Annotated in this window: 51 protein-coding genes, 1 other RNA gene and 2 pseudogenes (1 of these 54 cut by a window edge); 34 read left to right on the forward strand and 20 right to left on the reverse strand. The window is 48.0% G+C overall.

Features of this window, described 5'->3' with window-relative positions:
- The 11 genes and pseudogenes from EXY25_RS18825 to EXY25_RS18970 all read left to right on the forward strand — a co-directional run.
- Positions 1–267, forward strand: a pseudogene (locus EXY25_RS18825) (hypothetical protein); the annotation flags it as partial.
- A 225-nt stretch (positions 268–492) separates the two neighbouring features.
- A complete protein-coding gene (locus tag EXY25_RS15145; RefSeq protein ID WP_130567463.1) occupies positions 493–1440 on the forward strand; it encodes a transposase in 948 nt (315 codons plus the stop codon).
- Between the two features lie 298 nt (positions 1441–1738).
- Positions 1739–2845 carry a hypothetical protein gene (locus tag EXY25_RS15150; protein ID WP_114338852.1) on the forward strand — a complete coding sequence of 369 codons (1107 nt, stop codon included), beginning with the start codon at positions 1739–1741 and terminating at the stop codon, positions 2843–2845.
- 571 nt (positions 2846–3416) lie between these two features.
- Positions 3417–5168, forward strand: coding sequence for an ABC transporter transmembrane domain-containing protein (locus tag EXY25_RS15155; protein WP_130567465.1), 1752 nt, complete (start codon positions 3417–3419; stop codon positions 5166–5168).
- Positions 5169–5324: 156 nt separating this feature from the next.
- The gene (locus EXY25_RS15160) at positions 5325–5789 is read left to right on the forward strand and encodes a hypothetical protein (protein WP_130567466.1); all 465 of its coding nucleotides are present in this window, start codon (positions 5325–5327) and stop codon (positions 5787–5789) included.
- 166 nt (positions 5790–5955) lie between these two features.
- Positions 5956–6438 (forward strand): hypothetical protein, encoded by a 483-nt coding sequence (locus tag EXY25_RS15165; RefSeq protein WP_114338855.1) that lies wholly within the window; start codon positions 5956–5958, stop codon positions 6436–6438.
- A complete protein-coding gene (locus tag EXY25_RS15170) occupies positions 6422–6964 on the forward strand; it encodes a GNAT family N-acetyltransferase (protein WP_233496498.1) in 543 nt (180 codons plus the stop codon). Before EXY25_RS15165 ends, EXY25_RS15170 begins: the two co-directional genes overlap by 17 nt.
- A gap of 276 nt (positions 6965–7240) precedes the next feature.
- Positions 7241–7525 (forward strand): DUF3861 domain-containing protein, encoded by a 285-nt coding sequence (locus tag EXY25_RS15175; RefSeq protein WP_114338856.1) that lies wholly within the window; start codon positions 7241–7243, stop codon positions 7523–7525.
- 334 nt (positions 7526–7859) lie between these two features.
- The gene (gene acs, locus EXY25_RS15180; RefSeq protein WP_114338857.1) at positions 7860–9755 is read left to right on the forward strand and encodes an acetate--CoA ligase; all 1896 of its coding nucleotides are present in this window, start codon (positions 7860–7862) and stop codon (positions 9753–9755) included.
- A gap of 112 nt (positions 9756–9867) precedes the next feature.
- Complete coding sequence (locus EXY25_RS15185; RefSeq protein ID WP_130567468.1) at positions 9868–11067, forward strand: DcaP family trimeric outer membrane transporter; 1200 nt, start codon at positions 9868–9870, stop codon at positions 11065–11067.
- 126 nt (positions 11068–11193) lie between these two features.
- Entirely contained in the window at positions 11194–11751 is a 558-nt protein-coding gene (locus EXY25_RS18970; RefSeq protein ID WP_130567470.1) for a type II secretion system protein, read from the forward strand.
- 68 nt (positions 11752–11819) lie between these two features.
- Here the strand turns inward: EXY25_RS18970 and ppx are convergent, their stop codons facing one another.
- Entirely contained in the window at positions 11820–13340 is a 1521-nt protein-coding gene (gene ppx / locus EXY25_RS15195; RefSeq protein ID WP_130567471.1) for an exopolyphosphatase, read from the reverse strand.
- 261 nt (positions 13341–13601) lie between these two features.
- Between ppx and EXY25_RS15200 the strand changes: the two genes are divergently transcribed.
- Genes EXY25_RS15200 through EXY25_RS15215 form a run of 4 tightly spaced genes read left to right on the forward strand, consistent with a single transcriptional unit; the run spans position 13602 to position 15172 of the window.
- Positions 13602–13886, forward strand: coding sequence for a DUF134 domain-containing protein (locus tag EXY25_RS15200; RefSeq protein ID WP_114338861.1), 285 nt, complete (start codon positions 13602–13604; stop codon positions 13884–13886).
- A gap of 8 nt (positions 13887–13894) precedes the next feature.
- A complete protein-coding gene (locus EXY25_RS15205) occupies positions 13895–14512 on the forward strand; it encodes a NifB/NifX family molybdenum-iron cluster-binding protein (protein WP_130567473.1) in 618 nt (205 codons plus the stop codon).
- Complete coding sequence (locus tag EXY25_RS15210) at positions 14497–14736, forward strand: hypothetical protein (RefSeq protein ID WP_130567475.1); 240 nt, start codon at positions 14497–14499, stop codon at positions 14734–14736. The genes EXY25_RS15205 and EXY25_RS15210 overlap by 16 nt, the downstream gene beginning before the upstream one ends.
- A complete protein-coding gene (locus EXY25_RS15215) occupies positions 14729–15172 on the forward strand; it encodes a PaaI family thioesterase (RefSeq protein ID WP_207232182.1) in 444 nt (147 codons plus the stop codon). The genes EXY25_RS15210 and EXY25_RS15215 overlap by 8 nt, the downstream gene beginning before the upstream one ends.
- A 45-nt stretch (positions 15173–15217) precedes the next feature.
- Here EXY25_RS15215 and EXY25_RS15220 read toward each other — a convergent pair whose 3' ends face one another.
- Together EXY25_RS15220 and EXY25_RS15225 are read right to left on the reverse strand one after the other, a co-directional pair.
- Positions 15218–16798 (reverse strand): tetratricopeptide repeat-containing sulfotransferase family protein, encoded by a 1581-nt coding sequence (locus EXY25_RS15220; RefSeq protein WP_114338864.1) that lies wholly within the window; start codon positions 16796–16798, stop codon positions 15218–15220.
- Between the two features lie 127 nt (positions 16799–16925).
- Complete coding sequence (locus EXY25_RS15225) at positions 16926–19271, reverse strand: TonB-dependent receptor (protein ID WP_130567477.1); 2346 nt, start codon at positions 19269–19271, stop codon at positions 16926–16928.
- A 396-nt stretch (positions 19272–19667) separates the two neighbouring features.
- On the opposite strand from EXY25_RS15225, the gene radD reads away from it, so the two are divergent.
- Entirely contained in the window at positions 19668–21392 is a 1725-nt protein-coding gene (gene radD, locus EXY25_RS15230; RefSeq protein ID WP_130567479.1) for a DNA repair helicase RadD, read from the forward strand.
- Between the two features lie 31 nt (positions 21393–21423).
- Here radD and EXY25_RS15235 read toward each other — a convergent pair whose 3' ends face one another.
- The gene (locus tag EXY25_RS15235) at positions 21424–22593 is read right to left on the reverse strand and encodes a cache domain-containing protein (RefSeq protein ID WP_158538059.1); all 1170 of its coding nucleotides are present in this window, start codon (positions 22591–22593) and stop codon (positions 21424–21426) included.
- Between the two features lie 4 nt (positions 22594–22597).
- The gene (locus EXY25_RS15240; protein ID WP_130567481.1) at positions 22598–23866 is read right to left on the reverse strand and encodes a TAXI family TRAP transporter solute-binding subunit; all 1269 of its coding nucleotides are present in this window, start codon (positions 23864–23866) and stop codon (positions 22598–22600) included.
- A 292-nt stretch (positions 23867–24158) separates the two neighbouring features.
- Between EXY25_RS15240 and EXY25_RS15245 the strand changes: the two genes are divergently transcribed.
- Together EXY25_RS15245 and EXY25_RS15250 are read left to right on the forward strand one after the other, a co-directional pair.
- Entirely contained in the window at positions 24159–25238 is a 1080-nt protein-coding gene (locus tag EXY25_RS15245; RefSeq protein ID WP_130567482.1) for a phosphotransferase, read from the forward strand.
- Positions 25231–26190: an inositol monophosphatase family protein gene (locus tag EXY25_RS15250; RefSeq protein ID WP_130567484.1), complete on the forward strand. Its 960-nt coding sequence runs from the start codon at positions 25231–25233 to the stop codon at positions 26188–26190. The genes EXY25_RS15245 and EXY25_RS15250 overlap by 8 nt, the downstream gene beginning before the upstream one ends.
- A gap of 121 nt (positions 26191–26311) precedes the next feature.
- Here EXY25_RS15250 and EXY25_RS15255 read toward each other — a convergent pair whose 3' ends face one another.
- The 4 genes from EXY25_RS15255 to EXY25_RS15270 form a co-directional block, all read right to left on the reverse strand.
- On the reverse strand, positions 26312–27928 hold the full coding sequence (locus EXY25_RS15255) for a leucine-rich repeat domain-containing protein (RefSeq protein ID WP_130567486.1): 1617 nt from the start codon (positions 27926–27928) through the stop codon (positions 26312–26314).
- A 74-nt stretch (positions 27929–28002) separates the two neighbouring features.
- Complete coding sequence (locus EXY25_RS15260) at positions 28003–28551, reverse strand: NUDIX domain-containing protein (protein WP_130567488.1); 549 nt, start codon at positions 28549–28551, stop codon at positions 28003–28005.
- A 12-nt stretch (positions 28552–28563) separates the two neighbouring features.
- The gene (locus EXY25_RS15265) at positions 28564–29295 is read right to left on the reverse strand and encodes an NUDIX hydrolase (protein WP_130567490.1); all 732 of its coding nucleotides are present in this window, start codon (positions 29293–29295) and stop codon (positions 28564–28566) included.
- A 4-nt stretch (positions 29296–29299) separates the two neighbouring features.
- The gene (locus EXY25_RS15270; protein ID WP_165419384.1) at positions 29300–29839 is read right to left on the reverse strand and encodes a nicotinate-nicotinamide nucleotide adenylyltransferase; all 540 of its coding nucleotides are present in this window, start codon (positions 29837–29839) and stop codon (positions 29300–29302) included.
- Positions 29840–30029: 190 nt separating this feature from the next.
- Here EXY25_RS15270 and EXY25_RS15275 point away from each other — a divergent pair, with 190 nt between their 5' ends.
- From EXY25_RS15275 to EXY25_RS15285, 3 genes are read left to right on the forward strand one after another with little or no spacing between them, the layout of a single operon-like run.
- Entirely contained in the window at positions 30030–30695 is a 666-nt protein-coding gene (locus EXY25_RS15275; RefSeq protein WP_130567494.1) for a nicotinamidase, read from the forward strand.
- Between the two features lie 13 nt (positions 30696–30708).
- Complete coding sequence (pncB, locus tag EXY25_RS15280; RefSeq protein WP_130567496.1) at positions 30709–31929, forward strand: nicotinate phosphoribosyltransferase; 1221 nt, start codon at positions 30709–30711, stop codon at positions 31927–31929.
- A 10-nt stretch (positions 31930–31939) separates the two neighbouring features.
- Positions 31940–33964, forward strand: a complete 2025-nt coding sequence (locus EXY25_RS15285) for a nitrilase-related carbon-nitrogen hydrolase (protein ID WP_130567498.1) — start codon at positions 31940–31942, stop codon at positions 33962–33964.
- A gap of 90 nt (positions 33965–34054) precedes the next feature.
- Here EXY25_RS15285 and EXY25_RS15290 read toward each other — a convergent pair whose 3' ends face one another.
- The 3 genes from EXY25_RS15290 to EXY25_RS15300 form a co-directional block, all read right to left on the reverse strand.
- The gene (locus EXY25_RS15290; protein ID WP_130567500.1) at positions 34055–34777 is read right to left on the reverse strand and encodes a hypothetical protein; all 723 of its coding nucleotides are present in this window, start codon (positions 34775–34777) and stop codon (positions 34055–34057) included.
- A gap of 150 nt (positions 34778–34927) precedes the next feature.
- On the reverse strand, positions 34928–35338 hold the full coding sequence (locus EXY25_RS15295; RefSeq protein ID WP_130567502.1) for a hypothetical protein: 411 nt from the start codon (positions 35336–35338) through the stop codon (positions 34928–34930).
- 772 nt (positions 35339–36110) lie between these two features.
- Positions 36111–36524 carry a hypothetical protein gene (locus EXY25_RS15300; RefSeq protein WP_130567504.1) on the reverse strand — a complete coding sequence of 138 codons (414 nt, stop codon included), beginning with the start codon at positions 36522–36524 and terminating at the stop codon, positions 36111–36113.
- A 318-nt stretch (positions 36525–36842) separates the two neighbouring features.
- Here EXY25_RS15300 and EXY25_RS15305 point away from each other — a divergent pair, with 318 nt between their 5' ends.
- Both EXY25_RS15305 and EXY25_RS15310 read left to right on the forward strand, forming a co-directional pair.
- Positions 36843–37379 (forward strand): hypothetical protein, encoded by a 537-nt coding sequence (locus tag EXY25_RS15305; RefSeq protein WP_130567506.1) that lies wholly within the window; start codon positions 36843–36845, stop codon positions 37377–37379.
- A gap of 395 nt (positions 37380–37774) precedes the next feature.
- Positions 37775–37990 (forward strand): annotated as a pseudogene (locus EXY25_RS15310) (DUF4172 domain-containing protein); the annotation flags it as partial.
- Positions 37991–38107: 117 nt separating this feature from the next.
- On the opposite strand, the gene EXY25_RS15315 reads toward EXY25_RS15310, so the two are convergent.
- The 4 genes from EXY25_RS15315 to ssrA all read right to left on the reverse strand — a co-directional run bounded on the left by EXY25_RS15315 (position 38108) and on the right by ssrA (position 40920).
- Positions 38108–39187: a hypothetical protein gene (locus EXY25_RS15315; protein WP_130567509.1), complete on the reverse strand. Its 1080-nt coding sequence runs from the start codon at positions 39185–39187 to the stop codon at positions 38108–38110.
- A 23-nt stretch (positions 39188–39210) separates the two neighbouring features.
- On the reverse strand, positions 39211–39741 hold the full coding sequence (locus tag EXY25_RS15320; protein ID WP_114338885.1) for a hypothetical protein: 531 nt from the start codon (positions 39739–39741) through the stop codon (positions 39211–39213).
- Between the two features lie 164 nt (positions 39742–39905).
- Positions 39906–40346, reverse strand: a complete 441-nt coding sequence (locus EXY25_RS15325; protein WP_130567511.1) for a hypothetical protein — start codon at positions 40344–40346, stop codon at positions 39906–39908.
- Positions 40347–40562: 216 nt separating this feature from the next.
- Positions 40563–40920, reverse strand: a transfer-messenger RNA (tmRNA) gene (gene ssrA / locus EXY25_RS15330).
- 211 nt (positions 40921–41131) lie between these two features.
- Here ssrA and EXY25_RS15335 point away from each other — a divergent pair.
- Positions 41132–43192 carry a putative bifunctional diguanylate cyclase/phosphodiesterase gene (locus EXY25_RS15335; protein ID WP_130567512.1) on the forward strand — a complete coding sequence of 687 codons (2061 nt, stop codon included), beginning with the start codon at positions 41132–41134 and terminating at the stop codon, positions 43190–43192.
- Here EXY25_RS15335 and smpB read toward each other — a convergent pair.
- Positions 43189–43665 carry an SsrA-binding protein SmpB gene (gene smpB, locus EXY25_RS15340; RefSeq protein ID WP_114339046.1) on the reverse strand — a complete coding sequence of 159 codons (477 nt, stop codon included), beginning with the start codon at positions 43663–43665 and terminating at the stop codon, positions 43189–43191. The two genes, EXY25_RS15335 and smpB, sit on opposite strands and share 4 nt — an antisense overlap.
- A 111-nt stretch (positions 43666–43776) precedes the next feature.
- On the opposite strand from smpB, the gene EXY25_RS15345 reads away from it, so the two are divergent.
- Both EXY25_RS15345 and EXY25_RS15350 read left to right on the forward strand, forming a co-directional pair.
- The gene (locus EXY25_RS15345) at positions 43777–44211 is read left to right on the forward strand and encodes an SRPBCC family protein (RefSeq protein WP_114338888.1); all 435 of its coding nucleotides are present in this window, start codon (positions 43777–43779) and stop codon (positions 44209–44211) included.
- Positions 44201–44560 carry an RnfH family protein gene (locus tag EXY25_RS15350; RefSeq protein ID WP_130567514.1) on the forward strand — a complete coding sequence of 120 codons (360 nt, stop codon included), beginning with the start codon at positions 44201–44203 and terminating at the stop codon, positions 44558–44560. Before EXY25_RS15345 ends, EXY25_RS15350 begins: the two co-directional genes overlap by 11 nt.
- A gap of 47 nt (positions 44561–44607) precedes the next feature.
- Here the strand turns inward: EXY25_RS15350 and bamE are convergent, their stop codons facing one another.
- The 3 genes from bamE to nadK all read right to left on the reverse strand — a co-directional run bounded on the left by bamE (position 44608) and on the right by nadK (position 47700).
- The gene (gene bamE, locus EXY25_RS15355) at positions 44608–44964 is read right to left on the reverse strand and encodes an outer membrane protein assembly factor BamE (RefSeq protein WP_130567516.1); all 357 of its coding nucleotides are present in this window, start codon (positions 44962–44964) and stop codon (positions 44608–44610) included.
- An 82-nt stretch (positions 44965–45046) separates the two neighbouring features.
- Complete coding sequence (recN, locus tag EXY25_RS15360) at positions 45047–46717, reverse strand: DNA repair protein RecN (protein ID WP_130567518.1); 1671 nt, start codon at positions 46715–46717, stop codon at positions 45047–45049.
- 101 nt (positions 46718–46818) lie between these two features.
- The gene (gene nadK, locus EXY25_RS15365; RefSeq protein WP_114338892.1) at positions 46819–47700 is read right to left on the reverse strand and encodes an NAD(+) kinase; all 882 of its coding nucleotides are present in this window, start codon (positions 47698–47700) and stop codon (positions 46819–46821) included.
- A gap of 142 nt (positions 47701–47842) precedes the next feature.
- Between nadK and grpE the strand changes: the two genes are divergently transcribed.
- The 8 genes from grpE to tgt all read left to right on the forward strand — a co-directional run.
- Positions 47843–48460: a nucleotide exchange factor GrpE gene (grpE, locus tag EXY25_RS15370; protein ID WP_130567520.1), complete on the forward strand. Its 618-nt coding sequence runs from the start codon at positions 47843–47845 to the stop codon at positions 48458–48460.
- A 221-nt stretch (positions 48461–48681) separates the two neighbouring features.
- A complete protein-coding gene (gene dnaK, locus EXY25_RS15375) occupies positions 48682–50601 on the forward strand; it encodes a molecular chaperone DnaK (RefSeq protein WP_114338894.1) in 1920 nt (639 codons plus the stop codon).
- 98 nt (positions 50602–50699) lie between these two features.
- Positions 50700–51824, forward strand: coding sequence for a molecular chaperone DnaJ (gene dnaJ, locus EXY25_RS15380; RefSeq protein WP_114338895.1), 1125 nt, complete (start codon positions 50700–50702; stop codon positions 51822–51824).
- Between the two features lie 304 nt (positions 51825–52128).
- Positions 52129–53043 (forward strand): DMT family transporter, encoded by a 915-nt coding sequence (locus EXY25_RS15385; protein WP_130567522.1) that lies wholly within the window; start codon positions 52129–52131, stop codon positions 53041–53043.
- Between the two features lie 154 nt (positions 53044–53197).
- Entirely contained in the window at positions 53198–54007 is an 810-nt protein-coding gene (locus EXY25_RS15390) for a M48 family metallopeptidase (protein WP_114338897.1), read from the forward strand.
- Positions 54008–54622: 615 nt separating this feature from the next.
- Positions 54623–56251 carry a trypsin-like serine protease gene (locus tag EXY25_RS15395; RefSeq protein ID WP_130567523.1) on the forward strand — a complete coding sequence of 543 codons (1629 nt, stop codon included), beginning with the start codon at positions 54623–54625 and terminating at the stop codon, positions 56249–56251.
- Positions 56252–56314: 63 nt separating this feature from the next.
- Positions 56315–57361 carry a tRNA preQ1(34) S-adenosylmethionine ribosyltransferase-isomerase QueA gene (queA, locus tag EXY25_RS15400; RefSeq protein ID WP_130567525.1) on the forward strand — a complete coding sequence of 349 codons (1047 nt, stop codon included), beginning with the start codon at positions 56315–56317 and terminating at the stop codon, positions 57359–57361.
- 83 nt (positions 57362–57444) lie between these two features.
- Positions 57445–57671 carry the start of a tRNA guanosine(34) transglycosylase Tgt gene (gene tgt, locus EXY25_RS15405; RefSeq protein ID WP_114339047.1) on the forward strand. 898 nt of this gene lie beyond the right edge of the window, so 227 of the gene's 1125 nt are visible here — the first part of the coding sequence; it begins with the start codon at positions 57445–57447; its stop codon lies off the right edge, out of view.

A 57671-nucleotide genomic window follows, 5' to 3' on the forward strand; every position in this document is an offset into this window, starting at 1 on the left:
ATTCCGTTTAGCTTCGCTGATTACCTTGAACTGGTTGATTGGACGGGCAGGGCACAACGAAAAGACAAACGCGGCAGTATCCCGAAAGACACACCACCTATTCTGGAACGCTTAGGTTTAGATGCGGAGACCTTTATTGCTGCCATTCAAAAGCAAAACCTGTCGAGAGGCACAGTGATTGGCCATCCTGCCAGCAGAAAACGCTACGCACAAACTAATGCGAGAAGCCGAGTATATGGCCCAGCGCTAGCTCCGCCGACCGGCTAGGCCGAAACGCACCACTTTCATCAATGCATCACGCTTCATTCTCTCAGGGGAAGAATCTGGTGTGTCTTGCTTCCTGTGGTTCAGCTTCAAATCGTAAAACACCCCTAAAAAATAGTCAGTTAACAAGTATCAAGTCATATTTTTAGCTCAATGACTATTGAATTCTTAGTGCTCAAAGGTGATTCTTCATACGTAGTAAGGGATGGCTGTCCTAGGTGGCTCTTCTTGTGTGGCGAAGATAGATTTACCAACACGGACTACAGCCACCGTAAGGCTTGGGTGTTAGAGCGCTTAGCCCTGTTAGATGAAGTCTTTACCATCGAATTGTGTGCTTATGCGGTGATGTCTAATCACTACCATCTGGTGGTGCATCTCAACCCTAAAAAAGCCGAACAGCTTACTGACAGAGAAGTCTCTGAGCGCTGGGCCAAGTTGTTTACCTGGCCAATCATGGTCGGGCGTTACTTGGCGGGAAAACTCACTACGGATGCTGAAAAGCAGGTTGCCATCGACACCATTCAACAATGGCGTGAACGCCTTTCAGATATCTCTTGGTACATGCGTTGCCTGAACGAACATATCGCCCGAAAAGCCAATGAAGAAGACCAATGCAAGGGACGCTTCTGGGAAGGTAGATTCAAGTCTCAAGCCATTCTCGATGAAGCCGGATTACTGGCGTGTATGGCTTACGTGGATTTGAACCCGCTCAGAGCAGGTATCGTGGATACGCCTGAACAATCGGTTGATGTGTCTATTCATCAACGCTTGCAACAGTACCAACAAGGCAATGACAGCAATGAGAGGCAGACTCCGCCAGATCCCACCGATAAGGACAGCAGCGACACTCCTAAAACCCCGTTACTGCAAGCTTTCTTTGGCAATCACCACCAAGACAAGCCTGATGGCATTCCGTTTAGCTTCGCTGATTACCTTGAACTGGTTGATTGGACGGGCAGGGCACAACGAAAAGACAAACGCGGCAGTATCCCGAAAGACACACCACCTATTCTGGAACGCTTAGGTTTAGATGCGGAGACCTTTATTGCTGCCATTCAAAAGCAAAACCTGTCGAGAGGCACAGTGATTGGCCATCCTGCCAGCAGAAAACGCTACGCACAAACTAATGCGAGAAGCCGAGTATATGGCCCAGCGCTAGCTCCGCCGACCGGCTAGGCCGAAACGCACCACTTTCATCAATGCATCACGCTTCATTCTCTCAGGGGAAGAGGCTGGTGTGTCTTGCTTTTTGTGGTTCAGCTTGAAATCGTAAAACACCCCTAAAAAATAGTCAGTTAACAAGTCTCAAGTCATATTTTTAGCTCAATGACTATTGAACTCTGATTGCTTAAAGGTGATTCTTCACATGTAGTAAGCGATGGCTGTCCTAGGTGGCTCCGACCTTCATACGTAGTAAAAGATGGCTGTCCTAGATGGCTGCTGATTGCAGTACCAAGCAAAAAGAATAAATACCATGGAAGATAAAATCGATCCAAAAGAGCATAGTGTTACGCCATCACTGTTTAAAGAGTGGCGCTCCCCGCGCTTTGGGAATTCAAATCCCCAGAAAATTGAGTCTACTGTGTGGGAGTGGTTAGTGCGTTCAAAATTGTGTGGTTATTCATCGACACAGAAGATGGATGGCCCTTCTCCATTCGATGAAGGTCCAACATGGAGTTTTGACCGTTTTGGACAAACAAAAACTGAACTTCCCGATGGCCGCATCATTTACATAGGGGGAGAGCATGAAGATCATTATGATCCTGACTTCTATATCTATAACGATGTAATCGTCGAGCATCCAAATGGAGAGTTCGACTTCTATTGCTATCCAAAAACCGACTTTCCGCCGACAGATTTTCATACTGCAACATTAGTTAGCAACAAAATAGTGCTGATCGGTAGCCTTGGATATCCACAAGAAAGAGTAGAGGCTTCTACTCAGCTTTATCTACTTGATCTGGATGATTTTAAAATTAGTCCGATTAACAGTAGCGGTAAATCGCCCCGTTGGATTCACTGCCATGAAGCTACTCTCGATCCAAACCAAACTTTCATCACCATAACAAAGGGGTTGGTTGAAACTGGATTGGACTCGCCTCTGAGAGAAAACATCGATGACTGGAAGCTGGATATAGAAAGTTGGACTTGGCAAAGGCTGACTGATCGAAAATGGCCCCGCTGGGAGCTAACTAGAAAAGATAAAGCCAGAAACCATATTTATGATATTCGGCAAGCGCTATGGAGCCACGAAGTTAACTGGAAGGAACACCACGAAGAGGACATGGCGAGATTGGAGAAAGCCATGGGGTTCAGCGTTGACTTCAACCTGGTTAAGGCGCTTTACGATTTTGATTTTACTCATGAAAGCCTTGTTGAGGATGAAGAAGAACACAATGTTTATTGGATATACGTTGATGGTGTTCGAGTTCGATTTGTCGAAGAAAGATACTGTTTGAACGTCACAGTTGAAGGCTCGCTTAGTAACCAAACTCTAACCTCCATGAGAGAACAACTCATCTCGAGTCTTAATGAATTAGAAAGAGCAACATGGGTACTTAAAGAGTTAAAGGAAACCTAACCTATGGATCCAAAAACAACGGACTGATTAAAGCGATGCTTATTACGTTGTCCATTCTGTTCATCTACATCGTGCTGTTGGATCGCAACGTAGCTGAGGATTTTTTCACTCAGGTGAGCAACACTCATTAGAGGATGAGAACAGATTTATACGTCAGCAGCAGGATCTGCAAAGCGCTGAGTATCAGACTTACAACCTGAGATTTGACCAGTACCAAGATGAATTGGCGTATCAGGCATTCGCCAAAGATGGCAGGCAGTGACTAATCCTCTCTGCTCGTTTTGACACCGAATGGCCAACCTCTGTTGGAGTTCAGCAATCTTTGTCAGCATTTGGGTTCTATGTGGATCCATTAACGCCTTGTAACACGATCGCTTAAGGTGTTTGCTTAGCTTCTTTCTCTATGAGGTCGAACCTTGCAAGCACTGTCGCTAACCGCTTCAGGGGCGTTCTCGCCTCGCTGTGGTCTCGTTAATAACCGCGCTAGCCCCGTTCGCACGGCACCACCACCCCTGACAACCTCTCCGCAAACCCATATGATGATTGGCTTACCGCATTACTGAGTATCATCATGTTTTCCTGGCTTTGGCAGTTTGTTAAGTTCTATAAAACCCGTTTGGCGATCGCCATTGTCGCCTTGGTTTTTACCTCGGCGTTGACTCTGTCTTTAGGGCAGGGCATTCGTTTGATGATTGATAATGGCTTTGGTGCTGAATCCTATGACGGTCTGGCGTCAGCGTTACAAGTCACTTTGCTGATTATTGTGGGCCTGGCCATTGGCGCTTATTTCCGATTTTTTATGGTGTCCTGGATCGGTGAGCGGGTGGTCGCGGATATTCGTCGCCAGTTGTATGGCCGTTTACTGAAACTGCCGCCGAGCTTTTTTGAAGATAATCTGGCGGGTGAAATTCAAAGCCGTGTCACTACTGATACCACCCTGCTGCAAACCGTGATTGGTTCCTCTTTCTCGTTTGCGCTGAGAAACACGCTCACTTTCTTGGGCGGCATCACCCTGATGTTTATCAGTAACGTTAAGCTCAGTCTGGTGGTGTTGGCGGTGGTGCCGTTTATTGTGTTCCCACTGATTGTGATTGGTCGCAAGGTAAAGCGTTTATCTAAAGACAGCCAAGACAAGGTAGCCACGGTAGGCGCTTGGGCCGGTGAAAGCTTGCAGCATATTAAGGTGGTGCAGGCATTTACCCGCGAAGCGTTAGTTAGCCAGCAATTTGCTGATGGTGCAGAAGGTGCCTTTCAAACGGCGTTACATCGTATTCGCTATCGCGCGTTTTTGATTGCCTTGGTAATGATTATGGTGATGGGGGCTGTCACTGTGATGTTGTATATCGGTGGTACCGATGTGCTGGCGGGAAATCTGTCTGCCGGTGATCTTTCGGCCTTTGTGTTTTACGCCATTATGGTGGCCGGTTCGCTTGCCGCTGTGACCGAAGTTTATGGTGATGTGCAGCGTGCCGCCGGTGCTGCCGAACGCATACGTGAATTGATCGCGACCGAGCCGGATATTCAAACCCCTGCACAGACTCAGCAAGTGGACTTCGCCAAACCTGGGCCGTTGATTTCCATTCACGATTTGGCCTTTAGCTACCCATCGCGCCCAGATCAAAAAGCGTTGGATGCTTTTAATTTAGATATTCAGCAGGGTGAGCGTATCGCTTTGGTGGGGCCGTCAGGCTCGGGTAAGTCGACACTGTTTGATTTGCTGCTGCGGTTTCGTGATCCGCAAGTCGGCGGTATCAAGATTCAGGGTACAGACATCAGAGATATGGATCTGGAAAGTCTAAGGGATCTGTATGCGTTGGTGCCTCAGCAGCCGGTGCTGTTTAGCGCCAATGTGGTGGATAATATTCGGTTTGGGAAACCGGACGCCTCACAACAAGAGGTAGAAGCGGCAGCGAAAGCCGCCCATGCCCACGATTTTATTTTGGAGCTGCCTGACGGCTATTACAGCTTTTTGGGTGAGCAGGGCGTGAAACTGTCCGGTGGGCAAAAGCAGCGTTTGGCCATTGCCCGCGCTATTTTGGCCGATCCTAAGATCTTGTTGTTGGATGAAGCCACCAGTGCGTTAGATGCTCAGTCAGAGCATCTGGTTCAGCAAGCGTTGGATGAGTTAATGAAAGAGCGTACTACGCTGATTATTGCCCATCGATTGGCGACTGTGGCCCATGTCGACCGCATTGCGGTGTTGGAGCATGGCAAGCTGGTGGATGTGGGCAGTCATGACAGCTTATTGCAAAGCTCGCCTTTGTATAAACGTTTGGCGGAGTTGCAGTTTAGATCTCATGAAACGGTGAAAAGCGCGATTTGACCCCACAACATGATGTTTGAGTGTCGTGGCGGTCATCTCTCTCCGTTTCATGCTTTTCGTTTCACGTTTTAGCATGTGAATGATTTAAAAAATTAAAACTATATAATCAGTTGGATTATTTTCTTTTTTGCGCATATTGATATTAAGGGCTTTTAAATGGAGTTAATAGATACATACATATCTAAGTTTGAAGAATGCTTGAAAATTGTTGACTATGGTTCATCCGAAAAGAAGAGAGACACAGCATTCTTAATGACATTAACTATGGTTAATGCGAGTGGGCTAACTCGGGAGAAAAGAAATGCGATATTATTTGATTTGGCATATTACGCTGTAATAAAAAAAGAAATAATAACAAACCTAAAGGATGAGGTGTCGGCAAATACATCTTTATCAATAAACTACTCACCTTTTGAAGGCGTGATGGTTTTTCTAAGCTCTGAATCCTACCTAAATATAGATACCATCAGCTATATATATAATGAATTGAGTTCGGAATATAAGAAATATAGTGGTGGATCCTGCATGAACGATTGTGTACACAATGTTGCATTCTATGGGTTTAATTGCGCAACATTAGACAATTGCCTTAATGCAGCAAAAAAAGCCAGAAAAAAGTAGTTTTGATGGCCAATCTTATCTGTTTAATTCATTGGTCTTTTTAGTGTACAGTCATAAAAATACCAGCGACTAACTCTTCACTTTTCTCCTCGCGGGTACAGGTGCCACGGTAAGGCGAGCCGCAGGATATTATCTGTGGTTTAGGTGTTAAATTTTAGGGAATAGCATGCGTGTAGTTTTTATTCTGTTATTTGTATTGCATTTAAGTGGTTGCGTAGGGTTAGCGGTTGGCAGTTATGGAACTTTCGAAAATAAGAAAGAAGACTTTACGGTCTCCTCTGAACGTAACAAATTTGATTTTGGTGCACGTAAACAAGCGTACACCCAAGAGCAACTCATTGAGTTGTGGGGTAATCCTGATGATAGCTACACCGAAGGAAAATGCACTGTCCTGTCATACCATGATGGATATAACTGGTCTGGTGTGGGTGCTTTTGTATTTATTATCCCTATCCCGTTAGCCGTACCGAGCGGAAATAACGAAACCAAACTCTATTTCATTAACAATCAAAGTGTTGCAGCAACCACTGAGTATGGTGAAGTCATTGGAATGTTTGGCTACATGTGTGGCAGTAACGAGTGCGGTTTCAACGCTGGCCCCGTTGATTCTGATAAGGCGCGTAAAGTCTCCGTTGATTGGTGCAGTTAAGATCGAACATGCACAGGCGTTATTAGGTAAGGCGATGTTGAAATTACGTCATTTCGAAAATCAGGATCTAGAACTGCTTGTCGAGTACCTAAACTGCGATGACGTAGTGAGATACCTCAGCACTGTCATTCCTCAGCCATACACAGATGCTGATGCGAAGTGGTGGATTTGCGAAGGCAGCAAAGCTGACTTTGTTCGGGCTATTGAAGTTAATGGTGTTCTGGCTGGCTGTATTGGCGCACATCGAAAACAAGCTGAGTTCAGTAAGTCAGCTGAAGTTGGTTATTGGCTGGCTAAGCCCTTTTGGGGGCAAGGCTTTGCTACTGAGGCATTGAATCTGTTGGCTCGCGAAGTCAGCGAAACTACTGATATCGTTCGTTTACAGGCAATGGTGTTTGAGGGGAATGCCGCGTCACTGGCAGTACTTAAGAAATCAGGGTTTACTGCAGAGGGCTATCTTCAAAAAGCTGTCTACAAGAACCGTCGTTTTTACAATGCGCACCTGCTTGGCAAAGTTGTCTCATAACGAGCTAAGTCATCAATCTATCTATTTAAAAGCCAGGCGCGTAGGAATAGCAGATGAACGCGGTCTGAATGTTATTTTTGCCGTTTATCTTACTTAGTTGCCTCGCTGTTTTGTATTGATGTTTGGCTATTGGGCGTAAGTGCTCGGTATGACGTTCGCCCCTGAAAATTAGGCTAGTCTAATTAGACGACTCGAAAGATAGCGCAAGCTTGTTGGCGTTTGGTCGTTGAGTGATTAGGCCAACGTGCTATCAGCGACCGCTGCTGGGAGAGAATGATGAAAGGCCATTTATACCGTTTCACCATTGAGCACATAGAAGACAAGCAAGGTAACTCGCTTGCGTTAAGCCCGTTAACCTTTGAGGCAAGAAATCACGACGATATTTTGAATATCGTTGAAGTGATGAAGGGCAAAATGGCCCTTGATGAAACAGATGCCACGGCATTTGCGGTCGGATTAAAGCTATTTGGCGAGGTGATGCTAAAAAATAGTAAAAATGAACTGTTCAAACAGTTCCGGCCTCACCTTAATAACTTTATGAAAGAGCTGAAAAAAACATAACAGCGCTGTTTGCCAATTGAGCCGCTTAGCTATGCTGTTGCGCTAAAATAGCTTGCTGATTATTACCGCAGCAAAGGCGAACGATCTGGTGACCAAAAGCAGGTAGAGGCCATGCCAGCCTACACTGATGGAACACTGCTTTTTTGTGCTCTCTGACTTACGTTGTTATCAACATTCCACACTAAAACCGAGCTGAATTAGGGGGGCGTTCGACTAAAGTCTAATCCTCTATTCCTGCCTACTACGACCAAAGTCCAATACCGCAATCCTTGCTGCACGCCTAACTTTTGTTGCTATCAACGCGATAACTCCGAATTAACACAGGGAGCCGGGTATGGCAGATAAGCAGAATATGGCGCTGGTACACCCCAGCCAAGAGATCCTCGACAACGCGCTCGTTAAGAACTACGACGAGCTGTATCAGTACTCGATTGAAAACCGCGAAGCCTTCTGGGCTGAGCAGGCTGAAACATTGCGTTGGATCAAGCCGTGGGACAAGGTGTTAGATAATAGTAACAAACCTTTTTACAAATGGTTTACAGGTGGCGAAATCAATATTGTTGATAACGCCATCGACCGTCACTTGACGGGTGAAACGCGGAATAAACTGGCGATTATTTGGGAGAGCGAAGCGGGGCAAGTTCGTTCTTTTTCTTACTATGCGTTGAATCGTGAAGTGAGCCAGTTTGCCAACGTGCTGAAAAGCATGGGGGTACAGAAGGGCGATATCGTCACTATCTACATGCCGCAGATCCCTGAATTGGTTTTTGCCATGCTGGCCTGCGCCAAGATAGGTGCGGCGCATTCAGTGGTGTATGGCGGTTTTAGTTATGAAGCGCTGGCGGCGCGGATCGAAGACGCAGAGAGCCGGGTGCTGATCACGGCTGATGGTGGTTTCCGTCGAGGTAAACCGATTGATCTAAAAGCGATCGCCAATGAAGCGATGAAGCGTTCGCCGACAATCGAAGTGTGTATCACGGTACGTAATAACGGTATTGACGCCGAGATGGAGTCGGAGCGGGATTTTTGGTACCACGATTTGCAAAGTTTGCCGATTGCGTCGCCCAAGTGTCCGACTGAGCCGATGGATGCCGAAGATCCGCTGTTTATTCTCTATACCTCTGGCACCACGGGCAAACCAAAAGGGATGTTACATACCCATGGTGGGTATGCCGTTTATACGGCGACAACACACCGGATGATGTTTGATATCAAGCCTGGTGATCGCTACTGGTGTGCGGCTGATCCCGGGTGGATCACTGGCCATAGCTATATCGTGTATGCGCCACTAATTAATGGCGCCACGGTGATGATGTATGAGGGGGCACCGAACTATCCCTACCCGAATCGCTGGTGGCAGATGGTGGAGAAATACGGCATCAATATTCTCTACACATCACCAACGGCACTGCGTGGACTGATGCGCTTTGGTGACCGCTGGCCGCAGCGTCATGACTTGTCCAGTTTGCGTTTATTGGGCTCGGTGGGTGAGCCGATTAACCCGGAAGCGTGGCGTTGGTATCACGAGGTAATTGGTGGCGGTCGTTGCCCGATCATTGATACCTGGTGGCAGACCGAAACCGGTGGCGCGATGATCTGCCCGCTGCCTATCACGCCACTGAAACCCGGATCGGCCACTAAGCCTTTCTTCGGCAATGAGATTGGGATTGTTGATGATGAGGGTAACGAGGTACCTGCTGGGGAAGAGGGCAAGCTAGTGATTAAGAACCCGTGGCCGGGGATGGCGCGCACTATCTATAAGGATGATGCCCGCTATGCCGAGCTGTATTGGGGCGATTACGGCGATAAGGATTACTACAAAGCAGGGGATTCCGCCAAGGTCGATGAGGATGGCTATCTCTGGATCATCGGCCGCATGGATGAGGTGATTAAGGTATCAGGCTATCGCTTAGGTACGGCGGAAATCGAGAGTGCGTTGGTCAGTCATCACAGTGTTTCTGAGGCCGCAGCTATCGGTTTACCCCATGAGATCAAAGGTAATGTGATCCATACCTATGTGATCTTGAAAGAGGGCGTGACGGCAGACAAGCCGCTTGCGCAAGAGTTAAAGGAGCATGTCGCTTCTGAGATTGGCCGAATAGCCATGCCGGAAGAGGTGAGCTTTGTTGAGGCGCTACCCAAAACCCGTTCAGGCAAGATCATGCGTCGTGTTTTAAGGGCGCGGGCGCTGGGGCAGGATGAGGGTGACTTGAGCACCTTAGAAGAGTGAGTTTCAGCCGTGGGCGATGACCACGGCTTTTTATTATAAGAAAAGAAGCACTTACATGCTGGTTGAACAGGTGGTCCAGCCAGCAATATGACGAAATAGAAAGGAGCATATAATGAAAAATTCGTCTCTAGCCACAGCGGTGGCAATTGCCTTGTTAAGTGGCTCTGCCAGCGCGGCAGTCAAGCTGCAAACGCTCGGTGATGCGCTGGACCAAACTGAGTTTTCATTTGGTGGTTACATCAAACTGGATTCGTTCTGGAGTGATTATAGCGACGGCAAGTTGTCGTCAAACAGCATTGGTCGTCAGTTTTATGTGGCGTCGACTATTCCTGTTTGTACTGATCCAAATGGTTGTGATGACGGTGACACCACCATGGACGCACATGCCAGAACCACCCGCTTTAATTTCAGTACTGCGACTAAAGTAGATGAGCACACCATTAAGACCTTCCTGGAGATGGACTTCATGGCGACGCCTGGCGGTAACGAGCGGGTTTCCAGCAGCTATGAGCCACGTATACGTCACGCATTTTTCACCTATGATAATTGGTTATTTGGTCAGACTTGGACCACCTTCCAAAATACGGCGGTACTGCCGGAAGCGGTTGATTTCTTAGGGGTGTCAGAGAGTACCGTGTTCGCCCGTCAAGCGATGGTGCGTTACACCATGGATAACTGGCAGTTCTCGTTGGAAAACCCAGAAACCACCTATACACCTTATGCTGGTGGCTCAGATCAACCAGGTGGCGGTCGAATTGATAGCGACGATAGCATGCTGCCTGACGCTATCGTGCGTTATAACATGAGCACCGATTATGGCAGTTACTCGCTGTCTGGTTTAGTTCGCCAATTGAAATACGATACTGACGGGCAAGACGATACTGATGTCAGCTATGGGCTCTCGTTTGCCGGTAAAGTGCCATTGGGTAAGGATGATATTCGTTTCATGCTGACCGGTGGCGCTGGGTTAGGACGCTATGTGGGTTTGAACTTTATCAACGGTGGTTCGATTGATGACAGTGGTAATCTGGAGGCGATTGACAGTGTTGCAGGTTTTGTCTCCTACCGTCATTGGTGGAACGATCAGTGGCGCTCCAATTTCTACGGTGGTGCCATCTCGGCAGACAACGATGAGGACAATACCGGCATGTACGCGAATAAGTCGTCATACAGCGCCCATGCTAACTTGATGTACTCACCTGTGCCAAAACTCACCTTTGGCCTAGAGCTTATGTACGCCGAGCGTGAACTGGAATCCGGTGATAAGGGTGACATGACCCGCCTGCAATTTGGCGCTAAGTACGCGCTCTAAATGAGCTAACTATCTCTTAGTTGTATCAAAGCGATACCAAGCCCTGTGCTTCGTATCGCTTTTTCTTAGGCCAATTTTTGAGCCGTATTCACGTTTTCTTATATTGTTTAATTTAGACTATGTGTCATGAAGTACAGAACTACCCAGAGCGCTGTTATAGCAAGGCAAGCAGCTAAAGGCTTTACCTTGATAGAGTTGGTCGTGGTGATCATTATCCTCGGCGTACTCGCTGTGGTGGCACTGCCTAAATTTATCAATTTCTCTACCGACGCACGTATCGAAGTGCTGCGTCAGGTGAAAGTGGCAACCGAAACTGCCAACGATTTCGTGAATTTTAAGTCCAAAATGCCTAGCTTTGGTTCGGTGGATTCATCTTCTGATGGGCGCATTACGGATGTCGATATTAATGGCGACGGTAGTTACGATCTGCGCTTGATCTGGCGCTATCTGGATAATGAAGATCTCGCCGAGATGGTCGATTTTTCTGATGAATTGTTATTGATGTGTCAGGGCACTTGTAAGAACGGCTCCGGAGTCAATTTGCCGGGCTCTGCTAACTCTTATCTCGGCTTTGATCTGGATAGTAACAATGACGTACGTGATGACAACTGTTACTTCCAATACACTCAGGCGGCATCAGATGGTGCACTGCCGCAATACCAATTAATTACGGCAGGCTGTTAGCGGCGACTCGTTGCGAGAGTTCATTGTAGCGGCTCTCTGCAACCGATTTTCGAATTGAATATAGCCTGTTAAATACCATCGATGGTGTCTGTTGGCATAGCCTCTATTACGAGCTTTTTATCTAGTTTTAGCCACTCTTTAACCTCCTGTTCTAAGCGCTCTTCTAACAACGGATGTTCCGTTAACCAAAGGCCATCAAAGCTTAGATACAAAGTGTCATCCTTGGCGTGGATCTGCGGTGTGGATAGATCGTCGCTACGATGCAGATGAAGCAGCGTGGATAGCCGCAAAATGAGCACCAGCTTAAGCACATCGTCCTGTTCAAATAGGGTAAATATTGGCAGTTCATCCGAGAGCTTTTTCCTGTGTTTTAACACTAGGTTCGCGAGTAACTGCTGCTCTTCGGCATTAAATCCGGGTAGCTCGGTGTGTTCCAAAATATAAGCACCGTGACGGTGGAAGCCTTTAAAGTGAATAGAGATGCCTATCTCATGCAGCAGAGCCGCCCAGTTAAGCAGCGGCTTGAGCTTTTTCCCATTCAGTTGCCAATCGCTCTTTAGTGCTTGATAGAGGGTGACAGCGGTTGTTTGCACGCGCACGGCTTGTGCTTGGTCTACTTGATAGCGCTCTATTAGACTCATTGCCGTACGCTCACGAATGTCGTGATGGCGCATTCGCTCTTCCATCTCATAGACTAAGCCTTCGCGCAGTGCGGCTTCAGAAAACTGCATGGCGTCAATGCTAAGCTCGTGAAACAGTGCGATCAGGATCGCCAGGCCACTGGGCAGTACATTGGCTCGTTCGCTGGCTATTTCTGTAAACGTCTTTAGATCCACCTTGCCATCGTCACAAAACTTTTGTTTCAGTTTCTGCAGGCTTGCATCAGAGATGTTTGCGCTGTCTAACGTCATGACTTCCAGACAATAGGCGATCGCTTTAATCGTGCCGGAACAACCCAAAGCCTGCTTCCAGGATACTTTTTTGTAGCTGCTGGCGATGGGGGCGATAAGTCTGCCTGCGGCGAATTCTGCTTGTTTGAACTGTTTGTTGGTGATTTTGCTGGCATCGAAAAATCGCTCGCTAAAGGTGACACAGCCGATATCCAGACTATTGAGCTTTAATGGAGTAAAGCCTTGACCAATAATGCATTCGGTACTGCCTCCGCCTATGTCAACGACTAGCCGGTGCTCTTTACCCGGTTGGGTATGTGCCACGCCTTGATAGATCAGGCGCGCTTCTTCTGAGCCTGAGATAACTTCTATGGGGCAGGGCAGCAGAGCGCGTGCCTGGCGGAGAAACTCTCGTCGATTGCCTGCTTTGCGCAGCGTATAGGTGGCGACGATACGAATATCATCCGCAGCGATATCTTTGAGCCGCTCGCTAAACTGTTTGAGCGTATCTAGCCCTCGAACGATCGCCTCATCACTTAACTGGTCATTATCATCCAAGCCTTGTGCAAGCTGCACGCGTACCTTCTCTTTGCCAAGGATCTGAAAGTGGCCGCTAATAAAACGGCCGATCAATAGGTGAAAACTGTTGGAGCCTAAGTCAATGGCGGCGATCGGCGCTGGCTCTGTTTCATCATTCATTATCTGCTTTTCGCTCTGCTTTTAAATTCGGTTCTATGGATGGAGATCTCACCCTCATATTGGAAAGACAATAGTCGATCACTGTGGTTATCGCCTTGGTTATTCGCTTAATAATTGCTGGTGCTGGTGCTGGTGCTGGTGCTGGTGCTGTTGGTCATCAGTCGCGGTGCTCAGTGCTATTTTCCTTTATCAGAGATAAATAAGTATTTGGCATATGCCAGATACTACGCTATAAATAGCATATGCTATTTAGGAGGCGTTATGCCTAGACCCAGAATTCCTCGTGCCGTATGCGGTTACCCCGCTAACAGCTGCTTTAAGCCAAACGGTGTGCCTATGGCACAGCTCGAACAGATCACTCTCGCGTCTGATGAATATGAAGCGTTACGTTTAGTGGATCTGGAAGGGATGCAGCAACAGCAAGCTGCGGTACAGATGGAAGTATCGCGCCAAACTCTGGCCAATATTCTTAAATCTGCTCGTTTCAAAGTGGTGGATTGTCTGACTCAGGGTAAAGCGCTAATGATGCAAGCTAGTGATGATTAGGAGTACTTATGATTACCGCAATACCTATGGATAGTGACACCGTTGCTTCTCATTTTAGTAAGGCCACCAGTTTTGTCTTTTTCAACGAAGAGGGCAAAGCGATCGGCAGCAAACAAAATCCAGCCCTGAGAGCTAACTGCCAGGGCAAAGCTAAGCTGCTGCATATGCTGGCTGAATATCGTGTTGAGCGACTCGTGGTGCGCAATATCGGTGAGAAGATGTTGCAACGTTTGTTGTCGTTATCTTTCTCCGTATTTCATTTAAGCAGTGGGCGCGTTGATCTATCTGAAGTGGTTAAACGGAATAGCCCATTAACGCCACTAACTCATTTTTCCCAAGGGCGTCCTTCGATAAATGCCCATGGCAAAAATAAAGAGGGGCATCAGTGCTGCGGCCATAAGCACGATGAACAGGACGTAACAACAGAATCCTGTTGTCAGGAAAACGCCGAGGCCGAGCAGTGCGGTTGTGGTAGCCACGGGCATCACCAAGGCAAAGGGAAGGGTAAAGGATGTGGTCATGGCCACAGTCATGAGCACCGTCACGATCATAGCCACGGGCATGGTGATGGCAAAGGCTGCAAAGGCGGGCGGAACAAAGGGGCTGGCAAATGCTGCCATTCTTGATCCGTTGGCTACCTCAGATGTTACTGAGTCTGGTTGTCGTCGGTGCCAGCATGGCGCTACTTTGGTGGCGTTTGGCGAGCATCAAGCAACGCTCGTTAGCTGGTGCTGAGCAAAGTGATATCGCGTCAGCTGGGCGTGGTGCTGCATCGAGTAACGCCCTCTGTGGCTGCCAGCAGCGCTGCAGTGATCATCTTTATCAGATAAGTGAGCCGACGGATGTCTGAGTTAGTGCCAGCGGTTGCGGCGGCCAACCATCAGTCGTTAGCCGCTTCTCACCAGCATTGTATTGCTTGCGGTGATCCACAAATGAACCCGCTGACGCTCGGTTTGGGGTTCTCTACCACGTCAGCATCGAGCGTTGCTGCAGATTGTCGGATCACTGCAGCGTGGCAAGGCTATTCGGGGATCATGCATGGTGGCGTGATCTCCACGCTGTTGGATGCTGCAATGACCCACTGTCTGTTTCATCACGGGGTAAAAGCACTGACGGCAGAGCTGAACGTGAAGTTTGTGCGGCCCGTGGCTGTCGGTTTACAACTGCGTGTTTCAGCGGCGCTGGTTAAACAGCGCAGAGGCGTGTTCTGGCTTAATGCTGAGCTGGCTGACTCATCTGCTATCTACGCAACCGCTGCTGCGAAATTTGTGCGTGCGGAGTGCTAGCTGCATCAGCCTGCAAGCTCAAAGTTGTTGCGCTTAGGCTTATAATCACTCAATCGTTAGCCCAGCATCTTGTAATAGGGCTTTAAGTGGCTCGCATTGTGTTTTGTAGCGATGCCAGCGGCCGATTGAGTTGCTGTTCATCGGTTGGCGTACTTGTACTGCACTAGCTGTCGCGACGGGGGCGCTATTGAGGTGGAAATCGATACAGCCTTTTTCAAATGACAAACCACAAAATGTAAGTATGCGTTTGATCTCTTGCTCGGGTTCGGCGACTAACATTTCATAGTCAACACAGAGTAACTTATCACTCAGTTTTTTCTCCCAAAACTTCATTAGCTGGTCAAACATCAGGTAATAACGCCCAGTGTCTAGTAGATCATATGAGTAGTTGTAGTAGCTGAAGTTGAGGGCAAATAGCTGACGAAAGTTACTGAGGCAGGTATCCATTGGATTGCGCCGCAGGTAGATTAATTTGGCGTTGGGTAAGGCGCTATGGATAAAACCGAGGTAGAAAAAATTCAGCGGCATCTTGTCAGTGAAGTGACGATGCCCCTCTGTTTGCGGTCTCGTGCTATTGATGTAGGTTTGACCAAGCTCAGCGAAGTCAATATTCATTGCCTGAGCAATCGTTTCTGTGTCCAAGACCTGTTTTGAGGTTGTATTTGCGCTGCGCTTCATCGCTACGCCAAAATTTTGTAGCTCGCCAGCGGTGAATACCTTGCTGTGGCTTGAAATTATGCGATCAACCAAGGTGGTACCTGAGCGGGGCATACCAGTAATAAATATTGGCTGGTCATCGCTACACCCTTTTGCTGCATCAAACTGATAGTCAGCGAAAGCCCGCTCCATAGCGTCAAATAGCTGCTGGTCATGTTGAATGAGATAGTTGAGTTGTTTTTTTTTCGCTTGGTTGCCGCGGCTGAGGGCTTTGAAGGCTTTCTCATAGTCAGCCAACGCTTCGTACTCTTTTAGCAGGGCATGCCCTAGGTGTACCTGGCCATCAATACTCTTGCTTTGCTGCATCAATCGCTCAAGGCGTTGAATATGATTGTTGCTGGCATCGATACCCCCAAGATCGGCAAGCGATGAGTGGGCAGCATACAACTGCGGATTAATAGATATTACCTTTTCGTAGGCGTCGCGGGCTTGTTCGAAGTCGCCAGTGAAGCGTAACGAGGCCGCGAGGTTGTACCAGTAGCCTGCGTTTTTTGGTTTGAGTGCTGTGCAGCGTTGAAAATATTTCGCAGCTTGTTGATGCATGCCAATACGGCTGTAAACCACACCTATGGTGTCTAATGTCAAGGCGTCTGTTGGCTGAAGTGCAATCGCTTTTTCCAGAGTAGCTGATGCAGCTGTTGAGTTGTTGAGCATCGCCTGAACACGGGCCAGTTGTGCATAGTATTCAGCATTTGCGGGGGCAAGTTTGCTTGCGTGCTCTATTAAGCCTAACGCTTTGCTCATCTGTTGCATGGAGAAAGCGATCATACCTAGTAGAAAGTGGGCATCGGCATGATCTGGTTTTAATTTGAGCATAGCTAAGCAGTATTGATGTGCTTCGCGAAACGCCTGTTTGTTCAGAGCCTGTTGTGCAGCGAGATGAAGCTGTTGTAGCGAAGGATTCGGCAAAATATGACCTGTTTAAATCACAAAGTTTGAGCGCCTTGTTGTCATCGCTTCGACGAGGCGGTTAGGCGGTTGTAACATGAAAAGCGGCAGCGGGTAAACGCTGCCGCTTTACGAGTTGCTGAGCTAATCAGTCACCAAAGAAGTAGGTAACATTGAGACCTACAGTGCGTGGTTCATTGACGTAATGACCATAACGACGAAGGTCGAAGTCACCGACTTGACGGATCTTGCTGTAGTCTTCACGTACTGATGTGAGTGCATATTTGTCAGTGAAGTTATCGGCATATAAGGTAACGATCCAATCATCGAAACTGAGTTTGGCTGATAGGTTATGGATGGCGTAACCGGCAAGGGATTCGCCAAAATCTCTTTCGCCAGTTTTTGTTAGTATGTCGCTTTGCGCCGTCATGGTGTAACCAATTTCAAGCTGTTTGCCATTCCACACTTCGGTTTTGTAGGTGGCACCAGCAGAGAATTGATGTTCTGGTGAGCCGGGTAAGCGATCACCGTCTTCGCCGATACCTGCAGCATCTTCGGTCAATTCAGCATTGGTGTAAGCGTAGGTACCGTAAACGATTACTTCATCGGTAAGCAGGTAGCGGGCAGACGTTTCTACACCGCGACTCATAGCCTCTGAGCCGTTAATTGTAATCGGTAAGCCGCCATTTTCGGTGCGACCATCTACTTGAAGATCTTTCCATTCGATATAGTAAAGTGCTGCATTTAGCTCGAGCGTGTTATCCAACAGCGCACTGTGCAAGCCAATTTCGTAGTTATTGGTTTCATCAGGTAAGATCAGTACTTCATTAGGCAGAGCACAGAGGTTCTGCCCCTGATTTTGATCCGGTTGACATTCGGCGACCGCATTCACACCACCAATACGATAACCTTCGCTATACGTGGCATAGATAAGAACATCTTCATCGTATTGATAGGCCAAATTACCTTTCAGCAGGGTGCCATCGTCCGTTGCATTGGCTGACACTAGATCTGGGTTTATATCATCTGGGCCAGCACCGTATATGGTGTTAAGCAGCGGTAGGTCGAAGCCCTGAGTGACATCATCTTCGTAATCGTAATAGCGCCCACCCAAGGTCAGACTTAATTGATCTGTCAGACCAAAAGTAACCTCACCAAATAGGGCCTTTTCGGTCAGCTCTTGATCTAGAACTGAGTAGTATTCGAGATTGTCTGGACGGTTCACATCCCAGAACTCTGGTAAACCGGGGACAAACTCTTCCGAGGTTGCATCGTTTTCGAACTTATTATAATAGGCGCCGACAATCCATGAGAATGGACCCTCGTCGGTAGAAACTAAGCGTAATTCCTGGGTTAAAGTCTTCTCTTCGCCGATCTCTCGGGTAAATGCGGCAAACGAAGGGAAATCTTCGTAACCGTATTCAAAGTCGAGTAGCAGATCTGTCTGGTCACGCTGTCCCTCTTCGTCATACTTGGAATAACCTGTTGCAGACACCAGTTCAGCAAAACCAAGGTCATAGCTTAGCTCTAAGCTAATAAGTTGGTTTTTAACTTCGTTAGGCTCTTCAAAGCGGTAGGCATTTTCATATTTTCCGGTATTAAATGCCGCGGTGTGAACTAATGAGCGCCCTTCAGGTTTCTCTTTCTGGTAGTAGTAATTAAGCGTGCTATCGAGTTCTGATATGGGACTCCAACGCAGAGAGGCGCGACCGTAAACGGTTTCGTTGCCATTGTTGTCCGCTTGCTTACGCAGATTCGTGCTGACATCTGTAGGGTTGCTGAAGTCTGGCTGTGGGTTAGATACGCCGGGCTCACGAACGATATAGTTGTAGTCTATAAAGCCAGACTCTTCGACGTAGCCCATTGAACCGCGGAAGGCGAAGTCCTCACCGAGGGGGAAATTAAATACGAAATGACTTTCGTAATTCATATCATCAGCGTGGCTGGTTTGTGAGACACCACCGGTGATGTTGGCTTCATACGCGTCAAATTGTGGTTTGACAGGTATATAACGGATCGCTCCAGCCAGTGTTCCTGCTCCGTAGAGCGTACCTTGTGGCCCAATCAATACTTCGACTCGTTCCATGTCATTGAGAAAAAGATCAACATAAACAGGGATCTCGCCGACGTAGGTACCGACTGTGCCGCCACCACTATTAGAGGTCGTTGGCCCTAGTGAACTGGTATTTAAGCCACGGACAATAATCTGATCGGGACCACGCCCACCTTGGTCAACCACATTCAGACCTGGCACCCATTTCGCGACGTCGACTAAGTCTGTGATCCGGTTGTCGGCCAGCTGATCGCCACCCAAAGCAGTGATATTTAGTGGTATCTCCTGCACGGTATTAACGCGACGAGAGGCGGTTACAGAGATCCGTTCCAACCCTTCGGTATCATCTAGATTAGGCTCGTCTTCAGCGTATACAGGGGTGTGTAGCACCCCAGCGATAGCGACGCAAACAGCGCTCCGTTTAAACTTGGCAATCGGCATATTGATCTTCCAATTATGTTTTTATTAGGTGTTTCTCTGGAGAGTGAGCTTCACTGGCGATATGTTAGTTAGGCATCTCGCGCTACGTTGGTGAGGCTCACTTAGGTAATGCTTCAAAAAAGTGCGAATTGATCTCTATTTGAATCAAAGAGCAACAAATTCGATACATTTACGTAACATTTATAGGGCTAGCATTAATCGTGCCTATTACTTTGGGAATAGGTTGTGCTATTTGGCTTGGCTATTTAGTGCGAGCTTTTGAGGGCCATTATTTTGAGCGCTACCGCAGCAGATCCAAAAGACGGGGCTTCTTTATTAGAATGGTGGAGCGTTCTTGTTGAAGCTCTGAGTGTTGGGTTTGCTGTGTGTTTAATGGGTGTAGAGATGGGAGATTGAGTGCAACTACGTGACTACCAACAGGCTGCCGTTGATGCGGTGTTGACGCACTTCCGCAGAACCGATGACGCGGCGGTCATTGTGTTGCCTACCGGTGCGGGGAAAAGTATCGTTATCGCCGAGTTGGCGAGACTGGCACGGTTTCCGATTTTGGTGCTGGCCCATGTCAAAGAACTGGTAGAGCAAAACCACGCAAAATTTCAGGCCTATGGCTTTGATGGTGGTATCTATTCTGCCGGTTTAGGGCGCAAAGAAAGCCAACATGCCGTGACCTTCGCCAGTGTGCAGTCGCTGAGTCGTAATCTGCAGCAGTTTGGCGGTTATTATTCACTGTTAATCGTTGATGAGTGCCATCGCATCAGCGAAGAGAGTGAAAGCCAATATCAGCAGGTGATTAGTCATCTGCGTCAGCAAAATCCGCAGCTAAAAGTGCTGGGTTTAACTGCCACCCCCTACCGTTTAGACAAAGGCTGGATCTATCAGCAACACCACCACGGTTATGTGCGTACAGACCAATCTGTGCCGTTTAAGAAATGTGTCTATGAACTGCCATTGCGCCACTTGATCTCACGGGGTTACCTGACACCGCCAACCGTGATTGATGCGCCTGCTGCGCGCTACCAGTTTGATGAGTTGCCCAAAGAGTACACGGAAGCCGAATTGGATCAGTTTCTGGCTCGTTGCCCGCGAGTTACCAAGGCGATCTGTGAGCAGTTGTTGGTGTTGGCTGAGCAGCGCCGAGGTGTGATGGTATTTGCCGCCAGTGTTAATCATGCGCTGGAAATTTCCCGTTATCTTCCTAATGCTGAAACAGCAGTGATTACTGGTGCCACACCGGGTAAACAGCGCGACCTGCTGATTGAACAGTTTAAACAGCAACAGCTGAAATTTTTGATCAATGTTGCGGTACTGACGACCGGTTTTGATGCGCCCCATGTGGATTTGATTGCCATTTTGCGCCGTACCGCGTCGGTGAGTTTGTATCAGCAGATCGTTGGTCGTGGCCTACGTCTTTATGACGGCAAAGATGATTGTTTGGTGATTGATTATGCAGGTAATAATTATGACCTGCATCAGCCCGAAATCGGCATTGTGCGGCCAAACCCAAACAGTGAACTGGTGCAGGTGCTGTGCCCGGAGTGTGGTTATGGCAATCTGTTTTGGGGACTAAAGGATGCTGATGGTGATGTGATTGAGCATCATGGCCGTCGTTGTCAGGGCTTGGTGAATGATCCTGCCGATGCAGAGCAACAGATCCAGTGTGGTTTTCGTTATCAATATAAAGAGTGCCCGCAGTGCAATGCACAAAATGATATTGCGGCGCGACAGTGCCATGATTGCGGCGCGCAGCTGATTGATGCGGATAATTTGCTACGGCAGGCATTGCAGTTGAAAGATCGCAAAGTGCTGCGTTGTGCGGGAATATCCGCACAGGCGGATGGCGAGTTGCTGACACTGATTTATCACGATGAGGATGGCGTAGAATTAAAAGAGCGCTTTGATTTTGCTAGCGCTGGGCAGCGGAAAAAGTTCAATGAGCTGTTTTGTCGTAGGGTGACCGCTAAACCGCAGCCGTTGGCCGCGGCGGTAGAGGTGGTCGATCAAATTGCTGATCTGGTCGCGCCAGATTTTGTGATCGCCCGTCAGCAGAAAAAATTTTGGAAAATCGAGCACCGTATTTTTGATTATCAAGGGCCTTATCGCAAAGCTCATCAAGCTCACTGATAAGGGCCACAGCTATTTGGGGGTGGCTGACTTAGATAGGCTGTTCAGGCTCATTGTTATCTGTATCAAGCATTAGCGATAGCGCCTCTTGTGATTCAATGTCATCACCACGAATTAGCCAAACTGAGCCTAGCGCTAAGACATAGAACAGAGCCATCAAACCTGCCAACGAGGCATGAATGCCGCTGACTTTATTGAGTGCTTCCGCTCGATCAATTTCGGCCACAATAGCCCAGCGAAAAGTGTCAAAGTCGATATAGTCATAGGCAGATAAAACCGGTATGCCGCGATAGTCTGGTATATGCATAACCCCGGCATTACCCGCCAAAGCATTCTCAATGGCCGGTGTTTTTACCTGTTTTTGGAGAACGGTAGAGGAGCTTTCAAAGCGAGAGTCGCTGCGCATGAGATAGTCTTGACCAACTAAATAGGTTTCACCTGACTCGCCCATTCCCGCTTTAAAATGCATGATCTGGCGTAATTCATCTGTGGGTAGCTGAAATACCAGTACTCCTAAAACCTGATCGTTTTTGTTACTCATCGTACGTGCGATAAATATCGTAGGCGCATCGCCACTCGGTTGGTAGTGGGCAATGTCACTGATAACTACTTTGCCAGGTGTTGCCATCGCTCGCTGAAAAGTGGTGGACAGTAAGGTATCTCGCCATGAATCATCCAGCAACGCCGCACCAAAATCGGCCTCTTTTTCGACGCTGTAAAGCGTATTTCCATTTGGGGTGATCAATAACGCATCGTAATAACCGCGTTCAGTCACAAAGCGGCGAGCCATAGGATGAAGCTCTACATGTATCTCGTTGTAACGGGAGTTTTTAATGCCGGTATCAACCAGCTCTCGGTATTGACCTTTCGGGTGCGGATTTTTTTCGACATACACTTCGCGCAACCTAGCGCCTGGGTCTCCCTGTGTCGCCGCATAATTATCCCACAGGGCGTTGAGTTCAGCTTGCTTACTGACCAATTTGGGGTTCAAACTCCAGAAGGTTAGCTCGGTACTGGCGGTTTCGAAATAGGTCAGCAGAGCCTGCTTGCGCAGGCTGTTAATCAGTTGCAGTCGTTGCGCTGATTCATCTAATTGGCGATTGGTGAGGAGGTGGGTAATAAAGATGCCACTGCTGATAAACAGCAGCGCCAGAATGAGAGCGGTGATTAGCCAAGATCGTAGTGATAAGTTCCGTACCATGTTGCTACTCCATCCCATTCGCGAAGGCTAAACGATCTCGAACCAGCGTGTTCACCGCCTGCCAGGTAAAGCTGAAATGTTCAAACTCCTCTTGGGTCACCTTATCTTTCGAGAGATCAGTGACTACGGTGTTGAGGATTTTGACCAGTTCATCTTTAAGCTCATGGAGCTGAGCATTTTCTTGTGTTTGTTGCGCTTGTTCCGCGATATTCATCAGCTGCAGAGTGTATTCACTAACCCGTACTTTTCGTCGGCGCATGACCCGTGAGCGGAGCGCTAGTCCCAATGATGAAACAAAAGCGCCAACGTAAATAAACGACGCCAGCATGCGAGTGTTCTTTTGTAGGAATCCTGGTTTTTCGCGATCGTAATAGCCTTGAGCACCGGGATGTAGCGGGATAGGAATATCAGAGTCATCAGTAATAGGTCTAATAAACCCGGCTAATTTACTGTGTGCTGCTAACTCAGAATGATGTTCAAATAACAGCGCTGTGAGTTCATTGACCACCTCATAGTCGAGGCCTTTGTGAGCCAGTAAAACTCGATCCAACACGGCTGTTGGTAGATCTCGTTCCGGTACGGGAGGCGATCCCCGATACGCGCCGGCAGGCACAACGCCAGCGCTTAAAGAGGAGTGTCGTAGAGACAGCGCTTCAGCATGCTCGATCGGTACAATATGCATTTGCTGATTTCTCACCAGCGCACGGATGGCTCGGTTGCCTGGCGCTCGCACTCGATAAGCGGCGTCAACTTGTCCCATTACCATGGCGAAATTAGCGGCTTCTTCTGACATAGGCAAAGCCGTTAAATCATCTTGCGTGAGGCCATAATGGTCGGCCACAAACCAGAACGAATCGTGTTGGCCACTGATTAGTGGTGCCGTCACCACAAACTTGCCCTGTAATTCGTTGAAGCTATTGATGTTAGATGCATCGTTGACGATGAGCTGATAGGCATCAACAAATAGCGAGGCCACTGCGGTACTCTTTTCATTGACCTGTGCATCCGCTTGCGTGGTTGCGAAGTCAACGTGACCGGCTTGCAATAAGCGGATGTTGTCTGACGAACCGCCAGTTTCAAAAACATCTATTTGGGAGAGCTCATTCTGCTGGTTATAGACTTTAGCAATGGCAGAGGCCAGCTCAAACGATTCGCTGTGGCGTGGTCCTGCTGCGATTGTCAGCCGTGTTTCTTGCGTTGATATGAACCAGAGCACTGTGGCGCTTATTAGTGCCAGCCAAATTAGGCCCAAAATAAACAGACGTGTGCGAATGGCTCTATCTCCTAGGTCGTGCGGTTAATATTGGCGACTATTTAGCCGTGGTTATTGGTGCTTATTTCAGCATGATAGCACGATACAAAGCGACTGCTTTGGCTTGTTAATATCGCTTATCAACGGCTGCTGGATAACTCGTAACGGTTAATCTAAGTCGCGTAGAGGATGATCTATTGAGACATAGCGCTTAAAACGATTATGAAACTTACAGCAGCCGTGAATAAACCTTGTCCTCCTGTTTAGGCGTTGGTGTAGACTGCGGAAAACTATTCATTATTGACATGCTTTCATGGCTATTTCAGCTATTGTCCGGGACAAAATACTGCAAGTAACGGGAGCCGAACGACTGGCAGAGGTTACCCCTATTCAAAGTTTATGGGGTGGATTAGGGGAGCTATTTAGGGTCTCATTGGTGCATGTTGACAGCATGAGCGACAATACCAACATTCCCCAACTTAGCTCCGTTGTTGTTAAGCATATCCTCTTTCGTGCGCCGGTAGACCATCCCCGAGGTTGGAATAGCGACCTCTCGTTTCAACGCAAAATGCACTCCTACGATGTGGAACAGCATTGGTACCAGACTTATGCTGATTCATGTTTGCCAACATGCAGAGTACCCCGCTGTTTATTCGTCGAACGCCGTGCAGACGAAATGCTATTGGTGTTGGAAGATCTCGCCATCGACTTCCCTGAGTTGATTGAGCAGCCTAATGTCCTGCAGATAGAGGCCTGCATCTATTGGCTGGCCAATTTTCATGCCCGTTTTCTTGACCAAGCGGCAGATGGCTTGTGGCCGGTCGGCGGTTATTGGCATTTAGATACACGGCCTGATGAGTTAGCGGCGATGACTGACCTACGCCTCCAGCAAGCCGCGCCAGCGCTTGATAGGGCGATAAAACAGTGTCGCTATCAGACACTGATCCATGGTGATGCCAAACTGGCGAATTTCTGCTTCTCGGCGGATGGTAAACGAGCTGCCGCAGTTGATTTTCAATATGTCGGTCAAGGCCCAGGTATCAAGGATCTGATGCTATTCATTAGTAGTGCGGTGCCGCCAGCGTTATGTGAAGAATGGCAAGAACCGTTGTTGGATACCTATTTCCGTTTTTTATTCGAAGCGTTGCAGCGACAGGGCAAGACAGCCGTTGTTGATTGGCCAGCGCTGGAGCAGGAGTGGCGCTTTATGTTTGCGATCACCTGGGCTGATTTTCAGCGCTTTGTTCAGGGCTGGTGCCCAGACCATTGGAAGATAAATGACTACAGCCGAAGCCTCACCGAGCAAGCATTGCTAGCGTTAGATCAAGTCGCAGCAGAGCCGACTGGTGTGAACCCCATCGTGGCGTCGGATAATAAGGTCGATCATGACTGAGCAAGCTAGCGCTGAATTGTCGATAGAGGAGCTAAAACTATTGCTGGTTTATGCCAGTAAAGCCGCCACCGCTGCCGCCCGCTATATTCAGAGTTTTGACCGTTCAGCGCTGCAAGTACAGGACAAGGTTGGCGGTGACAGCTTGGCTTCACAAGTGGTGACGCAGGTGGATATTGCGTGTGAACAGCTGATTAAACAGCACTTACAGCCGAGCTGCGAGCAATGGCAGATTGCTTTGCTTGGCGAAGAAAGTGCCGATGAGTATGGTCACGCTCAGCACCCCAGATTAACCAAGGATTACTTTTGGTGTATTGATCCGCTGGATGGCACTTTGCCTTTTATTGAAGGTGGCGCTGGCTATGCCGTTTCTATTGCTTTGGTATCTAAGCTAGGCCAGCCGTTACTGGGTGTGGTGGCGCATCCGTCCAGTAATAGTTTATATCAAGGGGTTGTGTGCGGCAGTGAGCATCTGCTCTATAAGAATGGCTTGTCTTGGCAACCCAAGGGCATTGGTGGCAGCCAGGTTCACAACCTGTTTCCGGCGACTGAGCAAGATCATAGCCAACCCATATTGAGCTGTTTTTTTGACCGTAGTTTTGTTCAGCAAGCCAATTTCAAAATACTAATGTCTCGGTTTGAGCAACAGGTTCAGTCATTAGGATACTCGGCGATAAACATAGCTCATGATGCCGGTGCTGTGATGAACGCGATACAGGTGCTGGAATATCCGTCCGCTTGCTATTTTAAACTACCGAAGACCTATCCCGGCGGCGGTAGTTTGTGGGATTTTGCCGCCACCGCCGCTATTACAAGCGCCGCAGATGGCTGGGTTAGTGATATTCATGGTGCGCCGCTGGATCTTAATCGACGAGATTCTAACTTTATGAATCATCGTGGTGTGCTGTATGCGACTGATAGCCGCATTGCCGAGATGATCATGGCGTTAGTTTAATACTGCGATTGAGGTGAGATTGCCGAGGTGCAATCAATGACTCCATGAACGAACTGCGGGGGCGACCCAGATCACCTGAGCCGTCTCGTGTTGCATGGTGATCCACTCTTTAGATGGACAGCTAAGCGTCAGAAGCTGCCATTTTTAGCCCAGAATACAGAATGTTGCTGTCAGTGCTGGCATACGTTTCTGCTACGTCATTGCCATAGAGGTCCATCTGCTGTTGCTCGCCTGGATTTCCAAAGAACGCATCTTTTCCGATAGCTTCAATCGATTCCGGCAGCTCGACAGATTCGATGTTGTTTTCTTTAAATGCCTTATCGCCTAGCGTTGTTACGCTGACAGGTATTGATAGGTTTGAAAGTTTATTTTTATAAAATGCTTCTGCGGCAATAACCTTTAACGCTTTGGAGAATCTCACTGAGGAGATTTGGTTGTCGTAGAATGCAGCATTGTAGATATGTGAAACGCTGTCAGGTATATCAATACTTGTTAATTTGTTGTATGCAAAAATAGCATGGGGAATTGATGTGAGATCATCGGGTAAACCGATGTGTTCTATTTCATTGTACGCAAAGCTGTAAGCGCCTATTGCTGTCATTTTTTCTGGGAGTTGTACACGTTTTATTTTGTTCCTGTAGAACGCACTGTTGCCAATAGTTTTTAGCCCTGCCGTGAAATTGACCTTTTCTATTTGGTTAAATGCGAAGGCCTTGTCTTCGATCTGTTCCACACTGGCGGGAATGGAGACACACCTTAGTTTGTTGTCTGAAAAGGCATCTCTTTCGATAAGTCGGATATTTTCAGAGAGGTTAATGCTCTCTAATTTATTGTAATTGAAAGATTCAACGCGGATTTTCTCGATGGTGTTGGGGAGCTCCAAGTGGGTTAACGCATTATTCGAGAATGCACCAATAGCGACTTCGGTTAGTGTTTCAGGGAGGGATATATGCGCTATCTGGTTTCTGGCAAAGGCATAATACCCTAGCTTTACGATGGACGTTGGTAAGGTTAGCTTGGTTAATCCTTTGCCATAAAAGGCGCCATTAGAGACTGAAGTGACAGGCTTATTGTTGATGGTTTTTGGTATGGACAGCTCGGTCACAGAGCTTTGGTCGATCTTGTTATCAAAACCGATCACTTGGATCTCATTCCCAATCTCTTTATACAATAATTGGTTGTTGTCACTGAGTGACAGGGGGTCATTTATCCCGCCATAAACAGCATCATCATCGGTCTCTGTGTATGCTGATACCATGCCATTTCCATATAAAATTAGGCCTTCCTCATTTTTTATAAATGAATCAATCCCTACCACGGCGACGCTGTCTGGTATGGTCACGGATACCAGTTTGTTGTCCATAAAGGCTTCCATGCCGATGACTTCTACGCCATGTGGTATGCAGACCTCTGTAATTTCGTTTTCCTGGAAAGCGCCATTCTCGATCATTAACACGTTTGCTGGGATATCTATCTTCTTGATCGAGTTTTCTGCGAAGGCCCAATGGCCGATATGTATCATAGAGGAGGGTAACGTCACTTCTCGCAGCCGACAGCGATAAAAGGCACTTCTTGTTATGCATATAACCGGCTTGTTTTCTATGCTTTCAGGGATAACCAAATGCTTGTGACGATATAATTCGACACCTTCTTTGAAACCGGTAATTTCTATCCCATCTTCAATATATGTATAGGCTAGGTAGTCGTGATGATTACTTTGCTTTTCTACTACGCTCATCTTTGTCCTTGTTTGATCGCTCGGTGAGATCTGTTGTGGGATGACTAAGCCACTTCATGAGGAAACTTTCTGTTCTATAAAGGGAGTGCGCTTGCGGCAAGTGCTAAGGTCACACTGGCACCGTTGGCACTGGCTAGCATAGTGCGTAGTTCTTGCGGGGAGATCAGGTGCTTGCGGATCTGCTCGCCTTCTTCCACCAGTCCGCCAATTTTATTGACATCTACTTGGCTGAGGTCTGCTTCGACAAGGAAAATGGTGGTTGTTTCGGTACTGATGCCGGGGCTTAGGTAAAAACGGCCGAGCTTGGTTAAGGCCGATCCGTCTAACGCGAGTTCAACTTCTTCTATCGTTTCTCTGAGTGCTGCTTGTTCCGCGGTTTCACCTTCATCAATCATGCCTGCCACCATTTCGATCAGGCTTGGTCCTTGGTCTATTGCGCCAGGGCGAAACTGAGAGACCACTAACACTGAGTCGGTGTTGCGATCATAAGGCAGCACTGCGACTGATTGACCGCGCTGAACACATTCGACGGTTTTTGTTTGGCCGTTTTGTGATACTTGCCATTGCTCTACTTTGGCGTAGCCGTTGTACATTTTCTTTTTCGAGATAATTTCGATATCCATATGTTTTCCTGTTTAGTCCTTTTTATGACCCTGCATCACGCGCTCGAAGGTCGTAATGCCTGTTTGTTGAATATGATAAAGCACGGTGGGGGAACCCCGCCCCTGGATCCGTTTTCCAGTATCTACGAGCAAATTGGTTGCCAATAACCTGTCTCTAAAGGCCTTCTTATGCAGCTTGTTTTGTAATAACTCTTCATAAATCCGCTGTAATTCGGGCAGTGAGCAGGTTGGCTCAGCGAGATACAGTGGTTGACTGGTATACAGTGCTTTACTGGAGAGGCGCTCGACGGCGAGTGTAACTAATTGGTTATGATCAAAAGGGAGCGCGTGATCATTATTTTGTTGATTTTTGTCCCCTTTGTTCTGTTCCTGCGCAGTACTGTTTGCATAGTGTCGCGCTGGTACCCAGCATTGTTCATCAGATACCAAGGCCGAACGGGAGAAGGGCACCAGTGCTAAGTGCAGCACTGTCATCGACCAACCTCTGGGGTCGCGTTTGGCATTACCGACAGTGCAAACCTGCTCGATATGCGCGGGTTCAACGCCGACCTTGTTGATGATCAGGCGGCTAACTGTATCTTGCAGTTGCTCGTCTGTGTTTTCAAAAACATATCCGCCAGGTAAGGCAAAGCAATTTGGAAAGGTATCGCTGTCAGCCTTACGTCGCCAAAGCAGAAGTTCTAACTGACCTGACCCGACTTCTGGGTTTATTCGAAATAACGCGACATCAACGGTTGCAAACATCGTACTACCCTCCTTGGTAAAGCTGATGCTGGTGGATCACATCGCGTACGGCAGGAGTGACCCACTGGCTAATGTCCTTATCATTGGCGATCCGTGCTCTGACCAATGTACTTCTGATTGGCGCGCGTTCGTTCACAACAACCAACGGCCAATTCGCTAAAAGCTCGTCGGAACGGTGGAAGCTAGAGAAATTTTTGGCATTGTCAGGGCCTACTGCCAGAGCGAAAGATGCCGCAGGGTAGGCACTTTGCAGATGCTCCATTAGCGTCATACTGTAGATCGGTTTATCTGCTTGCTGTAACTGATCTTCAATGGCCATGAGTTGAACTGCGGGATTGTCCAAGTCACCTATAAATGCAGCCACCATCTCGCAGCGTACTTCATAGCTGGCCATCTCTTTTCCCCATGCATGCTTAAAGCTAGGTACAAGCCATACTTCGAAACCTTGTTCCGTTAGCTGGGAAATAGCATCTTGATGTCCGCGAGTAGGGGGGTTAAATGCGGATCCGAATACCGCAATTTTTTGTGTCGTCCTATCTGACATGTTGATCACAACCTGTTGCTGCTGTTGAAGAGACACAAAAAGCGGATTAGCTAGCTTGTGTGTCATGGCTCAGAGTTATTGAGGCTCATCATAGTTGACAGAAAGGTATTTTTGCAATACCTTTCTGCTTAAAGGTGTTTTAGAGATACCAATAGGCGTGGCGATGAGGCTATGTATGGAGAACGGAATTATGAATAAACGGAACTTGATTGCATCGATTGATGTTGATCCGCAAAAGACATTCACGCCCTTGTGCCCCAATGAACTACCTGTGCCTGGGGGCGATGAAATTGGTCCTGCACTTAATGCGATGGCGAGTTTTGCCGATCTTCGTGTCGTGACAAAGGACGCTCATAGCCCCAGCGCGCCTTGGGTGGTGAAAAGCCACGACGAAATGCTCCAGCCACTGGCTATGCCAAACGCGGATCTGACATGGGTGGCTCATGCGGTACCCGGTACAGTTGGCTTTGAACTGTTAGATGAATTGCCAGCGTTAGAAGCGTATGACTTTCATGTCTATAAGGGCATGGAGCCTGAGATGCACCCCTACGGAGCGTGCTACCACGATTTGAATGATCGTATGTCGACGGGACTAATCGAGTGGTTGCGTTGCAAGCAGGTTACCACAACGCTAGTGGCCGGTTTAGCACTCGACTACTGTGTTAAAACGACGGCTATTCAGCTCAACAATGCAGGCTTTAATGTCATCGTGGTGATTGAAGCCTGCAGAGGTATTGCAGATGAAAGCATCCATGCGGCACGACTTGAGCTTGAACAAGCTGGTGTGAAAATCTGTGAAAACGTGGTTGAGTTGCCCCGCTTCCTGGGTGATGCTGTCGCCCCTGCCAATGGTTAAAGGAGAAACCAATATGTTTGGCCGTACCAGTGTTCAGAGTATGTTAGACACCGATTTTTATAAGTTGACGATGGGGCAAGCTTATTTGCACCAAATCCCCGGTGCTGAAGCGGAATGGGAATTCAAATGTCGCACCGATGAAGATTTAACCCCATATGTCAGCCTGCTGCGGGCGGAATTAGAAGGATTATCTGAGCTCTATCTGACGGATGATCAGTACAACTACCTTGCTAGCAACTTTTCTTTCTTGTCACCAGACTATCTGCGTTGGTTGCAGCTGTTCCGTTATGATCCCTCTTTGCTCTCCTTGAACGCCGTCAATGGCCGGTTACAAGTGACCGCCAGAGGCCCGCAATTGCATGTGTCGCCTTTTGAAATCCCTTTAATGGCGTGCCTTTCTGAGATCCGTAATCGGCAACGGTATCCTGAGGTCGACGGTGATCTAATTAGAAAGTCGACCTATACCAAGATAAAGCAGCTAGAAGCCCTTGGGGATAAGTGTGATTTATCCGATTTCCGATTTGCCGATTTCGGTACTCGTCGTCGTTTTTCGTTTGCTGCGCAAAAACAGGTTGTGGGTATGCTGGCTCAACACTTGCCTGAGAATTTTGTCGGGACCTCTAATCCATTATTTGCTCGGGAGTTTGGTGTTAGCTGTATTGGTACGATGGCTCACGAATGGTTTCAAACCCACCAGCAGCTAAATTATCGTTTAGTCGACTCTCAACGTGCGGCATTGGATAATTGGGTGACGGAGTATCGCGGAGATTTGGGCGTTGCTTTGACGGATATTATTGGCGTCGATTCCTTCTGCAACGACTTGGACCTATATTTCGCTAAGTTATACGATGGCTATCGTCATGATTCCGGTGATCCCATTCTTTGGGGTGACAAGATCATCGCCCGTTTAGAAGCTTTGAAAGTCGACCCAAGCCAGAAGACGCTGGTATTTAGTGATGGGCTTAATTTTGAAAAGGCAGTGGCGATATATAGTCATTTTCAAGGCAGGATTAAAACCAGTTTTGGTATTGGGACCTGGCTGATGGGCGATTTTGGCGTGAACAAGCCGATGAACATGGTGATGAAGATGGTGCGTCTAAATGGCCATCCAGTGGCTAAGATCTCTGATAGCCCTGGGAAAACAATGTGTCGAGACCGCAGTTTTCTGGAATATTTAATGAATACGTTTGCGGTTGATATGGATGTGCGGACCAAAGTTCTGGCCAATATCTAAGAGAGAACAAATGAAAACAACACTGAGAATAGGTACCGCCAGTTTAAATACCGTTGCTTTGGACTTACAGCACAATGCCAGCCTAATTGAACAGGCCATGGCCGATGCTGCGCGACAAAATATTGAACTGCTGTTGATGCCTGAGTTGTGCCTGAGCGGCTACGGCTGTGAAGATATGTTTTTCTGTAGTGATTGGTTGGCGGATGTAGAGAAAGCACTGATTACTATTTGCGAGCAAGTCCCCGCAGGCTTGCTAGCTACCGTTGGCTTGCCGCTACGGTACCCAGGTGGGCAGGTGTTTAACGCTGTCGCGCTGATTGCTACCGGGCGCATTCTTGGCATCGTATGTAAGCAAACATTGGCCCGTTCCGGTATCCACTATGAGTCGCGCTGGTTTGCGCCTTGGCCGGTGGGGCAGTCCACAGAAATTATGATCGGTGGGCAGCAGGTACCGATTGGTGATCAGGCATTTAGTATTGATGGCGTGCGGATAGGCTTCGAGATCTGTGAAGACAGTTGGGTGGCCGCCAGACCCGGGCGTCAACTCTACCAACGCCAAGTCGATGTGATCCTTAACCCTTCTGCCAGTCATTTTGCGTTACGCAAGCATCAGGTGCGCCGTCGTTTCGTGCAGGAAGGCTCACGGGCTTTCGGTGTCGTGTATGCCTATGCCAACTTACAAGGCTGTGAAGCGGGTAGGGCGGTTTACGATGGCGGCAATATGATCGCTTCAAATGGCGAGTTGGTGGCGGAAGCTCAGCGCTTACAGTTTGATGATGTCGTGGTCACGATGGCGGATGTGGATCTGCATGCTAACCGTACGCAACGTATAATCTCCAGCCAGTTGCAGTCCGATGTGATGCAGATTGATCTGATTGAACATGCTGGGATCTTAAAGCAACAAGCGAATTATCAGATCAGCGGTGCCATTGACTCGTTGCCAGTGCTGAGTGAGCACGACATCGTGCTGCGAACCGGTGCGCTGGGTATGTGGGATTGGATGCGTAAGACAACCACCGCAGGCTATGCCATTAGCCTCTCTGGCGGCGCAGATTCGGCGCTGTGTGCCTCGCTGGTGTATTACGCTCACGCATTGGCTGTTTCTGAATTGGCACCAGAAGATTACGCCAAAGCGATGGCTATTTGTGGGTTTCAGTTTGCAGTACCAAAGGCGACAGAACAACGCCTGACTTGGTTGACGGAAACCGTACTTCCTCAAGTATTGACCACTGTCTATCAGGGCTCAGATAACAGCAGTGAAACGACCTCTGGTGCTGCCGCCGCCGTGGCTGGCGCGATAGGTGCCAAGCACATTAACTGGTCGATCTCCTCACTGGTGGAGGAGTACAGCGCCCGCATTAATGGTATTGATGGTGCCAAGCCGCTGAATTGGCAAGATGATGATCTGACTTTGCAGAATATTCAGGCACGGGTGCGTAGCCCCGGTATCTGGATGGTGGCGAACCGAGAAAACAAACTGTTGGTGGCGACCTCAAATATGAGTGAAGCATCCGTGGGCTATACCACCATGGATGGTGACACCAGTGGTGTGCTATCACCCATCGGCGGCATCAGTAAAACTCGTGTGCTGTTACTGAACGATTTTGTTGAAAAGCAAGGGGTGACCGTCAGACCGATTGACGCTGATGAATTCAGTTTAACCATCGATGCGTTAGGCTTTGTTAACCGTCAGCGACCGACGGCAGAGCTACGTCCGGTTGAGCAAACCGATGAAGCCGATCTGATGCCATTCCCAATACTCGACGAGATCCGCAAGCTGGGACAGGTGCAATACCTCAATCCACAGGGGGTGTTAAATCGTCTCGCTGATGGCCCGCTGGGGCAACCTTATGAGCGCCAGCAGCTGATCGATTGGGTTAAACGGTATTACCAGCTGTATTGCCGCAACCAGTGGAAGCGTGAACGTCTGGCCGTTGGATTTCATATTGAATCAGACAGTGCCGATCCTAAGTCTTACCGACGCTTCCCCGTGCTTAACTCACAGTTAAAGCGTGAGTTGGCGGGGCTGAAGTGACCCTCTGTTTTAGTGGATTTGGTTTGCGCTAAGCTCACAACGAAAGCCCTTTGATAAAACAAAGGGCTTTTTTACTGGAGTTACTAGTGACTAATTTTTCTTCATCAGTTCGGCAAATCGAGTTGAAGCGAAATTTAGCCCAGCACTGCCGCCGCCTAGTAAGCCGCCAGTGATCAGCACATCGGCGAACCTGACCAAGTTACCGTGAACGCCACTGATTTCAGAGATATTGGACAGGATATCCGCCAGTATACTGAGCCCAAGCGAGGCGAGCACGATGCCTGAAATAAAGACAAAGAAGGTGACATCCCGATTGCAGGTGGATTGATGCCTGGCAAGGGAGAACTCGTAACTGTGCTTCAGGCAGAGCAGGGCTGCTCGGTATTCATCCGCGTTGTCATCCGGCGCGATCAGTAGGCCAAACATCCCTTTATCTAAGACCTTTCTGGCCACTTGTATCTCCCGCTCAAACACCATCTTCAGTACATTAACGTGTTGCTCATCGTCGGCGAGCGTCTCCTTAATTCGGGATATTCTGAGTGTCCAATCGGCGACTTTACGGTTGCGGTAGTTGCTTACAAATACTGCCGCAGCTCGTTCGACAGCCACCACAATAAATAGATACTTAAGAAAGATATCACCGCCTTTTTCAACTAACTCGGGGTTAACTGACAGAAGTTCGACATCGGAGTAACCCCAATGAAAAGCAGCGATGGCGCCGAGTACTATGATTGCCACTATGGTGTAGAGCCGCCATGGCAGCTCATTGCTATCAGAGTGGGGGGTGAGTTTATCTCTATTCCCATCAGCCATTAGATCTCCCTCCTATGTAACAGACGAGAATCCAACTTTCATCACGACGCTGGTTGCAGCAATTCCGCAGAGCGCCTCACTTAAAGTGTAGAACTGAGTTGTATGTTTGTCGGTTTGTGATGGCCAAATTCAGCGGATCTGTTCGCCGGACTATGGTTTGTAGGTCATTATCCTGTCGCAGTTTCTGACGTCGAAGTGCAACCAGGATACATCCAGTTCGATGCTGCCTATTAGCTCGAATTCGTGTTGCCCCGGAGCGGCTAAGATCTGTTGGCGTATGCTTTCAGCATCATGATCCTGAAACAGGCAATCCGCTGCCCGACCAAAGCTGTGCTGACTAAAAGGGCTGTAATAGGGACTATCACTGGTTCTTAAACCGCTCCATTCGCGATCGCCCTGCCAGTAGTAGTTGTTTACTGTCATCGAACCAAACTTCTCCCTGAGCCTATCAAGGGTAATTAAGAGCCTGTCATCCAGCAGCTGCCACGCTTTTTCACCGCGCTTGTTAAAAACCGATTTAGGCACCAATTCATGGATCTGAAAGTGTTTGCACTTGTACATGATCGACTCCGTTCCGCCGGAAAGTAGTTGTTGCTGTTTAGCCTAGTCGATGTGCAGAGAAGAAACGGTATAAAGTGACTCGGTGAAATCTAGTCATATGAGAAGTTGGCTGGTGGGGCTATAAGTTCAGGCATCGGAAACAGTTTGACCTAGCTATATGGAGTACCGGGCAGCTTTGTGGGCGTAGCATTGGCAAACCTACTTTCACCGGCGATAAGATGCGACTAGATGTCATTGAGCGATCGCCTTTGCATAACTTGTTGAGAGGAGAAGTGACGAACATATCAATCACTGCTTTTCTTACATATGCTGATTCGATTGGTGCAAAGCAACTCCGAATAATGCGCCCTTTGAATGATAATTTGGTTCGGTTCTATCAAAGTTTTGGTTTCACTTTGTATCGTGGTAGAGCCAGCAACGTACCTACTCACTTGTGGCTAGACTTGTAGGCAAGGGTGGACTTATACAATGAATGACGAGACCAGACCCAAACCGGGAACTCCTGAATTCAGGGAGTGGTTACTCAAGAGAGTCAAACCATTTTCGGATCAGCTCTTTAATGCTGAAAAACCTGAGGGCTTCGAGGAAGATGGCTACATAGCGGGCCCACTAAAGGTGAAAAACTTACACCTGAAAAATCTGCAGCAGAAGATGCGGCTATCGACAAAGCGCAGAAGCGAGCCCACTTAAAAGTCGAGAAGTAAATAGCACCTGCCGAAAGCCAAACAAAAAAGGGCCTCCTTATGGGGGCCTTTGTCGTTTCAGCTGCGTACTAATGCGTTACGCGTATTTCGTGCTCTTCAACAAAACTCTCTGATTGGAAGCTACCTATCAGTGTGCCCAGGGATAATGAAAATGCTATGAGGAAGCAAAGAGCGCCTGCGTGTGGGATCGCAAATTGTGTGTGTTTCCATAAAGGATAACTGGCAGCAAGAAGAAAAGCGGCAATGCTGTACTTATTCCACATGAAAAAGAACAAGATTTCAAAAGCCCAAATGGACTCCTTGGATTTGAAGCTTTGTAATCCTAACCATGAATAGCCGATGGCGAGCGCTGTCCCCAACATAAGTGCCAGTAACGCATAAAGAATAGAATGCTCGGAGTAAGTTGCTGTATACCAAAGGTGAAGCGAGTATCCCGTGGCAATTAACCAGATCAGTAGTAACGGTAAAATGACGAGTCCCATATCTCTTCCTTGATTATGGTGTGTTCTATAGGGAGCTGGATCTTCTCAAATTCCTGCTTGAGTGCAAGAACTTTCCTCTACTCAGACCTCAGTACGAATAGTGTTGTATGAGTTTCAGTTGTTGTTGAGGAAGTGTGTCGCAGTCTTGTTAGCATTGATTCGCTGAGTTCACACTTGCTCCGTTAAAACTGTTTAACGAAGGAGTAAGCTAGATTGACTATGCTAGATGCGATTGGGGTGCATGGCTTAATGGTTTTGCTTTAAGGCGCGTATGTGGCCTCAACGTATTGTCAACTTCGATACGCTAAGGGCTGAAGCATGCAAACTGATGAATCTTACGACTCTCTACTTCGACATGAAGCGGAGAAAGATATGGAAGCGATGGCCGGGGCCCATGATGTTTTCACTTCAGGCTGTTTCATGGTCTTTCTTTACGCCACGTTGACAAGCATATTGATAGTGGCGGTTGTAGGGATCTTTCTCAGTACGTCTGAGTCGTGGCTTGAGAGTTTTTTCATAGAGCTGTCTGCCATCATGCTGTTTTTTATTGTTTCTCCGTTGTTCATATATGCTTCTACGCGACAAGGTTGGCTATTTGAGGTGTGCAGCGTTGCTGCAATGCTAATTTTCTTTGCGTTATCCTATTTTTCATCCGGTGCCTGGCAACCCGTCTTTCTGGAGCTAGCTATTGGCTTATTGGCGCTATTAGGTTTGGAAGCTGTTGCTGGCAGTATGCTCAAGAAGGCAGATCGAGAATTGAAACAGGCGGTTGCACGTTGTAAAGCTGCCGAGCCATCGAAAATGTTCGACAGAGACCGTGACCCGGAGTTGACTGGTGGTGAGCAGAAAGGCTAAGACGAGCTACAAAAAAGGGTAGCCACTCATGTTGCCCTAAACACGAGCTTATTTCTTGTATTCGAAAGTGAGCAGGCCATAGCTTTGAATTCTACATTAGCTATTCCGAGGGGCGGAGAGATTGATTCGCGGCGTTGCCGTTTTCCCTGCGGGCCGTCGTTGCAGGCTCCGACGTTATCTCATCACTATGTGGTTCGGTTGAGCCGAGTTCTTAGCTATTTGAAAATTCATACAATTCGTCTTTGCGAAACGCCTGTGTCTTGTGTTGCTAAAGTATACCTCTGCGAGGTTGAATGGTTTTGGATACGCTGAAAGACGCCTTAGATTCCTCTTTATTGGCGATTTAACTAACAATTGTCAAAACCCGCTTTTGACAACCATTCAGAGCATCAGGGCTCCATCCCGCACAAGCAAAGGTGTTAAACCGGTTGTTCGATGGTGGCGAAAAAGGCTTTGAAAATGCCATTAATGCCAGCCAGTATCAAAAAGTCGTGAAGGTGAGTAAAGCGACTGCAACGCGGCATCTGACCGAGTTACGAGATAAAGGCGCGATTGAGAAGCTGGCTGGGGGCGGCCGCAGTACTCGATATCAAACTAAGCTGATTGAGTAGGGTGATTTTTTTCAGTTATCGGGTGAACCGTGGTAACAGCAGCTAATCTTTACTAACCCAAACTTGAGCTAGTAAAGATATAGTATTTACATGTTTATGGTGAGAACTGGCGATTTTCTATATTTTTTTGGGTAAGAAAATTTCGCTGGTTTTTCCTGACTTTGAAAGTGCATTCATTAGGCTGATAAACATCATGGGATCTGTTTCCATTAGCTTAATTCTGTCTATGTATTCTTCGAGATAACCTGAGACTAAAAACAGCATCATATCGATTCCTTTCAGGTCGTATCGCATCAGTCGCCATAGCCTTGGGCAGTCTTGTTGTAGTTTTCTGCTTGATTTGGCGGCGTATCCTAATGTTCCGTTACCTTTAAGAAGCAATAACAGCACTGTCGCCAGTTTTCCCTTGCCAGCCTTGCGTAAGCTGGAAAAAGTGCGTTTAACTTTTCGATTTAGGTCTGGAGATTTTAGAATCTTCACAGATATCTTGTAGACGATAATTGAGACAACCGCTTCAGTTACCTTTACTCCAATTCGTTTGCCAATAATCTTACCACTCGTTCCACTTAAAAGGCTTTGGGCTTGTGACAGAGTGGCTGGATTAGGAGGGCTGAGAATACCTAACTGTGCTGCTGACAAAATGAAGGTTGTATTAACTTCACCTGATATCCTAAGGGCTTCGGATCGGATGGCCTTTTCGAGGATCTCTTTGGGTATTAAGTTGATATATGAACTTACGACAGTTGAAACGCATTGCGCGATCGGGTTTATGATTGAAGCATAGTCGGTTTCCATCGCCTTCTTAAAAAGGGCTGCAACACCGTCAAATACGACAAGGTTTTCGGCACCAACCTGGTTGAAACTATCTTCCCCCAGTAAGCCAAGCCCTTCGGCAGTTCTTTCAATTCCTAATCCAATGTTTCGAGGTTGAGCAAACCCTTCTGTATATATTCCATCAATAAGACCGGCAAGAAGTTTGGACTTCTTTTCAACTTCGTTCAGCGCGACATCATATGAGCTTGATGGTCCTATTCGTCGGTACGATGGAGTGTGGCATCCAAACTTACATTGTTCCCACTTTGTATTATAGAAAGCATCATTTTCCATGTGCTTAATATTCGAAGTCGGGATGGCGTTAAAGCCCTCTACGTAGAGCTTAACTCCTAATGAGCTAACCAAATTTCCGTCATGGTTCATATTCAGATCCTTCTGATTTTGGGCTACTTATATGATGCTGTCTTTACTAGCCTATTAAAACTGTCTAAATGAGCAGATTTTTCATCCAAGGGGCAATGAAGCGTTATGAATGCACTCGCGGAACCAAGTGATACCTCTACGATTTCCGCGTAATACTCGTACTCTAGTGCTTGCGGCGATTTAACCTCAACATAGAGCCCAAACCCTTCTTTCCGTTGAACTTCACCTTGCGTTACGGTTAAGTCTTTTCGCTTAGATTCAGGCACGGCACTTTCCATGTGGTACTTCAGGAAGCCATAGATGTTGATACTCTCGGTTGATTTGACAAAAAGGTCTATTGTCACCAAGCTCGCATCTTCGGTGAGGTAAGTGATTCTTCGAGAATCTAATTCGGATGGTCCATCACCTATCAGCTCCCAATTAGGTGGAACTTCAGCAGAAAAACGCGTGTCGGGTGCGGCAATAGAATCGCCTTGATGGGGGGAGTCGCATCCTGCGTTGAAGATTACAACAACTGCTAATAGAAAAGGCGTGACGCAGCTTTTTAGTTTCATCTGTTTGTCCTCCATGACAGCAGAACTTTAGCTACTTTTTTATTTAGTTACAACGTAATTTTTCTAGTATTCATCAGTACATGAATAGCGAGATTTTTGAATCACCACCAGGAAGTTAGACACCTCCTCGCCGTTCTGGGGTAGCCCCTGAAGACGGCATGGCTCTAACTGCCCGTCAGGTTACCATTCCCATCAACAGTGAATGTCGCTGAGAACCGTGCGCCTCGTTTTCCGTTTAGTGAACTGGCATAGCCAATGTTGAAGGAGACATTGTAGCGGCCTTGCTTAAGGGCGCGGGGTGGCGTCGTTACCTGAATATGTTCAAACGATTGACCATACTTTATCTCGCCTTGGTTCTGGTAATTGATGGCGTTGTCATCGCCGGGGGTTAGCACTTCCCAATATATACAGTCGTTGTCGCAGTCGGATCTGCTGATGCCGCCGCTATGAACGTAGTACTTGGTTTGGCTTAACGGCGGGGCGGTAAAGCAGATGCTGTTATCGCAGGAAAACACCTCCAGCGTTTCAGATTCGCTGCAGCCTGTCACTGCAGTACAGGCCAATTCAATACTTAAGACTGCATGAGGTAAATACCTTGGATTCATATCAGAACCTATTTACAAACGATGGATGGGCGGGTTGCTGAGCGCTGCATTTTAATGCAGTTCATCTTTAAGTTTATCGCTGGTCATTGGTAAAGGCTCATGGGTGCTCATCCGCCGCGTTAGAAATGCGTTAGATGTGAGGTGGTTTTCAGACGGTATCTCTGTCGGTCTGAAAACAAAAAAGCCCTGAAAATTCAGGGCTTTTTACTACGTAGTTGGTGGAGCCGGGGGGATTTGAACCCCCGTCCGAAAATATTACGCCGTCGGTACTACATGCTTAGCCAGCTCATTTAGTAACCTGTTAGACGCCGAGTGGCAGGCTTCTACAGGCGTGCCTGATTAGTTTTAGCGCTTAATCCCCAGGCCGGGACGCCACGCGATCCTGTGTGGGGTGACCTTCCGGATCCAAAGTCCACAGGAGAACTAAGGGGGAAGGGCTCTATGCAGGTTATTAAGCTGCTAGTGCGTAGTTTTCGTCGTTTGCGACTATTTTTTTGCGGCTTTTTACGTGGCCAACCGCCCCACGACATGCACCTAGGGTTTCACAATTCCCGTCGAATCCTGAATCGGCCCCAGGCGGTTAGTGTAACATTGCCTGTGCGGCTGAGTCACCTGCTGTGTACAGGTAAATTTAATGTAACTCTATGTCTATTTTCGTCAGTAGTTTAGAATATAGCCTTGGTTGTATTTCTGATTTGAATGCCAAGTTGACTAAGGACAGTAGAGTTCCTTTTGCTTCAATCAGTTAGGCTTTACGTCCGTATCGCATATACAGGGAGTAGGTAGTGGCGTTGCATTCAGGGCGAGATCTTTCTTTTCGCATATTTTTAAAAACCTTGCTGCTTAGCGGTGGACTTGCGTTTGCCATTTGGGCCGCTTATGTCGGTGAACTCGTACTGGCAGATTTCCAGCAGCAAGCGCACCAGTTATCAGGTGTCTCTTCGCTTCCGCAAGATATACAGCTCAACTATGGTTTGTCTGTCGTTTCTGCGTTTGATACGCCAGAGGGGCGGTTATCGGCGACGGAGTACGTTGATAAAGGGAGTGCCATCTTTTGGCAGGCTTGGCTAAATCATATCGTCGATTTTTATGCGCCCCCCTATTTTTCTGGCATCTATTGGACACCCGATGCAACCCTTTATGTTCCGTTGGCCAATGAGCCTGGTGCCGTGCTGTCTGGCGACCTTTCTATTCTGATTTCGCAACAGATCCCTGCAACGCATGGTGTGATCCGAAGTTTTGCGGTTATGGTGGTGCTACTGCCATTTTTTATTACCTTTGCTATGTATCGTCAGCGGAGCAAGCTGAGCAGGCAAGCCCGTGCTTTAGCATCTTTAGCAGCAAAACAAGCGGGGCTAAGCAGTCAGTTTCGTTTGAATAACGATACTGCCACCGTCATTGAGACTGCGGTAAAGAAATTATCTTCTAAGTTAGAGTTGCAAAATGAAGCGGTTAACGCCGCGCATCTTGCGGACAAGTTAACCGGGTTGGCTAACCGTCAGCAGTTTCAATTGGCATTGGAGAAAGCGATCCTGCAAGCCGACGAAGGTAAACAGAAGCTTGCATTGCTATTTATCGATCTTGATGGCTTTAAGCAAGTGAATGATACTTTCGGTCATAGCGTCGGGGATGGCTTGCTTGTTGAAGTCGCTAACCGCCTTAATGCCGCAACCCGTAGCAGTGACACCATCTCGCTGACCGCGGGGGAAACACCTGCTTTTCAGCGGACATTAGCGCGCTTAGGGGGCGACGAATTTACCGTTATCCTCAGCAATATTCAGGTGTTGGAAGAAGCTGAGCAGGTGTCTGCGCGAATCATTGAGCTGCTTGAACAAGAGTTTCGCTTCGGCGAACATCGCGTCAATATCAGCGCCAGTATAGGCATTGCCGTTTACCCACAAGATGGGCAGTCACCTGAGAACTTACTGCAGATGGCTGATGTCGCCATGTATAAAGCAAAGAGTGATGGTAAGGGGACTTTTCGTGTTTATTTACCAGAGATGGGGCGCGAAGTAAGGCGTCAGCATTATCTCAGCAATGAGATCCGCCGAGCGGTTAATGACTCTGAATTTTCTCTAGAGTTTCAACCCATTATTGAAATAGCCAGTAACCAGATAGCTTACTTTGAAGCGCTATTGCGTTGGCATCACCCCCACGAAGGTCAAATATCGCCGGGTGAGTTTATTCCTATCGCTGAAGAGACTCGGCAGATCCTGCCTCTGGGCGATTACGTGCTTTATGAGGCGATGCAGCAGATGGAGCAGTGGAATCGCGCAGGCCTTAGGAAAGCGCGTGTTTCGGTTAATGTCTCGAGCGTACAACTGAAGCAGTTAGCTTTGCGAGAGTGGGTCGAGCAGGCGTTGCAGAAAACTAAGTTGCCACCCAGTTGCTTGATGATAGAGATTACCGAGTCTTATCTGATGGAAGCAACAGGGGACATTATTGCGCAGATTGATGCCTTGCGGCAGATGGGAGTCAAAGTCGCCATTGATGATTTTGGTACCGGCTATTCATCGTTGAGTTCGTTGGCGTCGTTGCCTATCGATGTACTGAAAATTGATCGTAGTTTTGTTAACAAAGCATCATCAGGCAAGAAATATCGGCGGATCCTCGCTTCCATTGTCGCGCTAGCTAAAGAGTTAGATCTGACTATTGTGGCGGAAGGGGTAGAGACTGCGGAAGAACTGGAACTGCTAAAATCGATGAAATGTCAGTATATTCAAGGCTTTTTAATCAGCCGCCCACAAACCTCGAAGCGGCTGAATCATACTCTTTTCAACAAGCGACTGAGCCAAGTAGCCAATAGTGGTACCGGCGTATGGTCTGAAAAAGAGGGGATGCTTTAGCGAGCGTTTTTCATGATCCGATCTTTTTGTCGTGACCAATCCTTATTCTTCACGTCTGCTCGCTTGTCATGTTGCTTCTTACCTTTACCTACACCGATCTCCAGTTTCACCCAAGCCTGTTTCCAGTATAGAGCGAGCGGTAGAATGGTGAAGCCTTCGCGGTTAACACGGCCGAACAAGTTGTCTAGTTGGCGGCGGTTAAGCAGTAATTTGCGAGTTCGCGTTGGATCCGCAATGACATGGGTCGATGCGGCCTGTAGTGGCGTGAATGTGGCGCCGGACAGAAAAGCCTCTCCATCTTTGAGATAGATATAGGCTTCAGCGATATTTGCTTTGCCCTGACGGAGGCTTTTCACTTCCCATCCCTGCAAACAAAGGCCGGCCTCTATCTTATCTTCAATAAAATAGTCATGACGGGCGCGTTTGTTTTGCGCGATGGTGGAACTAGTCTGTTTAGGTTTTTTCTTTGCCATAGCGGCGACATTATACGAATTAAGCCAGCGCTGTATATGGTGATTATCAGGAATAACAGACACTGCGCATTTTTGTTATGATTTACGCCATCGAAGTAAGTGAGTGATGTTATGCCACAGATCCAACGTTCAGCACTGGTTGGTTACAGCGCTGCACAGATGTATAGCTTGGTTAATGATGTTGAGTCTTATGCCAACTTTTTGCCGGGCTGCGGTGATGCCAAAGTGCATGAGGCTTCTGAGTTGCAGATGTTGGCCTCTGTTCAGATCGCGAAAGCGGGAGTGAATAAATGGTTTACTACACGTAATCAGCTTGCCCATGCCGAGCGTATCGAGATGCAACTGGTTGATGGTCCTTTTCGGCAACTGGTAGGAAACTGGTACTTTATGCCGTTGGATGAGGAGGCTTGTAAAATCAGTTTTTCTCTAGAATTTGAGTTCTCAGGTAAGTTGGTCGAATTGGCATTTGGTAAGTTATTTAATCAGATGGCATCAAATATGGTGGATGCATTTGTGGCTCGAGCGAAGGATGTTTATGGCAGCTGAACTTATTCGTGTTGAGGTTGTTTACGGGCTTCCTGACCGTCAATCGCTGATCGCACTTGATGTCGAAAGCTCTTGTAGCGTTGAAAGTGCTATTAGGCAGTCGGATATTATCAGTATCTATCCTGAAATTGATTTGCAGGAAAACAAAGTCGGGATCTGGAATAAGGCAGCAAAGCTGGGTGACACACTTAAAGAAGGCGATCGGATAGAAATATATCGTCCGTTGATCGCCGACCCGAAAGAGGTGCGTAAGCTACGAGCTGAGCGCGCTAAACGCGAAGGGCGGGCAGATAAGGTGACTGGCGGACGTCCGCAGCCTAATCGGCGGCAAAAAAAAGAGGCTGAATAAGTCAGCCTCTTTCCTGATGCGATTGCTAGCGCGCATTAAAACAGAGCTTAACTGTCAATTGGCGTTTCAAACTCTTCGCCCAGCTCGTAATCACCTTCGACTGCGATCAGTTTGTCTTCCGCGTCGAAGTTGGCGATCAGACGTTTGTTGTACTCCACACCCTTACCTGTTTTTAGTCGATAGACATAATACCAAGTGGTGTCTCTGAAGCTGTTTTTCACCATTGGGGTGCCGAGTACAAAGCGCACTTGCTCTTTGGTCATACCCAAACGCAATTTTTCTACTTGCTGCTCGTCGATATAGTTGCCTTGAGGGATATCGACTTTGTAAACAAATTCGCTCAACCAGGCACAACCGGCCAGTGGCATGATTAACAGAGCAAACAACAGGTTCCTAAACCGCATGGAGTACTTTCTCTTATCAAAATCTGCTGGGCATGATAACCAAGCTGGCGACACAGGGAAAGTTAAACCCGTGTTTGCCTTGTCATGCTGTGAGCAATAACTCTTGTGCATTCGCCCGGGTGTGCTCAGTTATTGTGTCGCCGCCTAGCATTCTGGCTAGTTCGTTGATGCGTTGATCGTCGGCCAGCCAATGTATATTGGTATCTGTCATTTCGTCATCACTGAACTTAGCGACATTGAGCTGTTGGTGACCACATGCTGCCACTTGAGGGAGGTGCGTGACGCACATCACTTGGCACTCTTCGCCAAGCTTACGCAGAAGCTTGCCTACGATAGCTGCGGTTTGACCACTAATACCGACGTCGACTTCATCAAAAATCAAGGTGGGTGTGGCTTGCTGGTTTGAAGTGAGTACTTGCAGCGCTAAGCTTATTCTTGACAGTTCACCGCCAGAGGCGACTTTTGATAAAGGTTGTGGTTGTTGACCAGGGTTAGTACTGACTAGAAACTGGATCTCATCTCTACCATGAACCGCTGCTTTGTCGTTTTTCAAAGAGACACATTCGACACTAAACAATCCTTTGGGCATGTTTAGTTCCCGTATGGCCAGTGTCACTTGCTCCGACAGCTGTGCTGCCGCAGTTAAGCGAAGTTGATGCAACACGTCACTCTCATCACAATACTCTTGCCAGGCGATCTGCTGCTCCTGTTGGAGCGCTTCTAACTGGTCATCAGCGCCAGTTAATTCGGCAAGCTCTTCAACTAACTCTTTATGCTGTTGCGGGAGGTGGTTGGGGTTGACTTGGTGCTTGCGTGCCAACTGCAGCGCGGCCGACAAGCGTTCGTCCAGTTGTTGCAGTTGCGACGGGTCCAATTCGATGCTTTCACTGTAGGCATTAAGTTCATGACTTGCTTCCTCCAATTGTATTTGCGCGTCGTTTAGTAGGCTCACTACCGGCGCTAATTTTTGATCTGTTTCACTGAGTTCAATGATTTGATTGAGAACTTGCCTGACTAATTGGCAGGCGTTGACCTGTTCATCTTCGCTTAACAGATGGGCTGCGTTGTTGGCGCCATCAAGTAAACTTTGGCCATTAAACAGGCGTTTATGATCCTGTTCGATCTGCTCGTACTCACCCTCTTCGAGCGCAAACTGATCCAACTCATCGACCTGGTACTGCAGAAGCTGGCGTCTTGATTCACGTTGTAGTTGTGATTCCAGTAACGTATGGATCTGCTTACCTAATTTTTTCCACAGTTGATAACTCGCTGCCACTGTATCCAATTTACTGTGATGGCCAGCAAATCGATCCAGAAGCAACCTTTGTTGGTCGCTTTTTAGCAAGGTTTGGTGGGCATGTTGGCCGTGGATGCTTACTAGCATGGGAGCGAGTTGTTTCAGCTGCTGTAGCGGCACCGGCTGACCATTTATGTAGCTACGAGAGCGGCCTTCTGCGCTGATGACGCGACGAATGATGCATTCGTTGTCATCGGCGTCTAGATCATGTTGTTCCAGCCATTCATGTACTGCCGTGTTCTTAGTCAACCCAAAGCGTGCCGAGATATCACTCTTTTTTGCACCAGGTCTAACGGCTGAGGCATCCGCTCTATCCCCTAGGCATAATCCCAGCGCGTCAATGGCGATAGATTTACCCGCCCCGGTTTCACCTGTGATGGTTGTCATACCTGACTTAAGTTCAACGTCGGTATGGCTGACAATGGCGAAATTGTTGATAGTAAGTTGCTGCAGCATAGAAACCTCAAAACATGTATACACATACAGTATGTGTATATGTATACAGTACTTTGAGTGGTTTGCAAACTTTTTGTATGAAAGGTGTGCGTTTGTTGCTGTTAAAACAGACTGCTACTCCAGCCCAATTTGGTACGTAGCACTTCATAGTAGTCATAGCAGTTGGGGTGGAGCAGGGTCAGCGGCGCTTTGTGTTTACGCAGTTTTATTTCGTCTCCAGGCATCACTGATAGCGTCACGTGGCCATCACAGCTGACCTGCAGATTGTCCTCATTGCCGTCTGAAACCCGCAGCGTAATAACACTATCACCATCGACAACGATGGGGCGTGCCGAAAGTGTGTGGGGAAACATCGGCGTTAATACCAAGGCATCCAGTGATGGCATCATGATTGGACCTCCGCCGGATAACGAATAGGCGGTTGAACCCGTTGGGGTGGAGATAATTAGGCCATCAGAGCGCTGTTGGAAGACAAAATGGTCATTGATCAGCACCTCAAAATCGATCATGTGGGCGATCTTACCGGGGTGGAGTACCGCCTCATTCACTGCGGTGTTACTACTTTTTAGGCGGCCGTGGCGATACACCTCGGCTTCCAATAGGTAGCGTTGTTCGAGTTGATAGTCACCGCTGAGAATTTCGGTCAGGGGTTGTTCGTATTCGTCAGGACTGAGATCGGTTAGAAAGCCCAGGTTGCCACGGTTAACGCCAACAACACCCACATCAAAACGCGATAACACTCGTGCGGCGCCAAGCATATTACCGTCACCACCGACAACAATGGCTAAATCGCAGCGCTCGCCTAACTGAACCAGATCGACAGCGTCGACATCGGTTATCGCCAATTCCGTTGCAACACGCTCTTCTACGACGACATTCAAGCCACGTTGAGTGAGAAATTTATGCAATTGCAGAAGTGTCTGGTTCGCCCCTTCATGGTGGGGTTTACCTATTAATCCAACGGTTTGAAACGGCTTTTTCATTTGGCTACAGCCTCGGTAAGTACCTGCTCAGTATACTTGGGCGCCGATTAGCAGCAAGTCTTGCCTTGAAACAAAGCGATCAATCCCCATAATAGTCAGCAGCCTCAAGCCGAGGGTATGAAACGGCTTTTCTGGAGATTTTATGAGCGATAAGAACACCCCGTCAGATCAAGAAGTGGTTGAGCAGACGATTGAGCAAGTTGAACCCGCTGCTGAAGTAGAAGTAGAAGTAGAGGAAGGTCAATTGCTGAGTGCTGAAGAGCGTATAGCTGAGTTGGAAGCTGCTTTGGCTGCGTCTAACGCTAAGGTAGAAGAACAGCAAGAATCTGTATTGCGAGCGATGGCAGAAGCGGACAATGCACGCCGTCGCGCCGCGCAAGACAGCGAGAAAGCCCGTAAGTTTGCTCTTGAGAAATTTGCTGGCGACATGTTAAGCGTCATCGACAACCTGGAAAGAGGCTTACAGCTCGCTGATGCCGAAAACGATGCCATCAAGCCGATGATTGAAGGTGTCGAGTTGACCATGAAAGGGTTGATGGATGCTGTTGCTAAGCATGGCGTTGTCCAGCTAGACCCTGTGGGTCAGACTTTCAATCCTGAACAGCATCAGGCGATGTCAATGCAAGAGAGCCCTGACCATGCGCCAAATACCGTGATGCTGGTGATGCAAAAAGGTTATGAGCTAAATGGACGCCTGTTACGTCCAGCCATGGTGATGGTTGCTAAAGCGCCGGCCAGCGGCATCGATACAGAAGCTTAATCGGCGATAAACCTTAAATTTCTGACAAAAAAGTCGCATGGGCGGCTTTTTTTATGTTTGAAGCTTAATCAATAAACCTTGTTAACAAACTGTTTTGCTGTTGTTTTTTTTTGTTTCTGTAAGAAAGTGAAAAAAAATTTCACCCTACGCTTGAAAAGGGTTTCAACGACCCCACCTTTGTTAGCAATGAAATGTACAGGTTTTTGTTGGAGAACGTACAAATGGGTAAAATCATCGGGATTGACCTCGGCACCACAAACTCTTGTGTGGCTGTTTTAGACGGCGGCACACCACGAGTTATTGAAAATGCTGAAGGTGATCGTACAACCCCTTCTGTTATCGCTTATACCGGCGATGAGATTTTGGTTGGTCAGCCTGCAAAGCGTCAGTCTGTTACTAACCCACAGAACACTCTGTTTGCTATTAAGCGCCTGATCGGTCGTCGTTTTGAAGATGACGAAGTTCAACGCGATGTGGCTATCATGCCTTACAAGATTGTCAAAGCTGACAATGGTGATGCATGGGTTGAAGCGCATGGCGAAAAAATGGCTGCTCCTCAGGTATCTGCAGAAATTCTGAAAAAGATGAAGAAAACTGCAGAAGATTACCTTGGTGAAGCGGTAACTGAAGCGGTTATTACTGTTCCTGCTTACTTCAACGATTCTCAGCGTCAGGCAACCAAAGACGCCGGTCGTATTGCGGGTCTGGATGTTAAGCGCATCATCAACGAACCAACTGCTGCCGCTTTGGCATACGGTATGGACAAAAAGCAGGGTGATAACATCATCGCTGTTTATGACTTAGGTGGTGGTACGTTCGATATCTCTATTATTGAGATTGATGAAGCTGATGGCGAGCACACGTTTGAAGTGTTGGCGACTAACGGTGACACCCACTTGGGTGGTGAAGATTTTGATAACCGTTTGATCAACTACTTGGTTGATGAGTTTAAGAAGGAGCAGGGTTTCGATCTGCGTCAGGACCCATTGGCTATGCAGCGCCTGAAGGAAGCTGCTGAAAAGGCCAAGATTGAACTGTCCTCTGCGCAGCAGACCGAAGTCAACTTGCCTTATATCACTGCTGATGCCTCTGGGCCTAAGCACCTCAATATCAAAGTGACCCGCGCCAAGCTGGAATCTTTGGTTGAAGATATGATCAAGCGTACTTTAGAGCCTTTGAAGATCGCTCTGAAAGATGCGGATCTGTCAGTGGGTGATGTGAATGACGTGATCATGGTTGGTGGTCAGACGCGTATGCCAGCGGTACAGAAAGCCGTGTCTGATTTCTTCGGTAAAGAGCCTCGTAAAGATGTGAACCCGGATGAAGCAGTTGCCGTAGGTGCTGCTATTCAGGGCGGTGTATTGGGCGGTGATGTAAAAGACATTCTCTTGCTTGATGTGACACCACTCTCTTTGGGTATCGAAACCATGGGTGGTGTAATGACACCACTGATCGAGAAGAACACCACCGTGCCAAGCAAGAAGTCACAGACTTTCTCAACGGCTGAAGACAACCAGTCTGCGGTGACAGTGCATGTTATCCAGGGTGAGCGTAAGCGTGCGGCTGATAACAAATCTCTCGGCCAGTTTAATCTGGAAGGTATTCGCCCAGCGATGCGCGGTACACCACAGATTGAAGTTTCATTTGACGTCGATGCTGACGGTATCTTGCATGTGTCTGCGAAAGATAAAGACACAGGTAAAGAGCAGAAGATCACCATCAAGGCTTCCTCTGGTTTGTCTGATGATGAGATCGAAAGCATGGTACGTGATGCTGAGGCCAATGCTGAAGCAGACAAGAAATTTGAAGAGCTGGTAGCTGCACGTAACCAAGCTGATGCTTTGGTCCACGCAACTCGTAAGCAGATCGAAGAGCTGGGTGAAGAATTGCCTGCCGACGAGAAAGAGAAAGTTGAAGCAGCGTTAACTGAATTGGAAGCGGCTATCAAGGGTGAAGATAAGGCTGATATTGAAGCCAAGTCTCAGGCTTTGATGGAAGCATCAAGCAAGTTGATGGAGCTGGCTCAGGCGAAAGCACAAGCGGAAGCACAATCTGCGGAAGGCGGTAGTGAAAACACTGCTGCGCAAGACGACGATGTCGTTGACGCTGAGTTTGAAGAAGTCAAAGACGACAAAAAGTAATTCGCCCTCACAGGTCATTACTTAAAAGGACACGGGCGTTGGGTAACTAACGCCCGTGTTTGTCTGTAACAAAGCCACATTGAATTAGCGGTCAAAGTATGTCTAAACGCGATTATTACGAAGTGCTCGGTGTTAGTAAAAACGCCACCGAACGCGAGATTAAAAAGGCCTACAAACGTCTGGCAATGAAGTTCCACCCAGATAAAAATCCGGGCGATAAAGCGGCTGAAGAGAAGTTCAAAGAAGCCAATGAAGCGGCGGAAGTGCTGACTGATGAGCAAAAACGTCAGGCCTATGATCAGTTTGGTCATGCAGGCGTAGATCCTAATCGTGGCGGCGGTCATGGTGGTGGTGCTGACTTCTCTGATATTTTCGGTGATGTGTTTGGTGATATCTTTGGTGGTGGCCGTCGTGGCGGTGGCCGTCAAGCCCAACGTGGTGCTGATTTGCGTTACACCATGGAGTTGACGCTGGAAGAGGCTGTTCGCGGTATCTCTCGCGAAATTCAAGTACCGACCTGGGTAGGTTGTGAAACCTGCGATGGTTCGGGCGCTAAACCTGGCACCTCGCCGAAGACCTGTGGCACTTGTCATGGTCAAGGGCAAGTGCAGATGCGGCAGGGGTTCTTTGCTGTGCAGCAAACCTGCCCAACTTGTCGCGGCCGCGGTAAAGTTATCGATGAAGCTTGTGGCAGTTGTCACGGTGATGGCCGGGTACAGAAGACGAAGACCTTGTCTGTGAAGATCCCTGCCGGCGTAGATACTGGTGATCGCATTCGCCTTTCTGGCGAAGGTGAAGCCGGAGAACATGGCGCACCAGCGGGCGATCTTTATGTGCAGATGCATGTCAAAGATCACGAATTCTTTGTTCGTGATGGTAGCAACCTTTATTGCGAAGTGCCGATTAGCTTTGCCCAAGCTGCTTTGGGTGGCGAAATTGAAGTGCCGACCTTGGATGGTCGAGTGGTATTGAAGGTGCCATCTGAAACCCAAACTGGCCGTATGTTCCGTATGCGTGGTAAAGGCGTTAAGTCTGTCCGCGGTGGTGCTGTGGGTGATTTGATGTGTAAAGCCGTGGTGGAAACACCGGTGAAGCTGACATCTAAGCAAAAAGAGTTATTGTCAGAGTTGGATGAGAGTTTTAAAGCATCAGATAAGCATAAGCCGAAAGAGACGGGCTTCTTTGAAGGGGTTAAGCGCTTCTTCGATGATCTGACGTCGTAAAGCCATCGTTACATATTTAACTTTCAAAGCCACGCATTGTCGTGGCTTTTGTTTTTTCTTCAGGGTTGCAAGTCGTTAGCACCAAGCGCATTCTTACTTCTCCACTAACGGGTTATTAGTCTTATGTTGAATCTTAGCTTTGTAAACGTCACCCAAGATATTTCGCTACACCGCTGTGTGTGGGCGAAACGCGCCTGTGCGGTCAAGGGTAGACTACGAAGCTAGTATCCAAATTCGTTAGTTATCAGGGGCCGCAGCTAAAAACTGCGGCCTTTTTTGTTTTTTGGACAAAAGGGAGTCAGTCATGTCAGTACAGGCCGCTTATTTGGGTATTGTTTTACTTTGGGCCACAACACCACTGGCCATTAGCTGGAGTGGTGAAGGCAGTGGATTCCTATTCGGTGTGACTGCACGCCTGACATTGGCTGCTGTCACCGCGCTCATCGTGCAGCAGCTATTCAGATTTCGATTACCTTGGTCGGATGCGGCTAGAAACAGCTATCTGGCTGCTGGTGTCGGCTGTTATGTGAGTATGTCAGCCAGTTATTGGGCCGCGCAATTAATGCCATCAGGCTGGTTGTCGGTGATATTCGGCTTTACGTCGATCTTTACTGGGTTGTTTGCGGCTAAGTTGCTGGGTGAGAGGGCATTCACGCCAGCAAAGCTGTTGGGTACCGCATTGGGTATTATCGGACTAGTGGTTGTGTTTGGCTCTGCGATAGAGATGGGATCGGAAACGGTTTGGGGGATTGTCGTTTTGCTACTTGGTGTGGCCGCATTTAGTTTGAGCACCGTACTGGTGAAGCGTTTCGCGGGCGTTGGCGGCAAAGCCGTTTCCGGTATGGCGATCACTACCGGCGGGACTTGGGTGGCTGCGCTGTTGTTTCTCTTGACCTGGTTCATAACGGGTCAGACCTGGCCTGATGAAATCGGTGAACGAGCTATTTATTCGACTGTCTATCTTGGGGTTATCTCCTCTGTGTTTGGTTCGTTTGTGTACTTTTACGTGTTGGCCAGAATTGAAGCGACGCAGGTGGCCTTGATCCCTCTAATTACGCCTGTGTTGGCTCTTTTGCTAGGTAACTTGCTCAATGGTGAATCATTGTCGATAGATGTTTGGATCGGCACGGCGCTGATCCTTTCCGGTTTTAGCTGTTACCAGTTTGGTGGCCGGGTGTGGCGTTATCGACTGCGCTTTAGTTCTGGTCGTGCTTCTTAGCCACCGTTAGCAGAATGCCTAAAGAAAGAGTGCGCTTCCTCTATTTATTGGAAGCGCTTCAATCTTTTGGGATTTAATGCGTATTCCGCAGTGCGGACTGAGTCGTTACACTAGCCGCTATATTCTGATGTGTAGTTAAGTAGGGATACGCTTTATGTCTATTTCCATAACGAAAAGCGCCGTTTCATTGTGCGCTATTGCGGTTTTGGCCGCTTGTACCGCTTCGCCGACAGGGCGCGACCAAATATTGCTCTACTCTGATCAAGAGATGTCCTCTCTGGGCGGACAGTCGTTTGAGCAGATCAAACAGCAAGAGAAAATTTCTGGCGACAGTAGCCTTAACCGCTATGTGCAGTGTGTGGCGCGTCATATCACTGCGCAAGTACCACAACAGTATCATCAAGCTGGGTGGGAAGTGGTTGTGTTTGATAGTGAGCAAGCGAATGCTTTTGCACTGCCTGGAGGCAAAATTGGGGTTTATACCGGTTTGCTTAAAATAGCGCAAAATCAGGACCAACTGGCTGCGGTTATCGGCCATGAGGTGGGGCATGTTATGGCTGATCACAGTAACGAACGGTTAACTCACAATCAACTGGCTGGGGTAACTATGGCCGTGGCTGGCGCAGCGATTGCCGCATCGGATTCGGACGACTCAGCAATGTGGATGGCGGCGCTAGGGCTTGGTGTACAGGTGGGCGTGATGCTGCCTTACAGTCGTACCCAAGAGTCTGAGTCGGATGTGATTGGTTTGGATCTGATGGCACAAGCAGGCTTTGACCCGACTCAAAGCGTGGCGCTGTGGCGGAATATGGCGAAAGCTAGCAGTGGTCAACCGCCTGAATTTTTCTCTACGCATCCCTCCCATGACACACGAATTGCTGATCTTGAGTCAAATATGTCCAGAGCTCAGGGTATTGCAGCGAAAGCGCATAATAAGGGACTTAACCCTAAATGCCGTTTGTAGTTGTTAGCAGGCAAAAAAAAATCCTCTACCAAAGGTAGAGGATCTGTATATAACAGACGGGGCATTGCCCGCTAAAAACACAAAGGACTTGGCTAACAACAAAACTTGTTCACAGAACCGTGATTAACGGGTCCAGGAAAAGTGGTAACGCTTAGTTACCGGAGCAGGTCTCTGCTGCTTGGTATCACGACCGCTGAGCAAAGTTTTCAGCGCGACGAGATCGTATAAATTCAACATGGTGATCTCCTTAACTAGTGGCTGTTGAAGTAATTCGTTTCGATGGAGGAATATTAATGTGATCTTCTTCACAAATCAACCTGTTTGGTAATTTAATTACGAAATAATATTACTGCGCTGGGTGTGTGTAGTGTTTTTGTTTGATCTAAATCACTTTAAACAAGCTGTTTTGAGGTTTTGTGTAATTTAGTTTCACCTTGTCTTTGCCTGACACTTATCAGTTGATGTTTGAGAGCCAACGAAATGGCGATATAAGATGAGGCCGCTTTCTAGTTGTTCAGTTTTTGGGAGCTTGAAGTTTGATCTGTCCACTATTGATGTATCGTAAAAGCATTCGTTCTGCTTTACTTAAATGAAATTGAACAGGATTACAGATTGATGACTTGTTATTCTCGCCGTTTTCTTTTTCCTGCGTTGCTTTGCAGTTTTGCTTTTGCAACAAGCAGCAATGCTGTGGAATTACCGCAAGCAAAAGTGGTGGGCGGTGTACCCTCTGAAATAGGCGCCACGGAATGGATGGCCAGCGTGCAGTTTCTGCCTCAGGGGGCAGATAACATATTTATCCCATCCCATATCTGTGGCGGTACGCTGATCGCACCTGGATGGGTAATGACCGCTGCGCATTGTGTTGATAACGCGCAGCCTCTAGAGATAGTGGTTGTGCTTGGAATTGAGAATTTGCAAGCACAACGCCGAAGTGATCAGTTTAAAGTTGATCAAGTGCTGATTGGGCAAGATTTTAACGGTACAAGTTTAGATAATGATATCGCCTTATTACACCTGTCTAGTTTTTCCAATAGCCCACAAATCGCACGCGCATCACAATCCGAAACCAACACGCTAAGTAATCAGTTTCCTCTCAACTTGGTAGGCTACGGGATCACTGATCCGGATAGTGGTGAGGCGAGCGATCGCCTGCAAAGTGCGGTGCTCCCCTATCTAGCTACCTCGTTATGCCGCAGTGAATTTCCGTCAGGTTGGGTAACCGATAATATGATCTGTGCTGGCGGGGTTGTTGGTATCGATTCATGTAGCGGCGACAGTGGTGGCCCTTTGTATGAAGGAGAAGGCGATCAGGCGGTGCAATATGGCATTGTTAGCTGGGGACTTGGCTGTGATGTTGGCTCTCCTGGGGTGTATACGCGAGTAGCTAATTACAATGATTGGATTGATTCCACGATCACAGGCTTTAGTGTCAGCAATCCGGTGAGAATGCCGTTTATTGCTCATGGGATCCCGCAGCAGGTTAGCGTACCTTTGGTCAACAACGGCACGGATGCTCTGCTAATTAATAGCATAGTGACTGATGATGCCAGCGAATTTCAGCTTTCTCAAAACTGCCTGGGTGAACTGAGCGCTAACACCACTTGTCAGCTACAGATCACGGCTAATCCGCAATCTGCCGGTCAGCAGAATACAGATCTGCAGATAACAACCAATCAGCAAAGCTATGACAGTGAAGTTATTGCTCAAGTTTTACCTGAAGACACGTTTGACGGCGCCTTTGAACAGAGCGAATTACGCTGGTTCAACGGAGGTGATCGCAGTTGGCGGGATAGTGATGTGGCAGGCCCAGCCGGTGGTGACTCACTTACTGCCAGCTTTTCTTCTATAGCGTCAGGAAGTGCTGCGTTGATGGTTATGTCTGCTGAAGCGGGGCAGCTCACGTTCAGCTGGCGGCTAGAAGGGGATAGCCAATCGCTGCAGATGCTTAATTTGTATCAGCAGCCCGGTGATTTAGAGAGTGCTTTGATCTCTTTAGATAGTTGGCGCTCAGTGGTGACGACGTTGACTCCTGGGGTGCCGGTCACGATTGAATTTGTTTCTTCGGGTGATGGTACCGGCATCATTGCTGATGTCGTGTTCACACCCGAAGGGCAAGTTATTGATCCTCCGATAATTACCGATCCCGTTGATAGTGACGGCGGCGGTGGTGGTGGCCCCATAGGCTTACTTAGCTTATTCAGCTTGCTCGCTTTAAGTTGGTTTAAACGCGCAAAACCTTGATCCCTGCTGCCTGCATCCATAGACTAGCGCCTCATTTATATCGGCGTCACGTTGAGGTGTTGGGTGCAGGTTTCTGATTTTCATTTTGAATTGCCAGATGAGCTGATTGCTCGTTATCCGATGGCTGATCGGACCGCCAGCCGCTTACTGCATTTGGAAGGCACCGACGGTGCAGTGCATCATCGCCAATTCACTGATATTGAATCCTTAGTTGAGCCCGGTGATCTGGTTGTTTTTAATAATACCCGAGTGATCCCCGCACGCCTCCATGGCTGTAAATCCAGCGGTGGTAAAATTGAAGTGTTGGTGGAGCGGATCCTTGATGACCACCGCGTTCTAGCTCATGTTCGAAGTTCAAAATCCCCTAAAGCTGGCGCACAACTCCTGCTTGAAGATCAGATCAAAGTGGAGATGTTAGGACGTGATGATGCGTTATTTGAACTTGAATTTGATCCCGCTAAAACGGTTTTAGAATGGTTGGAGCAATACGGTCACATGCCGCTCCCTCCCTATATCGATCGTCCGGATGAAGGCGCCGATCGTGAACGTTATCAAACCGTATATAACCAAAAGCCAGGTGCGGTTGCGGCGCCTACCGCAGGCTTGCATTTTGATGACGCCATATTGCAACGTTTGCAAGAAAAGGGCGTTGAACAGGCTTTTGTGACTCTGCATGTCGGCGCTGGTACGTTTCAACCGGTTCGCGTTGATCAAGTCACCGAGCATAAGATGCATAGCGAGTATGCTGAAGTGTCTGACGATGTGGTGGCAAAAATATTAGCCACCAAAGCAGCAGGCAAGCGGGTGATCGCTGTGGGAACCACCTCTGTGCGCTCACTTGAAAGCGCTGCGCAAGCATCGATTACTGCAGGTCATGAGCAACTGCAACCGTTCGCCGGTGAGACCGATATCTTTATCTACCCTGGTTATTCTTTTCAGATTATTGATGCCATGGTGACCAACTTTCATTTACCTGAATCGACATTGATCATGCTGGTCAGTGCCTTTGCCGGATACGATGCGGTGATGAATGCTTATGCTGAGGCGGTTGCAGAAAAGTACCGTTTCTTTAGTTATGGCGATGCCATGTTTGTTACCCGCAAGCCGTAGTGATTTTTGTTACTATGAGCGGCTATTCACTTACTGTTTAATCAGCGCCGGACTGTATTTCCGGTGGCGGAGTCACTATGAAAATGCAATATGAGTTACTGGGTACGGATGGCCGTGCTCGCCGTGGTCGTTTAGTGTTTGAACGCGGCACGGTTGAAACCCCTGCGTTTATGCCTGTGGGCACCTACGGTACGGTAAAGGGGATGACTCCGGAAGAGGTCGCGGATAGTGGGGCTCAGATCCTTTTGGGAAATACCTTTCATCTGTGGCTGCGTCCCGGTGTCGAGATCATGGAAGCCCACGGTGATCT

This window comes from Corallincola spongiicola, assembly GCF_004284785.1.
Classification (GTDB): domain Bacteria; phylum Pseudomonadota; class Gammaproteobacteria; order Enterobacterales; family Neiellaceae; genus Corallincola; species Corallincola holothuriorum.

Bases quoted from the DNA above. Each gene is read 5' to 3' on its own strand.
- EXY25_RS15155 (WP_130567465.1), top strand. From the start codon at position 3,417: ATGTTTTCCTGGCTTTGGCAGTTTGTTAAGTTCTATAAAACCCGTTTG.
- dnaJ (WP_114338895.1), top strand. From the start codon at position 50,700: ATGTCTAAACGCGATTATTACGAAGTGCTCGGTGTTAGTAAAAACGCC.
- EXY25_RS15285 (WP_130567498.1), top strand. From the start codon at position 31,940: ATGAAAACAACACTGAGAATAGGTACCGCCAGTTTAAATACCGTTGCT.
- EXY25_RS15300 (WP_130567504.1), bottom strand. From the start codon at position 36,524: ATGGGACTCGTCATTTTACCGTTACTACTGATCTGGTTAATTGCCACG.
- EXY25_RS15150 (WP_114338852.1), top strand. From the start codon at position 1,739: ATGGAAGATAAAATCGATCCAAAAGAGCATAGTGTTACGCCATCACTG.
- nadK (WP_114338892.1), bottom strand. From the start codon at position 47,700: ATGAAAAAGCCGTTTCAAACCGTTGGATTAATAGGTAAACCCCACCAT.
- EXY25_RS15395 (WP_130567523.1), top strand. From the start codon at position 54,623: ATGACTTGTTATTCTCGCCGTTTTCTTTTTCCTGCGTTGCTTTGCAGT.
- acs (WP_114338857.1), top strand. From the start codon at position 7,860: ATGGCAGATAAGCAGAATATGGCGCTGGTACACCCCAGCCAAGAGATC.
- EXY25_RS15265 (WP_130567490.1), bottom strand. From the start codon at position 29,295: ATGTTTGCAACCGTTGATGTCGCGTTATTTCGAATAAACCCAGAAGTC.
- EXY25_RS15260 (WP_130567488.1), bottom strand. From the start codon at position 28,551: ATGGATATCGAAATTATCTCGAAAAAGAAAATGTACAACGGCTACGCC.
- EXY25_RS15200 (WP_114338861.1), top strand. From the start codon at position 13,602: ATGCCTAGACCCAGAATTCCTCGTGCCGTATGCGGTTACCCCGCTAAC.
- ppx (WP_130567471.1), bottom strand. From the start codon at position 13,340: ATGAATGATGAAACAGAGCCAGCGCCGATCGCCGCCATTGACTTAGGC.
- EXY25_RS15295 (WP_130567502.1), bottom strand. From the start codon at position 35,338: ATGTACAAGTGCAAACACTTTCAGATCCATGAATTGGTGCCTAAATCG.
- EXY25_RS15210 (WP_130567475.1), top strand. From the start codon at position 14,497: ATGCTGCCATTCTTGATCCGTTGGCTACCTCAGATGTTACTGAGTCTG.
- EXY25_RS15270 (WP_165419384.1), bottom strand. From the start codon at position 29,839: ATGTCAGATAGGACGACACAAAAAATTGCGGTATTCGGATCCGCATTT.
- EXY25_RS15250 (WP_130567484.1), top strand. From the start codon at position 25,231: ATGACTGAGCAAGCTAGCGCTGAATTGTCGATAGAGGAGCTAAAACTA.
- EXY25_RS15290 (WP_130567500.1), bottom strand. From the start codon at position 34,777: ATGGCTGATGGGAATAGAGATAAACTCACCCCCCACTCTGATAGCAAT.
- EXY25_RS15320 (WP_114338885.1), bottom strand. From the start codon at position 39,741: ATGAAACTAAAAAGCTGCGTCACGCCTTTTCTATTAGCAGTTGTTGTA.
- grpE (WP_130567520.1), top strand. From the start codon at position 47,843: ATGAGCGATAAGAACACCCCGTCAGATCAAGAAGTGGTTGAGCAGACG.
- EXY25_RS15235 (WP_158538059.1), bottom strand. From the start codon at position 22,593: ATGGTACGGAACTTATCACTACGATCTTGGCTAATCACCGCTCTCATT.
- EXY25_RS15160 (WP_130567466.1), top strand. From the start codon at position 5,325: ATGGAGTTAATAGATACATACATATCTAAGTTTGAAGAATGCTTGAAA.
- EXY25_RS15215 (WP_207232182.1), top strand. From the start codon at position 14,729: ATGTCTGAGTTAGTGCCAGCGGTTGCGGCGGCCAACCATCAGTCGTTA.
- EXY25_RS15385 (WP_130567522.1), top strand. From the start codon at position 52,129: ATGTCAGTACAGGCCGCTTATTTGGGTATTGTTTTACTTTGGGCCACA.
- dnaK (WP_114338894.1), top strand. From the start codon at position 48,682: ATGGGTAAAATCATCGGGATTGACCTCGGCACCACAAACTCTTGTGTG.
- EXY25_RS15350 (WP_130567514.1), top strand. From the start codon at position 44,201: ATGGCAGCTGAACTTATTCGTGTTGAGGTTGTTTACGGGCTTCCTGAC.
- EXY25_RS15345 (WP_114338888.1), top strand. From the start codon at position 43,777: ATGCCACAGATCCAACGTTCAGCACTGGTTGGTTACAGCGCTGCACAG.
- EXY25_RS15225 (WP_130567477.1), bottom strand. From the start codon at position 19,271: ATGCCGATTGCCAAGTTTAAACGGAGCGCTGTTTGCGTCGCTATCGCT.
- EXY25_RS18970 (WP_130567470.1), top strand. From the start codon at position 11,194: ATGAAGTACAGAACTACCCAGAGCGCTGTTATAGCAAGGCAAGCAGCT.
- smpB (WP_114339046.1), bottom strand. From the start codon at position 43,665: ATGGCAAAGAAAAAACCTAAACAGACTAGTTCCACCATCGCGCAAAAC.
- recN (WP_130567518.1), bottom strand. From the start codon at position 46,717: ATGCTGCAGCAACTTACTATCAACAATTTCGCCATTGTCAGCCATACC.
- EXY25_RS15390 (WP_114338897.1), top strand. From the start codon at position 53,198: ATGTCTATTTCCATAACGAAAAGCGCCGTTTCATTGTGCGCTATTGCG.
- EXY25_RS15245 (WP_130567482.1), top strand. From the start codon at position 24,159: ATGGCTATTTCAGCTATTGTCCGGGACAAAATACTGCAAGTAACGGGA.
- EXY25_RS15315 (WP_130567509.1), bottom strand. From the start codon at position 39,187: ATGAACCATGACGGAAATTTGGTTAGCTCATTAGGAGTTAAGCTCTAC.
- EXY25_RS15305 (WP_130567506.1), top strand. From the start codon at position 36,843: ATGCAAACTGATGAATCTTACGACTCTCTACTTCGACATGAAGCGGAG.
- bamE (WP_130567516.1), bottom strand. From the start codon at position 44,964: ATGCGGTTTAGGAACCTGTTGTTTGCTCTGTTAATCATGCCACTGGCC.
- EXY25_RS15275 (WP_130567494.1), top strand. From the start codon at position 30,030: ATGAATAAACGGAACTTGATTGCATCGATTGATGTTGATCCGCAAAAG.
- EXY25_RS15325 (WP_130567511.1), bottom strand. From the start codon at position 40,346: ATGAATCCAAGGTATTTACCTCATGCAGTCTTAAGTATTGAATTGGCC.
- EXY25_RS15175 (WP_114338856.1), top strand. From the start codon at position 7,241: ATGAAAGGCCATTTATACCGTTTCACCATTGAGCACATAGAAGACAAG.
- pncB (WP_130567496.1), top strand. From the start codon at position 30,709: ATGTTTGGCCGTACCAGTGTTCAGAGTATGTTAGACACCGATTTTTAT.
- EXY25_RS15165 (WP_114338855.1), top strand. From the start codon at position 5,956: ATGCGTGTAGTTTTTATTCTGTTATTTGTATTGCATTTAAGTGGTTGC.
- EXY25_RS15255 (WP_130567486.1), bottom strand. From the start codon at position 27,928: ATGAGCGTAGTAGAAAAGCAAAGTAATCATCACGACTACCTAGCCTAT.
- EXY25_RS15185 (WP_130567468.1), top strand. From the start codon at position 9,868: ATGAAAAATTCGTCTCTAGCCACAGCGGTGGCAATTGCCTTGTTAAGT.
- EXY25_RS15205 (WP_130567473.1), top strand. From the start codon at position 13,895: ATGATTACCGCAATACCTATGGATAGTGACACCGTTGCTTCTCATTTT.